This is a genomic window from Streptomyces sp. DSM 110735 (assembly GCF_016482685.1).
Lineage (GTDB): Bacteria > Actinomycetota > Actinomycetes > Streptomycetales > Streptomycetaceae > Streptomyces.
The window spans coordinates 56,405-113,184 of sequence record NZ_JACYHF010000017.1; the positions used below are offsets into that span (position 1 = coordinate 56,405).

The window sequence follows — 56,780 nt, forward strand, 5'->3', positions numbered from 1 at the left end:
ACGGCGTCGGCGGCGGCGCCCAGCGCGTGCAGGGGGGCGTCGCGGTACAGGACGAGCGCTTCCTCGGGCGTGATGCGTCCGCCCGCTGCCGCTCGGTCCAGCACGGCTGCGACATCCAAAGAAGCGAGTTCGGCCTTCTCGGTCACCGGGCGTCCCTTTCGTCAAGGGTTGTGGACGGACTCGGTCAGCCTACGCCAGCTATGGGTCCTGCCCGACTTCAAGCGCTGTACGCCCCCGCCAGCAACCCCAGGAACGTGCCGGTCAGGAGGAACGGACCGAACGGGATCGTCGACTTGCGGTCCGCCTTGCGGAAGGCGACCAGGGTGAGTCCGTAGAGGGCGCCGGAGGCGAAGGCGGCGAGGGTGCCGAGCATCAGGGTGGGCCAGCCGTACCAGCCGAGGGCGGCGCCCAGGGCGGGGGCCAGTTTCACGTCGCCGAAGCCCATGCCGGAGGGGTTGAGGAGGTGGAGGAGGAGGTAGCCGGTGCCGAGCGCCAGGGCGCCGTAGAGGGCGGTGAGCCAGTGGCCCGCGTGTTCCGGGAGCAGGGCTGCCAGGGCCAGGAGGGTGAGGGTGGCGGCGGCGAGGGGGAGGGTCAGGGGGTCGGGGAGGCGGCGTACCCGGAGGTCCACCGCCGCGAGGAGGACCGCCGCGGGAGCCAGGAGGAGCCATACGGCCACTTCGGGGCGGGTGCCCGTCGCCAGGGCCAGGAGCGCGCAGACCGCCGCCGTGAGGAGGGAGAGGCGGGTGGGTGTGGACGGGGACGGGGTGCAGTCCGTGCAGGGGCGTGGGCCCAGCCAGCCGTTGAGTGTGTGGCCGTTGGGGCAGTGGGTGCGCCAGGGGTCGCCCTCGGGGACGGTGAAGCGGTAGGCGGCACGCGGAAGCAGGGCGCCCGTGCCCGCGCCCCAGAGGGCGGCCACCGCCACCGGGAGCAGGTCCTGCGTCATCGGTCCGCCTTCGACAGATGGGCCACGGGGTTGCCCTCCGCCGAACTGTCCGAGGTGTACGTCAGTTTGTCGCCGGTCGGGGTCAACTCCACCGGGTGCGGGGTGGGGTTGCAGCCCGCGTGGTTGTCGTCGGCGCCTTTCGAGGTGGCGAGGAGCCTGGTCCCGGTCACCTGCTTCAGGGTGAGCACGTCGACGCACGTCCCGCCCAGCGCGTCGGTCTGCCGCATCCGCCCCAACTCCTCGCCCACGGACGCCTGGTGGACGGTGAGCCGGAAGGTTCCCATGGGCAGCGTGCCGCCCAGACCGGTGGCGTTGCCCTCCCAGGTGCCGAGGTAGCGCTCCGGTACGGCGGCGGTTCCGGTCGGGCTGGGTGTCGGGGACTTCGGGGGCTCAGCCGCGTTGCCGGAGGAGGTCGGTCCGCCGCCCGCCGTGTCGTGGCTCCCGCTCCAGGGACCGAGGAGGGCGCCCAGTCCCACGGAGACGCCGACCAGCGCCGCCGCCACGGCCACCGCGACCGTGCAGCTCACCCGGCGCCCCCGGCCGGACGCGCCGGGCGTGGAGTCCGCCGCGACGCTGAGGGTGAGCCGCCCGGGGGTGCCCGGGGCTGTCCCGGGCGCGGGCGGGGTGCCGTCGGGCGGCGCCTTGTCCGTGTCGGGACCGGACGTCACCGCATCGGGCACGGACATCACCGGTGCCGGACCGAACTCGCCCGCCACGGGCTCCTGTTCGGGTGGGTGCACGGCAGGGCTGGCGAACGGGACCGGTCCGGACGGGAGTTCGGGGATCGCCTCCAGGTTCAGCAGACTCACCGCGCTGCGGCTCACCTGTTCCAGGAGGGGGGTCGGCAGCCAGCCGGAGGTCATCAGCGCGGCAGCGCCCTCGGGGGCCAGGCGGTGGGCGACCTCGGCGGGGGTGGGGCGGGAGGCGGGGTCCTTGGCGAGGCAGGCGGCGGCGAGGTCGCGCAAGTCGCCGCTCAGACCGCCCAGTTCGGGCTCCTCGTGGACGACCTTGTAGAGCAGCACCGCCGAGGAGTCGCCGGAGAAGGGGGCGGTGCCCGTCGCCGCGTAGGCGAGGACCGCGCCGAGGGGGAAGACGTCGGCGGCGCCGGTGACCGGGCGGCCGAGGATCTGCTCGGGGGACATGTAGCCGGGCGAGCCGACGGAGACGCCGGTGGAGGTGAGGGAGGCGGTGCCGTCGGTGGCGCGGGCGATGCCGAAGTCGATGAGGAGGGGACCGTCGAGGGTCAGCAGGATGTTGGGCGGCTTGACGTCGCGGTGGACCAGACCGAGCGCGTGGACGGCGTCCAGCGCCTCGGCGAGACCCGCGCCCAGCGCCCGTACCGTCGGCTCCGGCAGCGGGCCGTGCTCGGCGACGGCGGCGGCCAGGGACGGGCCCGCCACGTACGCCGTCGCCACCCAGGGGACCGGGGCGTCGGGGTCGGCGTCCAGGACGGGAGCCGTCCAGGCGCCGCCGACCCGGCGCGCCGCCGCGACCTCGCGGCGGAAGCGGGCGCGGAACTCCTCGTCCAGCGCGAAGTGCGGGTGGACGATCTTGACGGCGACCGTGCGACCGCCCGGGCTGCGGCCGAGGTAGACGCGGCCCATGCCGCCGGAGCCGAGCCGGCCGAGCAGCCGGTAGGGCCCGACGGCGACCGGTTCGTCCGCTTCGAGCGGCTGCATGGCGTCCACCCCTCCCCCGAAGGCGCCCCCGGTTCCCGCGTGGGTCCGGTACGGCTACCGCCCGCAGCGTAGTGATTACGGCGTCAGCAGATCCACCTTCACGTCGGCCGCGAACCCGGTCGTGGGACCGACGCGGCTCGCGAACTCGGTGACCGCGGCGAGCTGCGGGGCGCCGAAGCTGAAGTCGAGGGTGGTGAAGTACTGCTCCAGGGTCGCCTCGTCGAACGCCTCCCAGCGGGCGGCCTGCTCGGCCACCTTGCCGACCTCCTCCAGGGAGAGGTTGCGGGAGGCGAGGAACGCCTCGTGCACCTTGCGCGTGATCTCCGGCTCGCGCTCGGCGTAGTCGCGCCGGGCCGCCCACACCGCGAAGACGAACGGCAGACCGGTCCACTCCTTCCACAGCGCGCCGAGGTCGTGCACCTGGAGGCCGTAGCGGGGACCGTCGAGCAGGTTGGCGCGCAGGGCCGCGTCGCCGATGAGGACGGCGGCGTCCGCCTCCTGCATCATCAGGCTCAGGTCGGGCGGGCACGTGTAGTAGTCCGGGGTCACGCCGTAGCGCTCGCTCAGCAGCAACTGCGCCAGGCGCACCGAGGTGCGCGAGGTCGAGCCGAGGGCGACACGGGCGCCGTCCAGCCGGTCGAGAGGGAGCTGCGAGACGATCACGCAGGACATCACGGGGCCGTCGCAGCCGACGGCGATGTCCGGGAAGGCGACCAGGTCGCCCGCGTTGCGCAGGAACTCGACCAGGGTGATCGGACCGATGTCGAGATCGCCGCGCACAAGCTGCTCGCTGAGCTTCTCCGGCGTGTCCTTGGTCAGCTCGAAGTCGAGGAGCGTGCCGGTTCTCGCGAGCCCCCAGTAGAGGGGCAGGCAGTTCAGGAACTGGATGTGGCCGACGCGCGGCCGGGTGCGAGAATTGTCCACATCGCGAGACTAGACCCCGCCCGGCGGGGGTCCGGGACCGGCCCGGCGTCAGCGCGTCCGTCCGAGGGTTCAAACATTCGGGTGACGTGATCTTGACCTCTATTGCATTCGGCGGCCTGCGTGCTAGGCTCGCCGCAAGTTGCAGTTTGGTTTCCCTTGCAGTACAGAGCCTGCGGAGCATGTGACCGCGGGCTCTCGTCGTTTTCAGACGAATGCAGTCGTGCAGCATCGTTTCGCACTTGCAGGTTCTGGAGCAGGGCAACCCTTTTGAGCCCAAGGAGGGCTTATGGCTACCGGAACCGTGAAGTGGTTCAACGCCGAAAAGGGCTTTGGCTTCATCGCCCAGGAGGGCGGCGGCCCCGACGTCTTCGTTCACTACTCCGCGATCAACGCCAACGGTTTCCGTTCGCTCGAGGAGAACCAGCAGGTGACCTTCGACGTGACGCAGGGCCCGAAGGGTCCGCAGGCGGAGAACGTCACCCCCGCGTGATCACTGCCTGATCGCAGAACCTGAGTGCAGTACCCAAGGAGCCCCGTGCCTTCCCGGCAACGGGGCTCCTGCCTTTCCCGGGGGCGCCCGGATGAATTCCCCGTGAATTCCCGCCCTCCGCATTCCCGGCACGCGCCCGGCGTACGGATTCCGCGCGCGGAATCCGCTCCGCGCTCCCCGGGGCGCCCTCACTCCGACGGACGCGTGCGGCCGGGGGAATCGTCCGGGATTCCGGGCGCGTCGCGGTCGTGGCCGAAACGCCTTCGCCGCCTCCGTCGCGCGGCGCGTTCACCCCGTAGGGTCCGTCCGCATGACCGACTCCGCCACCTCTCCCGGCTTCCTCGCCGCCACCCGTGCGTTCTACGACGCCGTCGCCGAGGACTACGCCGCGACCTTCCGGGACTCCTACGCCGGGCGCCCGCTCGACCGGGCGCTGCTGCGCGCGTACGCCGAGCTGGTGGGACCCGGGCGCCCGGTGGCGGACCTCGGCTGCGGACCCGGTGAGGTGACCGCCCTCCTCGCCTCCCTCGGGCTCGACGTGTACGGGCTCGACCTCTCCCCCGCCATGGTGGAGATCGCCCGCCGCGAGCACCCGGGGCTGCGCTTCGAGCAGGGCTCGATGCTGGAACTCCCGCTGCCGGACGGCGCGCTGGCGGGGGTCGTCTCCTGGTACTCCAGCATCCACACGCCTGTGGACCGGCTCCCCGCTCTCTTCCGCGAGTACCGCCGAGTCCTGACCCCGGGCGGACACCTCCTCCTCGCCTTCCAGGCGGGCGACCACCCACGCCGCCACGACCAGCCCTGGGGACACCCCGTCGCCCTCGACTTCCTCCGCCGCGACCCCGAGCACATGGCGGCGCTCCTCACGGACGCCGGATTCACCCTCACCTCCCGCACGGTCCGCGAACCCGACGAGAACCTCGGGGAACCGGTGCCCCAGGCGTTCCTGTTCGCTACGGCCCGGTGAGGGAGCCTGCGGCGCGGTGACGGAGTCCACGGCGCGGCGCCCCGGCCCTGGCCGCCGTCCTGACCTGCGCCTCAGCGCCCTGGCCTGCGCCCCGGCCGCCTGTTCCACTGCCGGGCGACGTCGCCCGTGGCCTGGCACCCCGGGCCGCAGCGCGGTGCCCCGGTCCCCCTGTTCGGCGACCCGGGCTGCGTTCCGTCGCCCACCCGGTGACTCGGGCTACGGGCCGTCGCCCCAGCTCATCGCCCAGTGCTCCGGCCCGCGCCTTACAAGCCGGGCCGCGACACCGTGACGTGGTCTACAGCCCGGGTGCCTTGGTCCATCCCGGCGACCCGCCCCCGCCCACCACCCGGCGTCCGAACCCACTGCCGCGGCCCACGACCCCGCCCTACGGCCCGGTAACCTGCCCCGCCCCCGCGTACAGCCCCTCCACCTCGTCCGCGTAGTCGCGCAGGATGCGGGCGCGGCGGAGTTTCATCGACGGGGTGAGGTGGCCCGCGTGTTCGGTGAAGTCGCCGGGGAGGACGGTGAAGCGGCGGATGGATTCGGGGCGGGAGACGAGCTGGTTGGCCTGGTCGATGGCGTCCTGGAGGATCGCCGCCAGCTCGGGGTCGGTCAGGAGGAGTTCGGCGGGGACCGGGTGCTTGCCGTTCATCTGGCGCCAGTGGTCGAGACCGTCGGGGTCCAGGGTGAGCAGGGCGCCGATGTAGGGGCGGCCGTCGCCGACGAGGAGGCAGTGGGAGATCAGCGGGTGCTGGCGCAGCCAGTTCTCCAGCGGGGCAGGGGCGACCGACTTGCCGCCCGCCGTGATGAGCAGCTCCTTCTTGCGCCCGGTGATGGTGAGGTAGCCGTCGTCGTCCAGCTCGCCCAGGTCGCCGGTCGGCAGCCAGCCGTCGCGGGTGGCGGGGACGACGCCGCCCGCGCTCATGTCCCAGTAGCCGCGCAGCACATGGTCCCCGGCGATCAGGATCTCGCCGTCGGCCGCGATCCTGATCCGGGTGCCGGGCAGCGGCCAGCCGACGGTGCCGATACGGGGCTTGAGCGGCGGGGTGACGGTGGTGGCGCCGGTGGTCTCGGTGAGGCCGTACCCCTCGAAGATCTCGATCCCGGCACCGGCGTAGAACGCGGCCAGGCGGCGGCCGAGCGGGGAGCCGCCGCAGATGGCGTAGCGGACCTTGCCGCCCATGGCGGCGCGCAGCTTGCGGTAGGCGAGCGGGTCGTAGAAGGAGCGGCTCGCCTTCAGGGAGGCGCCGGGACCGCTCCCGGTGCCGCTGCGGCGGGCTTCCAGCGCCTCGCCGTAGCGGACGGCGGTGGCGGCGGCGCGGTCGAAACCGGCTGCCTTGCCGGTCGTCTCGGCCTTGGCGCGGGCGGTGTTGTAGACCTTCTCCAGCATGTACGGGATCGTCAGCAGGCAGGTCGGGCGGAACGCGGCCAGGTCCGGGAGCAGATGCTCGGGCTTGAGGCTGGGCGCGTGACCGAGACGTACGCGGGCGCGGACGCAGGCGATGGCGACCATGCGCCCGAAGACGTGGGACATCGGCAGGAACAGCAGCACCGACGCCTCCTCCCCGGTCGTCGCCTTGAAGACCGGGTGGAGGAGTTCGATGGCGTTGTCGACCTCGGCGAAGAAGTTGCCGTGCGAGAGGGCGCAGCCCTTGGGGCGCCCGGTGGTGCCGGAGGTGTAGATCAGGGTCGCGAGGGTGTCGGGACCCAGCATGCCCCGGCGGACGGCGACTTCGCTGTCCGCCGCCCGGTCCCCGACCTCCGCCAGCAGGTCCACGTGTCCGTCGTCGATCACCCACACGTGCCGCAGCCCGGGCAGCCGGTCCAGCTCGGGTGCCATCGCGGCAGCCTGCTCGCGGGTCTCGGTGATCAGGGCGACGGCGCCGCAGTCCCCGAGCATCCAACTGGTCTGGTAGACCGAGGAGGTGGGGTAGACGGGCACGGTGACGAGCCCCGCCGCCCAGGCGGCGAAGTCCAGCAGGGTCCACTCGTAGCGGGTGCGGGCCATCACCGCGATGCGGTCGCCCGGCATCAGACCCTCGGAGATCAGCCCCTTGGCGACCGCGAGGACCTCGGCGGCGAACCGCTCGGCCGTCACGTCCTCCCACTCACCGTCGGCGCCCCGGCGGCTGAGCACGATCGCGCCCGGGTCCGCCTCGGCGTTCTCGAACGGCAGGTCCGCGAGCGAGCCGTGGGTCACCGGGGGCGCGAACGGGGGTACGGCGACCTCCCGTACCGCTCCGTCCAGCCGCCGGATCTCGGGCTCCACCAGGACGGGACGGCCGTCGTAGTCGAGGGCCGAGACCGGGGGGACGGAGACGACGGGGGCGTTCGGGTACGGGGCGGTCACGGGCGGCTCCTCGGGCGTGCAGCGGGAACTGCTTGCTGCATGAGATACGCGCCTCGCACACCGAGGCGTTCACCGGCGGGCGGTCCCGTGACGACAGGCCCCAGGGCTCGGCACCGCCGGTCCGGCTGGCGATCGTACGAGGCGGCTGTGGCGGGCCTGTGCGGATCGCGCGGTGGTACGGCGCCGGGGCTGTGCAGTCTCGGGGATTTCGTGAGGAGTGTTCTGCTTTCGCACCCGAGGCGCGGCGGGGCACCTCGGGGCGGGCGGGTGTTCCCCGGCTCAGAACTCGTCGGCGCCGTTGCGCAGTTCCTGCGTCCAGTAGCCCGTCGCCCACCGCGCCGGGTCGACGGCGATGCCCTCGGCGCCCGGAGCCCGCACGATCGCCATACCGGCACCGCTGGGCAGCGTGACGGAGAAGTCCTTGACCGTCTGGGTGCTCTCCTTGCGTCCGCCGTCGGAGATCCGCACGGCGGCGTACGCGGAGACGCCGGGCTCCAGGACGACCGGGGTGAGCGGCTTGCTCTTGGCGACGGAGGGGACCGTGCCCTGGGCGTTGTCCAGGAAGCGGATCTCGGGGAAGCCGGTCATGCGGCAGGTGCGCCCCGAGGTGTTCTTCGCGGTAAGGACGAGGTGGGTGTAGGGCGGACCGTCCTGCGTCGCCGCGCTGATCCGCAGCCCCTTGGTGGTGCAGGCGGGCGCGGTGGCCGAACCGGTGCCGCCGACGACCTGCTTGCCCTGGTCGGCGTCGCCGTTCTGGTCGGTCCCGCCCTGGCCCTTGTCACCGGACTGGTTCGCGCCGCCCTGGTCCTTGTCGCCGCTCTGCTCGACGGCGGACGCGGAGGCGGAGGCGGAGGCGGCGGGCGAGGACGCGCTCGCCGCGCCGGAGGTCTTGGCACCGGCACCCGCACCCGTGTCGTCGCCGCCGCACGCGGTGAGCGTCAGGGCGAGCGCGGCGGTGGTCACGGTGGTGAGGACGGCGAGACGGCTGCGGTGGGTGCGCATGGAGATTCCCCCAGGGAAAGAAGGGCGACCCGCCCGGTCGGGGCGCGGCGCCGGCGGAGCTGCTGACACCGAGGAGTCTGTGCGGTCGCACTGACGTTCCGTCGCCGTCCCGCTGACGTCCGGCTGACGCGCTCTGACCTGCGATGTCAGCCCCAGGGAGCTGACTCACGCCTCTCGCGCGAGGCGCCGTACCGCGCGCTCGTACCGGGCGCGGTACTCCGGTTTCTCCGCCACCCGCAGCAGGCACTCCAGCGCGCGGGCCGCGCCCTCGTCGTAGCCCTCGCGCTCCGCCTCGTCCGCCGCGCGCTCCAGGAGGTGGACGCCCTCCTCGTGGGCGCCGAGGGAGAGGTGCGCCTCGCCCGCGGTGGTGAGGAGGAGGGCGCGGCGGGCGGTCTCCTCGTGTTCGGGTCCGAGGGCGAGGGCGGTGCGGACGGTGTCCAGGGACCGGTCCGCGTGGCCCGCCGTGAGGAGGGTGCGGGCGAGGTGCTGGAGCGCGAGCATCTCGGTGTGCCGGTCGCCCGCCGCGCGGGCCAGTCCGGCGGCGCGCTCGCAGTCCTCCAGCGCGATGTCGAGGTCGCCGTGCTCGGCGCGGGCGACGGCGAGGTTGATGGTGGCGGTCACCTCGCCCGGTGCGTCGCCCGCCTTGCGTGCCAGCGCGGGCGCGGTCTCCAGCAGGGCGACTGCCTCGGCGGTGCGGCCCTCCTCCGTCAGCACCCAGCCGAGCAGGCTGAGCACCCGCGCCTCGGCGTACGCGTCCTGCTCCGCACGCGCCGCCTCCAGGGCGGACTCCAGCAGCGGCACCCAGCCGTCGCGTACCCGCAGCACCACCTGCGGCCAGTGGAGCAGGACCAGCCGCCAGGCGCGGTCGTGGAACCCGGCACAGCGCGCGGCGGCCACCGCCCGGGCCAGGTCGTCGCGTTCGGCGGCGAACCAGTTGAGCGCCTCGGACCGGTCCGCGAACTCCCGTACCGCGCGCGGCTGGTGGAAGTTCTCCGGCAGTCCGAAGCAGGCGCCGCCGCCCGGTTCGGCGGTGTCGGTCGCGGCGAGCGCGGTCGCCGTCAGGTGGTCCAGGGCGCGGACGAGCGCCTCGGGTCCCGCCTCCGGCTCCATGTCCCGGGCGTACAGCCGGACCAGGTCGTGCAGCGTCCAGCGCCCCGGCGCCGTCTCCGTGACGAGGTGGGCGGCGCCGAGCCGCTCCAGCGTCGCCTGCGCGGCGGCGAACCCGGTGTCCAGGAGCGCCCCGCACGCGTACGCGTCCACATGGCTGCCCGGGTGATGACCGAGCCGCGCCAGCAACCGTACGGCGTCGGGCGGGAGTTGCTGCACGGTCAGCCGCAGGGCGGCGGCGACCCCGGTGTCGTCCACGGCGAGGCGGACCAACCGCCCCTGCTCGTCGGCCAGTTCCGCCGCCAGCGCGGCCAGCGGTCGACCGGGGCGTCCGGCGAGGCGCGCGGCGACCACGCGCAGGGCGAGCGGGAGCCCTCCGCACAGTTCCGCGAGCCGCTGGGCCGCCACCGGTTCCGCGAGCACGCGCTCCTCGCCGAGCACTCCGGCGAGCAGAGCCATGCCGTCCTGCGGTTCGAGCACGTCCAGCGGCACGGGCCGGGCGGCGTCGGACGCGATGAGCCCTTCGAGGCGGTGGCGGCTGGTGACGAGCGTGACGCAGTCGGGTCCGCCGGGCAGCAGCGCCCGTACGGTCGCGGAGTCACGGGCGTTGTCCAGGACGACCAGCAGTCTGCGCCGCTCGGTCAGCGTGCGGAACAGCGCGGCGGCGGCCGACGCGGACTCGGGCACCCGGCGCGGCGGCACCCCGAGCGCGGGCAGGAACTCCCGCAGGACGTCGGTCAGTTCGGGCTCGCCCGTCTCGCTGAAGCCGCGCAGGTCCGCGTAGAGCCGCCCGTCCGGGAAGACGGACGCCTTGTGATGCGCCCACTGCAGGGCCAGCGCCGTCTTGCCCACCCCGGCGGGACCGGTGATCAGGCACACGGGCGCCTCGCCCGCCGCCGCCCGGCTGAGCGCGGCCAGCTCCTCGGTGCGCCCCTGGAAACCCCGGGGCGCGCGGGGCAGCAGCTCGGCGGGCGGTACGACGGGCACGGCGGGCGCGGGCAGCCGGACCAGGGGCTCGGCGGCGACGGCGACCGTGGCCACCGGGACCTCGGGGGCGGACGCGGGTGCGGATACGGGCACGGACGCGGGTACGACCGGATCGTCCGCGACCTCGCCGCCCCGCAGGATCAGCGCGTAGGCGTCGGCCAGTTCCCGCCCCGGGTCGATGCCCAGCTCGTCGGCGAGCAGCCGCCGCGTGCGGTGGAACCAGTCCAGCGCCTCCGCCTGGCGTCCCGCGCCGTACAGCGCCTTGATCAGCGCGGCGGCGAGCGACTCCCGCATCGGGTGCGCGACCGCCTCCGGGCGCAGGACGGCGGCGGCGCGGTGGTGCTCGCCGAGCAGGGCGTAGGTGCGCGCCAGTTCCTCGACGGTGGCGAGCCGCGACTCCTCCAGGGTGTGCGCGGCTGCCTGGAGCGGCGGTCCGGTGAAGGCGCCGCCGAGCGCGGGACCCTGCCACAGCGACAGCGCCTCGGTGAGCATCATGGCGGCGTCGGCGGGTTCCCGCTGCTGCCGGGCCATCATCAGCAGCTCCTCGAACCGCTGCGCGTCCAGCAGGGATTCGGGCACCCGCAGGAGGTAGGCGTCGGTGAGCGTGACCAGCTCGACCCCGTACGCCGCCGCGTCCGCCCCGGTGAGCAGGGCGCGCAGCCGGGAGACATGCCCCTGGATGACGCTCCGCGCCTGCGAGGGGGGCGTCTCGTCCCACAGCGACTCGGTCAGCCGGGCGACCGAGACGGGGGTGTTGGCGGACAGCAGCAGTGCGGCGAGCAGGCTGCGGCGCTTGGCGGGACCGAGCGGCAGGGGCCCGGTGAAGGTGTCGACGGAGACCGTGCCGAGCAGCCGGAACTCCACGGGCGACTTCCCTTCCAAGGCGGGTCGCGCCCGGGACGGGGGCGCGGATCGCGTATCAGGGTATCGGGGCCTGACGTGCGGCGATGCGCCGCCGGTCGCCTTCTGGCCGGGTGCGGGAAGGCGACGGTGGAGGTGCGGTCAGCCGGGCTGGCCCTGGGTGCGGACGCTCTCGTCCACCGCGTCCTCCTGGTTGCGGTTGGCGTCCAGGTTGGCCTTCATGCGGTCGACGCGGCCGACGATCTGGACGGAGGCGCGCTCGCGTTCCTTGCGCAGCACGATCCAACTGATCGGCGCGGACAGGACCAGCGCGAGGAGCACGACCCAGAAGAAGTTGGAGTCGCCGAAGCCGCGCGGGACGAGACCCGAGTAGACGGCTCCCCAGGCGACCACGAGGCAGCCGGCGAAGACGCCGAGACGCATCAGCGTGTAGCGGAGCATGTCCATCCACTTCCGTTCGTACGGTTCGAAGCCCCCAAAGGGGCATCGCCCAGTGAAGCACGCCAAGTGGTCGATCTTGGCGGCGGGGCTCAGCGCAGGGGCAGCAGCATGGTGATGTCGTCGCGGTGGTCGCCGGGGGCGACGCGGATGGCGCCGGGCACCCGCCCGACCTCCTGGTAGCCGCAAGAGGCGTAGAAGTGCTCCAAGCCATGACCGCCCCGGCAGCCGAGCCGGATCGCCTCTATCCCGTCGAAGCCGCGGGCGGCGTCGGCGGCGGACGCGAGCAGGTCACGTCCGTAGCCCCTGCCCTGGTGCTTGGGGTGGACCATCACCGTGTACAGCCACAGCCAGTGGGTCATCAGCCGGTGGGTGTTGAAGGTGAGGAACGCGGTCGCCGCGACCCGCCCGTCCTCGTCGTGCCCGACCAGCAGCCTGCTGTGCCCCTCGGCCAGCCGCGCCAGGGTGCGGACCAGCTCCGGGCGTATCTCCTCGCGGGTCACGGGCGCCACGAAGCCGACGGCGCCGCCCGCGTTGCTGACGTCCGCCCACAGGTCGAGCAGACCGTCGCGCAGCTCGGGGGTGACGGCGGGGTCGAGAGTGAAGGTAAGAGACACGGGGCCAAGGTAGTCATTACCTCAGCCCCGTGGCTACCGCGTTTCAGTGGGCGGTACGACAGTCCGCCGCCCGCTTCCGTCTCAGACGCGCATCGCCTGCGGCGTCTCCCGGCGCAGCGGGTCCGGACCCTCGTACTCGCGGATGATCTCGTAGCGCGTGTTGCGCTCGACCGGGCGGAAACCCGCGTCGCGGATCAGGTCGAGCAGGTCGTCGCGGGTCAGCTTGTTCGGCGTGCCGTAGTTGTCCGCGTCGTGCGTGATCTTGTACTCGACGACCGAGCCGTCCATGTCGTCCGCGCCGTGCTGGAGGGCGAGCTGGGCGGTCTGCACACCGTGCATCACCCAGAACACCTTCACGTGCGGCACGTTGTCGAACAGCAGCCGGGAGACGGCGAAGGTCTTCAGCGCCTCGGCGCCCGTCGCCATCTGGGTGCGCGCCTGGAGGCGGTTGCGGACCTTGCCGTCCTTCATGTCCACGAAGTCGTGCTGGTAGCGCAGCGGGATGAAGACCTGGAAGCCGTTCGTCTCGTCCTGCAGCTCCCGCAGCCGCAGCACGTGGTCCACGCGGTGGCGCGGCTCCTCGATGTGGCCGTACAGCATGGTCGCCGGGGTCTTCAGACCCTTCTCGTGCGCCAGGCGGTGGATGCGCGACCAGTCTTCCCAGTGCGTGCGGTGGTCCACGATGTGCTGGCGGACCTCCCAGTCGAAGATCTCGGCGCCGCCGCCGGTCAGCGACTCAAGCCCCGCGTCGATGAGTTCGTCGAGGATCTCGGAGGCGGACAGTCCGGAGATCGTCTCGAAGTGGTGGATCTCCGTCGCCGTGAACGCCTTCAGCGAGACCTGCGGCAGCGCGGCCTTCAGCTCGCGCAGGGAGCGCGGGTAGTAGCGCCACGGGAGGTTCGGGTGGAGACCGTTGACGATGTGCAGCTCCGTCAGGTTCTCCGACTCCATCGCCTTGGCCAGCTTCACGGCCTCCTCGATGCGCATCGTGTACGCGTCCTTCTCGCCCGGCTTGCGCTGGAACGAGCAGTAGGCGCAGGACGCCGTGCACACGTTGGTCATGTTGAGGTGCCGGTTGACGTTGAAGTGCACGACGTCGCCGTTCTTACGCGTCCGCACCTCGTGCGCGAGGCCGCCGAGCCAGGCCAGGTCGTCCGACTCGTAGAGTGCGATGCCGTCCTCACGGGTCAGCCGCTCACCGGAGCGGACCTTCTCCTCCAGCTCGCGCTTGAGCCCGACGTCCATACCAACACCTTTCGCCGACAACCTGACCAACCGTACTCCCCCGAACCCGCGTTCCCGCGCGCCTACACCTCTTCGGGCAGCTCACCCACGCGGTTCTCCCACTTGGTGGAGAGCACGATCGTGGTGCGGGTGCGGGAGACGCCCTTGGTGCCGCTGAGTCTGCGGATCGTCTTCTCCAGACCGTCCACGTCGGAGGAGCGGACCTTCAGCATGAAGGAGTCGTCACCGGCGATGAACCAGCAGTCCTCGATCTCGGTGAGGTCCTTGAGCCGGCGCGCCACGTCCTCGTGGTCGGCGGCGTCCGACAGCGAGATGCCGATCAGCGCCGTCACACCGAGCCCGAGGGAGGCGGCGTCCACCGTCGCGCGGTAACCGGTGATGACCCCGGCCGCCTCCAGCCGGTTGATCCGGTCCGTGACGCTCGGACCCGACAGACCGACCAGGCGGCCCAGCTCCGCGTACGAGGCCCGGCCGTTCTCCCTCAGGGCCTGGATGAGCTGCCTGTCCACCGCGTCCATGCGATCGAAGCCTTCCGGTGTGAAATTGCCAAGTGGAGTGAGAAGTACCGCTGATGGAGAAGTACCGCCGCAAGCTCTGCTACGTGCTCCGCGCGCCGCCGCCCAGTTCGCCCTTCCAGCGCCGGTAGAGCCCGTGTCCGACGCCCGCCGCGTCCAGCACCCGCCCGGCCACGAAGTCCACCAGGTCCTGGATGTGGGTGGCGCCCGCGTAGAAGGCGGGCGAGGCGGGGACCACGCTCGCGCCCGCGTCGTCCAGGGCGACGAGATGGCGCAGGGTCTGCCCGTTCAACGGGGTCTCCCGTACGGCCACGACCAGCGGGCGCCGCTCCTTGAGCGTGACGCTCGCCGCGCGCTGGAGCAGGTCCTTGGACAGCCCGAGGGCGACTCCGGCGACGCACGCGGTGGAGGCGGGGACGATCAGCATCCCCTTGACGGGGTACGACCCCGAGGACGGTCCCGCGGCCAGGTCCCCCGCGTTCCAGTACCGCACGCCGCTCACGTCCGCCTCGAAGGTGCCGGGCTTGCCGTCCGCGCCGCGCCCCAGCCACTCCCGCAGGTCCTCCTGCCAGTGCGCGTCGCGGAACGAGATGCCCGTCTCGTCCAGCAGCGTCAGCCGCGAGGCCCGGCTGACCACCAGGTCCACCGCCTCACCGGCGTCCAGCAGCGCCCGCAGCACGGCAGCCGCGTACGGCGTCCCGGAAGCTCCGGAAACCCCCACGATCCAAGGCACGCGCTGCGATTCTCCTGCGTTCACACCTTGAGAGTACCGGCGTGACGCGGCGTGTTCAGGCCGGGTGGGGTAGCACGGAGTCGTACCCCACCCGTCACACGCGGAGCTGCGCGTGTACCGGTACGCGGACCTGTATGCGCACCTGTGCTCAGACCGTCAGACCCCGCACCAGCAGGTCCAGCAGCGCGCACACGAAAAGAGCGATGCCGATGAAGCCGTTGACGCTGAAGAACGCCCTGTTCAGCCGCGACAGATCATGCGGTCGCACGATCCGGTGCTCGTACACGAACGCCGACCCCACGATCACCAGACCCAGCCAGAAGAACGCGCCCGCGTGGGTGGCGAGGGCGTACCAGATGAAGAGGGCCATCGTGAGGGCGTGGCAGACGCGCGCGCCCCAGATCGCCGCCGGGATGCCGAAGCGGGCCGGGACCGACTTCACGCCGATCTCGCGGTCGGTCTCGACGTCCTGGCAGGCGTAGATCAGGTCGAAGCCGCCGATCCAGATGCCGACCGCGAGCCCGAGGATCACCGCGTCCCAGGACCAGGTGCCGGAGATGGCGAGCCAGCCGCCGACCGGTCCCATCGCCTGGGCGAGACCCAGGATCGCCTGCGGGAAGTTGGTGAACCGCTTGCCGTACGGATAGACCACCATCGGGATCACCGCGACCGGCGCGAGCGCCAGGCACAGCGGGTTCAGCAGCGCGGCGGAGCCGAGGAAGACGATCAGGGCGATCAGCGCGCCGGTCCACGCGTGCCGTACCGACATCGCGCCGGTGACCAGCTCGCGGTGGGCGGTGCGCGGGTTACGGGCGTCGATCTCGCGGTCGATGATCCGGTTGACCGCCATCGCGAAGGTGCGCAGCCCGACCATGCAGATGGTGACGAGGAGCAGCCGCGCCCAGTGGACGTTCTTGTCCCACTGGTACATCGCGGTGAGCGCGGCGATGTAGGCGAAGGGCAGCGCGAAGACCGAGTGCTCGATCATCACCAGGCGCAGGAACGCCGGAACACCCCCGCGTCTGCGGGGACCATGCTTCGCGCTGCCCTCTCCAAGAATGACCTCACCGCTCACAGTCCGTACTCCTTCCAGCGCCGCGTCACCCGTTCGGCCGTATCCGGATCCGACAGGACCATGTCCGGCCAGCCCCCGTCCCTCGTGTAGCCCTCCTCGGGCAGCTTCTTCGTCGCGTCGATGCCCGCCTTGCCGCCCCAGAACTGCTGGTAGGAGGCGTGGTCGAGATGGTCGACGGGACCCTCGGCGACCACCAGGTCGCGCGCGTAGTCGGTGTTGCCGAGCGCCCGCCAGGCGACCTCGTGCAGGTCGTGCACGTCGCAGTCGGAGTCGACGACCACGATCAGCTTGGTCAGGGACATCATGTGCGCGCCCCAGATCGCGGACATCACCTTCTGGGCGTGCTTCGGGTACTTCTTGTCGATCGAGACGATCGCGCAGTTGTGGAAGCCGCCCGCCTCGGGGAGGTGGTAGTCCACGATGTCCGGGACGATGATCTTCAGCAGCGGCAGGAAGAAGCGCTCGGTGGCGCGGCCGAGGGGACCGTCCTCCGTCGGCGGGCGGCCGACCACGATGGACTGGAGCAGCGGTCGCTTCCGCATCGTCACGCAGTCGATCTTCAACGCGGGGAACGGTTCCTGCGGGGTGTAGAACCCGGTGTGGTCGCCGAAGGGACCCTCGGGCAGCATCTCGCCCGGCTCCAGCCAGCCCTCGAGGACGACCTCGGCGTTCGCCGGGACCTGGAGCGGGACGGTCTTGCAGTCGACCATCTCGATCCGCTTGCCCGCGATGAACCCGGCGAACATGTACTCGTCGATGTCGCCGGGCAGCGGGGCGGTGGAGGCGTAGGTGACGGCGGGCGGGCAGCCGAAGGCGATGGCGACGGGCAGCCGCTCACCGCGCCGGGCGGCGACCGCGTAGTGGTTCCGGCTGTCCTTGTGGATCTGCCAGTGCATGCCGATGGTGCGCCTGTCGTGCCGCTGGAGGCGGTACAGACCGAGGTTGCGGACACCGGACTCGGGGTCCTTGGTGTGGGTGAGCCCGAGGTTGAAGAAGGAGCCGCCGTCCTTGGGCCAGGTGAACAGGGCGGGCAGCGCGTCGAGGTCCACGTCGTCGCCGGTGAGGACGACCTCCTGGACCGGCGCGTGGTCGCCCTTGACCTTCTTCGGCGGTACGTGCGCCATCGCGCCGAGCTTGCCGAACGCCTCGCGGACGCCGACGAAGCCGTGCGGCAGCTCGGGGCGCAGCAGTCCGCCGATCTTGTCGGAGATCTCCGCGTACGACTTCAGCCCGAGCGCCTTGAGCAGGCGGCGGTCGGTGCCGAAGACGTTCATCGCCAGGGGCATCGCGGAGCCCTTGACGTTCTCGAAGAGCAGTGCCGGTCCGCCGGCCTTCTGCACCCGGTCGACGATCTCACCGACCTCCAGGTACGGGTCGACCTCGGCCTTGATGCGCTTGAGGTCACCCTCGCGCTCCAGCGCCCGCAGCAGGGAGCGAAGATCGTCATAAGCCATGTGTCCCAGTATCGGCCACCGGATACGCTGGCTCGGTCACCGGGGCCGTACACACCGTCGGGAGAACGCGCGCCCATGCTCAGGTATCTGCCGTTCCTGCTGGTCCTGGCCCTGTGGATCTATGCCTTCGTGGACTGTCTGAACACCCCCGAGGACGAGGTCCGCCATCTCCCCAAGCTCGCCTGGGTCGTCGTCATCCTCCTGTTCGGCGAGATCCTGGTCGGTCCCGTCGCCTGGCTCCTCGCGGGCAAGGTCCGTCACCGCCCCGCCCCCGCGCCCACCTGGGTCGCCCCGGACGACAACCCGGAGTTCCTGAAGTCCCTGGAGAAGGACGACCCCGACCGGGACTGAGAGCACGTGAGAGGGCTCATGGACACGGAGTTGGCGCGGGTCTGGCTCGCCGTCGCACTGGAAGAGGCTCGTACCGGGCGTGCCGAGGGCGGGGTGCCGGTCGGTGCCGCGCTGTACGGCGCCGGTGGCGAGCTGCTCGGGCGGGGGCGGAACCGGCGGGTGCAGGACGACGATCCGTCGGTGCACGGGGAGACGGACGCGTTCCGGGCGGCGGGGCGGCAGCGGTCGTACCGGGGGACGACCATGGTGACCACGCTCTCGCCGTGCTGGTACTGCTCGGGTCTGGTGCGGCAGTTCGGGATCTCGCGGGTGGTGATCGGGGAGGCGGAGACGTTCTCCGGCGGGCACGAGTGGCTCGCCGGGCACGGGGTGGAGATCGTGCTGCTTGACGATCCGGAGTGCGTGGCGCTGATGCGCGGGTTCATCGAGGAGCGACCGGAGCTGTGGTTCGAGGACATCGGGGTGTAGGCACGCCCTGGACAAGGACCCGCTCCGGACCCGCTCCGGTCCCGCTCCGGTCCCGCGCCCGCCCCGGTGACCGTCACGGTCGGTTAATCACTTCCGCGTTCGGCTCGCCATCCGTTCCGCTGAAATGACCGGCGCGGGCATGTCTCCACCGCTCGGGACGGCATTCCCTTGAGCGGGGGCCCGTCCAGTGGGCCCCCTCTGCGATCGGAGACGCGTGCGAATCACTGACATCCAGCGCTGCGAGGTCCGGCCGGGACGGCTCGTCGAGTGGACGCTGAGTCCGGCGACCGTCGCGGCGGCGGCGAGCCTGCCGGAGGACTCCCGGCCCCCGGCCTACATCCAGGAGTCGCACATCAGGACCGCGAGGTCCGTCCGCGAGGACGGCCTGTTCGTGCCGACCTGGCTGGGCGCCTCCTTCGACCTGCCGGGTCCGGTCGACCTCGACGTGCTCCAGGAGGCGCTGCGCTCCTGGACCGTACGGCACGAGACGCTGCGCAGCGGCTTCCGCTGGGCGGGCGAGAACGACGCGGAGCTGCGCCGGTTCACGCTGGAGGAGGACGACGTCACCCTGCACCGCGAGACGGTCGGCGACTTCCCCGACGCGGAAGCGCTGGCCGGGCACCTCCAGGACCGGTTCGACACGGTGGCGGACGCGCTGCGCTGGCCGAACCTGATCTACGCGGCGGTCGTCCGCGACGACTCGGCGACCGTCTTCCTCGCCTTCGACCACAGCAACGTGGACGCCTACTCGCTGCACGGCATCCCGGCCGAGATCGAGGAGCTGTACACGGCGGGGCTCCAGGGGCGCGGTCCGGTGGTGCGCACCCCGGCGGCGAGTTACGTGGACTTCTGCGAGATCGAGCGCGCGGACGCGGACCGGCTCGACGGCGACCACGCGATCGTCTCGCGCTGGCGGGAGTTCATCCAGCGCTGCGACGGCACGCTGCCCTCGTTCCCGGTGGACCTCGGGGTCACGCCGGGCGGTCCGCTGCCGCGGCAGAAGATGATCTGCGAGCCGCTGGTGGACGCGGAGACGGCTGCCGCGTTCGAGGCGTACTGCCGCCCCTACGGCGGGAGCCTGGTCGGGCTGCTCGCGGCCACCGCGCTGATCGTGCACGAGCTGGGCGAGCAGCCGGTGTACCGCACGGTCGTCCCCTTCCACACCCGGGTGAAGTCCCGCTGGACCGACTCGGTCGGCTGGTACGTCGGCGGCGCCCCCATCGAGGTCCCGGTGTCCCACACCCCCGACCTGACGGCCACCCTGCGCACGGTCCGCGCCGAGCTGCAGTCCAACCGCGCCCTGTCCCGGATGCCGCTGGCCCGCGTGCTGCGCCTGCTCGGCGCCGACTTCCGCCCCACCTCGCCGGACCTGTACTCGATCGTGTCCTACGTCGACACCCGGGGCATCGCGGGCGCCGACCGCTGGACCGACCAGAGGGCCCACGCCCTGCTCCGGGTCTCCTACGGCGACCAGGTCTGCGTCTGGGTCAGCCGCCTCCACGACGGACTCTGGCTGGCCAGCCGCCACCCCGACACGGACGTGGCGACGAAGAACATGCGCCTGTACGTGGAGCGCCTGCGCGACCTGATGTCGACCCTGCCGGGCTGAACGGGGTGCCTCCGGCCGAGCGAGCGGCGCACGACCTGCCGAGGTGAGCGGGCGACGCGGGCGGGCTTGACCCTGACGTGCGGGGCAGGGGTTAGCGTCCGCGGGTTCCTGCCGTCCGCCTTCCGGGAGACGTCCATGACCTCCGTCCTGCCCGCGACCGTCCGTGCGGTGCGGCTCGCCGCCGTGCCCGAGGGGCTGCCCGTGCCCGGGGACCTCAGCCTCGCCGAGGTCCCGGCGCCCGTCCCCGCGCCCGGTCACGTCCTCGTGCGCAACCGTGCCTTCCAGGTCTTCGCCGGTCTGCGCACCCTGATCGGCGGGGCGGCGCGGGACACCCCGGCGCCGGGACTGCGCCCCGGGGACACGCTGTTCGGTCCGGCCGTCGGTGAGGTGCTCGCCGCGGCGGACCCGTTCAAGGCGGGCGATCTGGTGCTCCACCCGCTCGGCTGGCGCGAGTACGCCCTCGTACCGGTCGCCGCGTGCACCCCCGTCGACCCGGCGCTGCCCGACCCGGTCGCCGCCCTCTCCTCCGGCTCCGCCGCGTACGGCGCGCTCACCCGGGTGGCCCGGGTGCGCGCGGGCGACGTCGTCCTGGTCACCGGCGCGGCGGGCGGGGTGGGCTCGCTGGCGGGGCAGATCGCCCATCTGCTGGGCGCGGACCGGGTGATCGGCACCACCCGCTCCCCGGCGAAGACCGCTCTCCTCGCCGAGCTGGGCTACGACGCGGTCGTCACCGCCGGTCCGGGCACGGACCCCGCCGACTTCGCCGGGCGGCTCGCGAAGGCAGCCCCCGACGGCGTCGACGTCCTGCTGGACACCGTCGGCGGACTCCAGCTCGCGGCGGCGGTGGACGCCGCCCGGACCGGCGCACGGTTCGCGCTGGTCGGCGCGCTCGACGGCCAGCTCGCGACCGAGGGCGCGGGCGCCACGGCGCCGGTACGGCTGGACGCCTTCCGGATCGTCGTACGGGGCGTGTCGCTCGGCGGCTACCGGGGTCCGGAGCACCCGGAGGTGGAGGCGGAGTGGACGGACCGCTTCGGGCGCTGGCTGCGCTCCGGCGAGATCCGCTTCCCCGTCACCCGGGTCACGGGACTGGACCGGGCTCCGCAGGCGTTGTCCGGGCTGATCGCCGGGCAGTATTCCGGCACGGTCGTGGTGGAGCTGCCGTAGGACCGGCGAGCGGGGTGGGGCATGAGAATCGGAGACGCGGCGGCAGCCGTGGGAACGACACCCCGCGCCCTGCGCTTCTACGAACAGCGCGGTCTGCTCCCCCCGCCCCGCCGCACCGGCGCGGGTCAGCGGGACTACGGTCCCGCCGAACTCGCCCTCCTCCAGGTGATCCGGCGCCTGCTGACCCTGGGGCTCACCGTCTCGGACCTCGCCGCCATCGCGGACCGGCTGCCCCTGCTGGCGGCGGACCCCCGCCCGTGCGGTACGACGGACCCCGGTGCCGCGCGCCAGGGCGCCGTCGGGGCGCCGGTCGTGGAGCGCCGTATCGCCCTGCTCGACGCGGAGATCGCCCGGCTGTCCCGGCTCAGGGACGCGCTGCGGGCGGGGCTGGACGGCGAAGAAGCGGAAGCGGCGGAAGCGGCGAGGGAGGACGGTTCGGCGGTCAGCCCAGTGCAGTGAGCAGCCGTTCGAAGCGCTCGCGCCAGTCCGCCTCCGTCGCGCCCTCGCCCTGGAACTCGTGGGTGAAGCGCAGCGCGCTGCCCATCTCGCCGTCGCGCTCCAGATGGAAGCGGATACGGCCGCCGCCCTCGACCGTGTACTCGGCGACGCGGTCCACGTCCCAGGCGGTGATGCGCCCCGCGCCGAGACCCCGCAGGGCGACGGTGCCGTCGAGGCGGGGTTCGAGGACGTCCACCGGGACGCACCAGCCGGTCAGACCCTCGGCGGTGGCCAGCGCGGGCCAGATGTCACCCATGGACCTCGGGACACGCACCAGGAGATGGAGTATGTGCGTGTTCCCGTGGGTCTGACTGGTGCCCTGTTCGATGGAACCGCTCATGGCACCAGTGTCCCGTACCGGTCGGTCACACGCCCGCGTAGGAGTGCTTGCCGGTCACGAAGATGTTGACGCCGTAGTAGTTGAACAGCCAGCAGGCGAAGGCGAGCATGGCCAGGTAGGCGGCCTTGCGGCCCTTCCACCCCGCGGTGGCGCGGGCGTGCAGGTAGCAGGCGTAGCCGATCCAGGTGATGAAGGACCAGGTCTCCTTGGGGTCCCAGTTCCAGTAGCGTCCCCAGGCGTCGCCCGCCCAGATCGCGCCCGCGATGATCGTGAACGTCCACAGCGGGAAGACCGCCGCGTTGACCCGGTAGGCGAACTTGTCCAGCGAGGCGGAGGCGGGCAGCCGCTCCAGGACCGAGGTGGCGAAGGCGCCGGGCTTGCCGCCGGTCTGGAGCTTGTTCTCGTAGGAGTCCTTGAACAGGTACAGGATCGTGGCGACCGCGCCGACGTAGAACACCGCGCCGCAGAAGATCGCGGTGGAGACGTGGATGTACAGCCAGTACGAGTGCAGGGCGGGGACGAGCTGGTCGCTGGCGGTGTAGAGCACGGTGACGGCGAGACCGAGGTCGAGCAGGACCGTGGTGATCAGGAACAGACCGAGCCAGCGCACGTTCTTCTTCAGCGCGAGCAGCCCGAGGTACACGGCGACGGCGACCGTGGAGAAGGTGATGTTGAACTCGTACATGTTGCCCCAGGGGGCACGCTGCACGGACGCCGCGCGGGCGACCACACCGGCCAGCTCCACGAGGAACGCCAGCACGGTCAGGGAGATGGCGATCCGGCCGTACAGGTCGCCCTGGACGTCGCCGCCGTGGGCGCCGGGACCGTCCGGCACGTCCCGGGCGCCGGCCGCCTGGCGGACGACGACCTGGGGTCGCTCCAGGACGGCGGTGCCGCCCGCCTGCTTGACGGTGACGGCGGGTCCCTCCGCCTTCGCCGCCTTCCCCTCGGCGGTGAGCGCGGCGGCGGTACGGCCGACCTTGCTGCGGCTGCCGAAGAGCCATTCGGCGATGTACGCGAAGAAGGCCAGGGTGTAGACGGCCATCGACGAGTAGATCAGCGTGTTGCTGACACTCGCGAGGTGTTCGTTGGTGGCGGCGGCGAGAATCACTGCTGCTCAGCCCCTTCGGCAGAGACGACGCGGGATGCGTCGGTGTCGTCGTTGGTGTCGTCGTCGGCGGGGGCGGTGCTTTCGGGGGCGCCCGGCGCGGTGTCGTAGAGCGTTCCGGCGAGGTCGGAGAGTTCCTCGGGGACCTTCGCGGACTCGCTGCGGCCGAGGCCCGCCATCTCCACGACGGTCACGCCGTCGGGACCCGTGACCGCCCGGACCCACACGCGGCGGCGCTGGATGAACAGGGACGCGGCGAGACCGAGGATCGCGGCGAGCGCGCCCGCGAGAGCCCAGCCGCCGCCGGGCTCCTGGACGATCTCGAAGCCCGCCCATTCCTTGACGTTCTTCTCGAAGGTCACGGACCCCGCGCCGTTCGGCAGCTTCATGGTCTGGCCGGGCTTGAGGTTGTCCCTGAGCTGGGCGCCCTTGGCGTCCTTGTAGCCCTTCAGGTGCCGCTGGTCGAGCTGGTAGACGCTCTGCGAGAGCCCCGCGTCCACGCCGAGGTCGCCGTGGTACGGCTCCAGGTTGAGCACCGGGTTGAGCAGCGCCGGGAACTGGGAGAGGACGTTGGCGCCGCCGCCGTAGGTCGGCAGGAAGAAGGCGCGGATGCCGAGCTGCTCCTTGGTGCCGTTGGCGTCGCGGTAGCCGTCCATGACCTTGATGACGCCCTGCGAGGTGACGTTGCCGTCGAGCGGGAGCAGGGGGACGGCGTCGTGGTAGACGACCTTGCCCTTGCCGTCGCGGACGGTGATCACGGGGGCGTAGCCGTGGCTGACGAGGTAGACCTTGGAGTCGCCGATCCTCAGCGGCTCGTTGACCTTGACGGTGGTGGTGCGCTGCTTGCCGTACGCGCCCTCGCTGTAGGCGATCTTCGCCTGGTAGGTGCGCGGGGTGCCCCGGTTGGGTCCGCTCATCTCGTAGGTGCCGGTGAAGTCCTTCAGGTCGAAGCTGAAGGGCACCAGGTCGTCGCCCTGGAACAGGCTGCCCGACTTGAAGTCGTCGTACATCGGCAGCGCGTTGGAGAAGCCGTCGCCCTCGACCATCAGCTTGGTGCCGTCGGACTTGAACATCTGGCCCGAGGCGAAGGCGACGAGCAGCACGATGAGGGCGACGTGGAAGACCAGGTTGCCCAGCTCGCGCACGTACCCCTTCTCGGCGGCGACCGCGTCGCCCACCCGGTGGGCACGGAAGCGGCGCTTCTTGAGCAGCGCGAGCGCGGTCTCGCGGACCTGCTCGGGGTCGGCGGTGGTGCGCCAGGTGGTGTACGCCGGGAGCCGGTCCAGGCGCCTGGGCGCGCCCGGCGGGCGACCGCGGAGCTGGCCGACGAACTGCCAGGTGCGCGGGACGATGCAGCCGATGAGGGAGACGAACAGCAGGATGTAGATCGCGGAGAACCACACCGAGCTGTAGACGTGGAAGAGCCCGAGCTTGTCGTAGACGGGCGCGAGCGTGGTGTGCGCCTTGCGGAAGTCGTCGACCTTGTTGGCGTCGGCGCCGGTCTGCGGGATCAGCGAGCCGGGGATCGCGCCGAGCGAGAGCAGCAGGAGCAGCAGCAGCGCGACCCGCATGGAGGTGAGCTGCCGCCAGAACCAGCGGGCCCAGCCGATCACGCCCAGCGAGGGCGGGGTCGACAGGTCCTCCTGGGGCGCGGTGGACATCTGGGAGCCGGCCGCGCCCAGGCCCTCCGGGGAGGTGTCGGTAGTGGTCTTGCTCATCAGATCCCCACAGAGAAGCCGTCGGACCAGGTCTGCATCTCCCGCACCAGGTGGTCCCACGCCCCGGTCAGCAGCAGCACACCGGTCACGATCATCATCGTGCCGCCGATGCGCATCACCCAGACATAGTGGCGTTTGACCCAGCCGAACGCGCCGAGCGCCTTGCGGAAGGCGACGGCGGTGAGCACGAAGGGCACGCCGAGCCCCAGGCAGTACGCGACGGTCAGTATCGCGCCCCGGCCCGCGCTCGCCTGCTGGGAGGAGAGGGCGACGACGGAGGCGAGGGTCGGACCGATGCAGGGCGTCCAGCCGATCCCGAAGAGGGCGCCGAGCAGGGGCGCGCCGAGGAGTCCGGTGGCCGGGCGCCGGTGGAAGCGGAACTCGCGCTGGGTCAGCCAGGGCATCAGACCCATGAAGAAGACGCCGAGCACGATCATGAGCACGCCGAGGACCCGGGTCAGGACGTCCTTGTAGCTCTGGAGGGTCTGGCCGAAGAACCCGAAGAGGGCGCCGCCGGAGACGAACACGACGGTGAAGCCGAGTACGAAGAGGGCGGCGCCGGTCGCCATCCGCCCGCGCCGGGCGTCGGCCAGGTCGGTGCCGGTGACGCCGGTCACGTAGGAGAGGTAGCCCGGCACCAGCGGCAGCACGCAGGGCGAGAAGAAGGAGACGAGCCCGCCGAGCACCGCGACGGGCAGGGCGAGCAGCAGGGCGCCGTTGAGCACGGTCTGGTTCTGCCCGCCGGCGGCGAGCGTGAGGAGCGGACTCACGTCACTTCTCCGCCGCGACCGGCTTGAGCATCTCCCGCAGCGCGAGGTCGTCGAGCTGCTCCAGGGCGCGCGCGGCGATCTTCCCGTGCCTGTCGATGATCAGGGTGGAGGGAATGAGCTGCGGGTTGAGCGTGCCCTTCTTGAAGCGGAGCAGGAGCTTGCCCGTGGGGTCGTACAGGCTGGGGTACGTGATCCCGTTGGCCTTCTCGAAGTTGCGGGGCTGGGTGGTGTTGGAGTCGCGGGTGTTGATCCCGACGAACTGCACGCCCTTGTCCGCGTACTCCTTGGAGACCTTGGAGAAGTACTTCGCCTCCGCGCGGCAGGGACCGCACCAGGAGCCCCAGACGTTGATGACGACGACCTTGCCCTGGTAGTCGGCGACGTCGAGGCTCTTGCCGTCGATGGTCTTCCCGGACAGGTCCGGCGCCTTGACGCGGTGGGCGGGGGCGACGGTGTCGACGCCGTTGTCGCCGGTGACGAAGTTGGTGTCGCCGCCCCCGCCGGAGATTCCGCCGTTGCCGCACGCGGACAGGACCAGGGCCGCGAGGGCGGTCACGGCACCGAGCAGAGCGGCGCGGCTACGGGTACTCATGTGAAAAGTTTCGCATGGCTGTTCCGGGGCTTTCGCGCGCCCCCCTGCTGGCGGAAAACCCCATTTCAACCGGTATTTACACCGGGCAAAACGGACACGCCGTCACGCCGCGCCATTGCCGGTGCCGCTGCCGCCCTTGGCGCTTCCGCCCTTGCCGCTGCCGCCATCGGCGAGGAATCCCTTCCAGCCCCCGGCGGGCTTCTGCCCCACGTCCAGCGTGCGCAGCCCGGCGAGGACCTCGGGCTTCTGCACGTCCAGCCAGTCGGTGAACTGGCGGAAGGAGACCAGGCGCACGTCGGCACCCTTCTCCTTCTCGCGCGCGATGTGCTTGAACGCCTCCTCGACGGCGTCCATGTAGAGACCGCCGTTCCACTGCTCGAAGTGGTTGCCGATGAAGAAGGGCGCGCGGTTGGTCTCGTAGGCGCGCTGGAAGCCGGATATGTACGCCTGCGCGGACTGCTTGCGCCAGCCCGGGTAGTTGTAGGCGGGGGCGTTGGTCGAGTTCACGGACTGGTTGGCGAGCATGTTGTAGTCCATGGACAGGACCTCGAAGGAGTGTCCGGGGAAAGGTATCTGCTGAAGGGGCAGGTCCCAGATCCCGAGCCGCTTGGACGGCCAGACCTGGCGTCCGCCGGGCGAGGAGGCGTCGTAGCGCCAGCCCAGCTCGCGGGCGGTGGGCAGCAGGTGGTCCTGGCCGAGCAGACAGGGCGTACGACCGCCGGTCAGCTCCTTGTCGTAGTCGAAGGGCAGCGAGGGCAGGTCGGTCCAGCCCGTGTTGGTGCGCCACTCCTTGACGAACTTCTTGGCCTGGTCGATCTCGCTGCGCCACTGGGCGGGCGTCCAGTTGCCGACGGTGCCGTAGCCGCCGCAGAAATGCCCGTTGAAGTGGGTGCCGATCTCGTGGCCCTCCAGCCAGGCGCGGCGGACGTTGGCCAGCGTCGCCTTGACGTGCGCGTCGGTGAGGTAGCCGATGTCGGAGGCGCCGCGCGGGTTGTTCGGCGGGTTGTAGAGCCGCTTCTTCGACTCCGGGAGCAGATAGAGCCCCGAGAGGAAGAAGGTCATGCTCGCGCCGTGCTCCTTGGCCAGGTCCAAAAAGCGCGGGAAGAGACCGTTGCCGACCTCTCCGGCGCCGTCCCAGGAGAAGACCACGAACTGGGGCGGGGTCTGACCCGGCTCCAGCGGCTCGGGGCGGGCGGGCTGGTGGGGCTGCGCGCCGGTGAAGGAGGTGGAGCCGTCGCCGATGGGACGCGCCTTGGGGCGCGCGGGGTGGTTCTTGCCGTCTCCCGCGTGCTTCCCGGAACCGGCGCCGTGGCCACCGGCGTCCGGGGAGTGGGCGGACTTCACGGTCCCGCAGCCCGCGAGTCCCGCGGCAGCCGCCGCGCCCGCGCCGAGCCCGAGTATTCCCCTCCGGGAGATGGTGTGCATGGGTTCCCCGATCCGTCACGCCCGCTGGTGTCACTCGGTCAGAGGGCGTGACGAAGGGGGAGGTTCCGCGATCCACTGCCTATTTCGCAGCGGACACGACAAGATTGCTCGAACCGCGCCGTATGGGTGGATTCACCCCATGGTCTCCCGGCGGGTTCAGGCCCCGAACGCCTTGCCCTGTCCGGCGCCCTTGGCGGGCTTGGCACCCGCGTGGAGGTGGGCCGGGACCAGGTCGATGGCGGGCTCGCTGTAGCCGACGGAGACGATCTTGTCACCCCGGAAGGTGAAGCTCGTCAGCGAGGCGAGGGTGCACTGCCGCTTGCGCGGGTCGTGCCAGAGGCGGCGCCGCTCGACGTAGGAGCGCACGATCCAGATCGGGAGCTGGTGGCTGACCAGCACCGCCTCGTGCCCCCGGGCGCGGTCCTTGGCCGCGTTCAGCGCGCCCATCATGCGGACGACCTGGTCGACGTACGGCTCGCCCCAGGACGGCTTGAACGGGTTGACCAGGTGCTTCCAGTTCTCCGGCTTGCGCAGCGCGCCGTCGCCGACACCGAAGGTCTTGCCCTGGAAGACGTTCTCCGCCTCGATCAGCCGCTCGTCGGTGGCGAGGTCGAGACCGTGCGCCTTGGCGATCGGGGTGGCGGTCTCCTGCGCGCGCTCCAGCGGGGAGGCGACGACGTAGGTGATGTCGCGCGGGGCGAGGTGCTCGGCGACCCGCTCCGCCATCCGGCGCCCCAGCTCGGAGAGGTGGTAGTCGGGCAGGCGGCCGTAGAGGACACCGGCGGGGTTGTCGACCTCGCCGTGCCGCATGACGTGGACGACGGTGAGGTCCTGGTCGCTGGTGCTGGTGCTCACGCGGTCGCCTCCGCGGCGGCTCGGGCCGCCGCCGGGAGGGCGTCGGCGATCTTCTGGATGGCCCGCTCGTCGTGGGCCGTGGACACGAACCAGGACTCGAAGGACGACGGCGGGAGGTACACGCCGTCCGCCAGCAGCGAGTGGAAGAACGCGTTGAAGCGGAACGATTCCTGCCGCTTGGCGTCCTCGTAGGTGCGCACCTGCCGGTCGGTGAAGAACACCGAGAACATGTTGGACGCGGTCTGCAGCCGGTGCGCCACGCCCTCCTTGCTCAGCGCCTCGGTGACCAGCGCCTGGATCTGCGCGGAGACCGCGTCCACCTTGTCGTACGCCGCGTCGTCGAGCAGCCGGAGCTGGGCGAGACCGGCGGCGGTGGCGACCGGGTTCCCGGAGAGGGTGCCCGCCTGGTAGACCGGTCCCGCCGGGGCGAGGTGGGCCATCACGTCGGCGCGCCCGCCGAACGCGGCGGCGGGGAAGCCGCCGCCCATCACCTTGCCGAAGGTCATCAGGTCCGGGACGACGCCGTCGACGCCGAACCAGCCCGCGCGGGAGGTGCGGAAGCCGGTCATCACCTCGTCGGAGATGAACAGCGCGCCGTTCTTGGCGCAGGCGTCCTTCAGCCCCTGGTTGAAACCGGGGTCCGGCGGGACGACGCCCATGTTGCCCGGCGACGCCTCGGTGATCACACAGGCGATCTCGCCCGGGTGCCGGTGGAACGCCTCCTGCACGGCTTCCAGGTCGTTGTACGGCAGCACGATCGTGTCCCCTGCCTGCGCGCCCGTGACACCGGGGGTGTCGGGCAGCGCGAAGGTGGCGACACCGGAACCGGCGGAGGCGAGCAGGGAGTCGACGTGACCGTGGTAGCAGCCGGCGAACTTGATCACCTTGGCGCGGCGGGTGAAGCCGCGGGCCAGCCGGATCGCGCTCATGGTCGCCTCGGTGCCGCTGCTGACCAGGCGCACCTGGTCCACGGGCTCGATCCGGGCGACGATCTCCTCGGCGAGCGCGACCTCGCCCTCGCCGGGCGTGCCGAAGGACGTACCGCGGGCGACCGCCTCCTGCACGGCGGCGATGACCTCGGGGTGCGAGTGCCCGAGGATCATCGGACCCCAGGAGCACACCAGGTCCACGTACTCGCGCCCGTCGGCGTCCGTGAGGTACGGACCGCTGCCGGAGACCATGAACCGGGGCGTACCGCCGACGGCACGGAAGGCGCGCACCGGGGAGTTCACGCCACCCGGGGTGACGGCGGAGGCACGGTCGAAGAGCGCCTGGGATGCGGGCGCGTCGTAGGGATAGGGCGTTTCGCTCTGGGCGCTCATGGCGTGCGACTACTCCGGCTTCTCGGACTCCGGTTGCGGGGTGACTCCCTCAGGGTAGGCGGTGGGGCGGGAGGGAGAGGGGGAGCGGGGGCGCGCTGCGGGTTCGGGGCAGGGGTGAGCGTGCGGGTGCGACGGCGCGGGCTCGGGGTCGGACGGGGAGTCGGACGGGGGCGGGCAGGTGGTCGGACGGGGAGTTCGAATCTTTCGACCGGGGTCCGCCGGACGTTCCTTCCGGAACCCCTGGCCGATCTTTCACGATCTGCGAGACTGACACCTGATACACACACCTCATGCGGCACGTAGTGATCGGGGACCGGGGATTTTCCTGCGGACTGAAGATTCACCGCACGTTTCGGCGGGCGGCCGTGGGGGAGGTCACTGACACGATGATCGGGTTGCGCGGCGGGGGCCACGCGTCCTAGAAAAGCACTCGGGTGGAGATATGCATCGCGGTGGCGGACTGGGCGAGGGGACTGATGACCTGGGTCCTCGGCGAGCCCGGCGGGGAAGGCACCGGCGCGAAGCGGAGGAAGCGACCGAAGCACGTCAGGCTGACGCACGTCAGACACAGGGTGTACCGAGTGAGCCCGAGCGGCACGACCGGCAGAACGACCGCCGGCCCGACGACCGGGCCGAGAGCCTCCGGTTGGGGAGCAGGAATGGTGGTCGGGTGGGGGTGACGTACAAGTACTTCGGTGCGCCGGACGGTGCGACCGCTGCCCGCGTCCCCATCTCGATGCGTCCCGAGGAACTCGGCGGCGACGAGCTGGGCATGAACGGCATGTTCACCAAGATCAAGCCGGAGACGATGGCGGCGATGGTGCTGACGGGCATCGAGGGCGTCCCCCTGCACAAGGTGCCGCCACTCGAACTCGTCGTCCTGCACCCGGACTACGCGGTGGTCAAACTCCCCATGACCGTGGTGGACCCCCTCCGCGACATAGGCGAGGAAGCGGTGGGCGCGGCGGCGTTCATCTGGTCGACGGTCCCGGACCGGGGCGGACCCCGGGACGCGTTCAATGTGTACCAACTGCTGCATGAGTGGCAGGACTTCAGCCATCGGTTGCATGAGGCGGGGCATCAGCCTTATTGCCTGGTGTGGCCCTGACGGTCGATCCGTAGGGCGCCGTCACTCCGGCGGGCGCCGTCAGTCCGTCAGCCCCGCGTCATGCGCCAGCAGCCCCGCCTGCGTCCGGTTCGCGCAGCCCAGTTTTTCCAGGGTGCGGGAGACGTAGCCCTTGACCGTGGCTTCGGAGAGGTGGAGCCGGGTGGCGATGCGGGCGTTGGAGAGGCCCTCGCCGAGGCCGGTGAGGACCTGGAGTTCGCGTTCCGTCAGAGCGGCGAGCAGGTCGCGGGCGCGGTCGTGGGCGGAGAGGCGGTCGGTGGAGGCGGCGACCAGGCGGCGGGCTGCCGAGGGGGACAGGACGGTGTGACCCTGGGCGGCGGTGCGTACGAGACCGATCAGTTCCTCGGGTGGGGTGGACTTCACCAGGAAGCCGACGGCACCGGCGCGCAGCGCCCGCAGCACGTACTGGTCGGCGTCGAAGGTGGTCAGGACCACGACGAGCGGCGGGTCGGGCAGCCGTCCCAGGTGGCCGATCGCGGTCAGACCGTCCATGCCCGGCATCCGCAGGTCCATGAGGACGACGTCCGGGCGCCCGCGCCGGACCGCCTCCAGCCCCGCCGCACCGTCGTGGGCTTCGGCGACGACCTCGATGTCCGGAGCCGAGCCGAGGATGGTGCGCAGGAATCCGCAGACCATGGGCTCGTCGTCCACCACCACGACCCGGATCATGCTCATGCCTCCACTTCGGCGGTCGGGACGAACGCGGGCAGCGTCGCCTCGACGCTGAACCCGCCGTCGGTACAGGGTCCGGCACGCAGGGTGCCGTGCACCAGCTCGATGCGCTGCCGCAGCCGCGCGATCCCGAGCCCGGAACCCGTGCCGGCGAGGGCTGCCGCCGGGGCGCCGGTGGGCGCGGTGTTGTGGACGGTGAGCCGTACCCCCGCGCTGTCGTACGCCACGTTCACCCGCACCCTGGCTCCGGGCGCGTGCTTGCGTACGTTGGTCAGCGCTTCGCGCAGCACCCGGTAGGCGGTGCGTCCGACGACCGGGGAAGCCAGCGCCGGGTCGCCCTCCTCGACGAGTTCGGTCGGTATGCCGACCGCCACCGACTCGGCGACGAGGTCGGCGAACCCCGTCACCGAGGGGGTCCGGTCGCCCTCCGGGGCGGTGCGCAGGATGCCGACCAGGTCGCGCAGTTCCTCCAGCGCCTGGCAGCCCGCGGCGCGCAGCTCCTCCGCCGCCCGCCGGGTCTCCTCGTCCGGCGCGGTCACCTTCAGGGCGCCCGCCTGGAGCACCATCAAACTGACCCGGTGGGTGACCACGTCGTGCATCTCCCCGGCGAGCCGGGCGCGTTCCTCGGCGCGGGCGCGCTCGGCGAGCAAGTGCCGTTCCCGTTCGGCGCGTTCGGCGCGCTCGACGAGGGCGCGCAGCAAGCGGCGGCGGGTGTCGAAGTACAGCGCGAGGAGCGGTCCGACCGCCGTGCGCAGCAGCCCGACCGTCATGGTGGTGAGGGACGGCTCCCAGGGGCGCATGACGACGAGGGTGAGGGCGGCGAGCACGGCGTACGCGGTACGGCGGTTGCGGCTGCCGCACCGGTCGCGCCGGTAGAAGAGCGGACCGTACGCCGCCGGGAGCGTGGCGAAGGGCGCCCAGATGCCGCCGGGGTGGCGCGGTGTCAGCAGCCCCGCCGGGTAGACCAGCAGCGACACGGCGAGGGTGAACGCGCCGAGTACGGCGACGACGGTCAGCGGGGCGGTGCGGCGTACGGCGAGCGAGGCGCACGCGAGCGCCTGGGCGGCGAGCAGGGTCCAGGCGAGCGGACCGGGGCGGTCGGGCCACCAGGTGGCGCCGGTCAGGGTCAGGGCGGTGTCGAGCAGGACGAAGGCGGTCGCGATCGCCACGTCCACGGCGAGCCGGTGGCGGCAGTGCCATGGTCCCTCGGTCATGCGGGCCACCGTAGGACACCGGGGGCGCGGGGCGGTCCCGGTCGGCGGGATCGAGGACTTGCGGCGGGGGCGGACCCTACGAAAGTCGGCTGCGGACAGCACCAACGCGGGCTCCGCGCACGACCGTTCACTCTTCCCCGCAGCCCGCCCGCGGCGTGCAATGGGGGCATGGACGCGACAGGCGGCACCACTCCGACGACTCCCCGGACCCCCCGCCCGGGCCGCTACACGATCGACCCGGACGGCTCGGCGCTCTCCTTCAGGACCACGCACGTCTTCGGACTGCTGCCGGTGCGCGGCACGTTCGCGCTGCGTGGCGGCACCGTCGACGTGGCGGACCCGCTCTCCGGCTCGCGGATCAGCGCGGAGGTCGACGCGGCGAGCTTCCGCTCGGGCAACGCGCAGCGGGACGCCGCCGTACGGTCGGCGCGGTTCCTGGACACCAGCACGCACCCGCTGATCACGTTCGTCTCCGGGGAGATGGAGGCGGACGCGGTCTCCGGCACGCTGACCGCGCACGGCGTCTCCCGGCCGGTACGGCTGTCGGTGGTCCGACTCGCGCTGTTCGAGGGCGGATTCACCGTGCGGGCCACTCTCCGAGTCGACCGCACCGAGTTCGGGGTGACCGCCTCGCCGGGGATGGCGGGGCGGCGCCTGGACCTGACGGTGGAGGCGCGGTGCGTGCGGGGATGAGCGACGCGGTCGTGGTGGCGGGGCTGCACAAGCGGTACGGGGACGTGCACGCCGTGCGCGGGGTGGACTTCACCGTGGCGCACGGGGAGATCTTCGCGCTGCTCGGGCGCAACGGGGCGGGCAAGACGACCACCATGGAGATCCTGGAGGGGTTCCGGGACCGGGACTCCGGGCGGGTCGAGGTGCTCGGTCTGGACCCGGGTGAGAGGGCCACCGGGCGGGCGCTGCGCGAGCGGATCGGGCTGGTGCTCCAGGACGTGGCGGTCGAGCCGTACCTCACCGTGCGCGAGACGGTCGCCCGCAACGCGGGCTACTACCCCGCGCCGCGCGACACCGACGAGGTGATCGCCCTGGTCGGTCTCGCCGGGCTGGAGAAGCAGAAGGTACGGGCGCTCTCCGGAGGTCAACGGCGGCGCCTGGACCTGGCGTTGGGTGTCATCGGGGACCCCGCCCTGCTCTTCCTCGACGAACCGACGACCGGGTTCGACCCCAACGCCCGCCGCAACGCCTGGCAGTTGATCCGGGAGCTGCGCGAGACGGGCACCACCGTCCTCCTCACCACCCACTACATGGAGGAGGCACAGCGGTTGGCCGACCGGGTCGCGGTGATCGCCGACGGTCTGATCGTCGCGGAGGGCACGCCCGCGACCCTCGGCGGTCGCGACACCGCCACCACCCGCATCCGCTTCGCGCTCCCACCCGGAACCACCGTCGCGGACCTGCCCGTTGACGCCGCGGCGGACGAAGACGGTCTGCTCACCGTCGAGTCCACCGAACCGACCGCGACGCTGCACCTCCTGACCGGCTGGGCCCTGCGCCACGACACCGTCCTCAACGCCCTGACCGTGGACCGCCCGAGCCTGGAAGAGGTCTATCTCCGCCTCACGGCACCCCGGGAGACCGCCCCGGAAGGGAGCGTCCGATGAGCACGACGACGACCACCGGTCGCGGGACCCGCCTGCTCTGGCACCAGATCCGTTACGAGCAACTCTCGTTCTGGCGCAACCCGCAGAGCGCGTTCTTCACCTTCGTCTTCCCCGTAGTGGTGATGGCGGTCTTCGGCGGTCTGTTCGGCGGCATCGGCTCGACCGACTTCTACTACGGCCGCTCCGCGCTCCAGTACTACGTCGCCACCATCGCCGCGCTGTCCGTACTGGGCTCCTGCTACAGCCAGTTGGCGATCGTCCTCGCCACCCGCCGCCAGAGCGGAGTACTGAAGCGGGTCCGCGCCACTCCCCTGCCCGCCTCGGTGTACTTCGTCGGACTGCTCGCCCACTGCGTCCTGGTGAGCCTGGTCGACGTCCTGCTCATCACCGCCGTCGGCACCCTCTACGGCGTCCCCCTGCCCGCCCTCTCCCACTGGCCCGCCCTCACCGCCGCCCTCCTGCTCGGCGCCGCCGCCTTCTGCGCCCTCGGCGTCGCGGTCGCCGCCCTGATCCGCAACGCGGAAGCGGCTCCCGCGGTGGTCCAACTGGTCCTGTTCCCCTTGGTGTTCATCTCCGGCACCTACATGCCGATCCACTCCCCCGCCCTGAACTCCCTCGCCTCCGCCCTCCCGGTGAAACCCTTCAACGACGCCCTCCTCCACGCCTTCACCCCGGGTCCCGCGACCCTCCCCTGGTCCGACTTCGGGGTGCTGGCGCTGTGGGGGGTCGCGGGGGCGGTGGTGGCGGTGCGGCGGTTCCGGTGGGATCAGGGGCGGGGCGAGTGATCCGGTCGCCGTACGGCGCGTGCGCCCCCGGCACGCCGTCCCCTTCCCACCGCGCGCTCGTGCGTGTACCGATGATTCGCCGGTGCCGCATCCGGTAAAGCTCCGGGATACGCACAGCCCGTGTGCGGAGCGCGTGCGCTTCGTACGCTGGTTCATTCGTGGGCCGTCCGTCGACGGTGCCATGCGGGGGAAGGGGCGGGTCAGTGGCGAAGGGGGATGCCGCGGGGGCGGTGGCCTCGGGAAGAGTGCGCGTCCTGTCGCCGCGCGGGGGCGTCCGGGGCGCGGGCATTCTGGTGCGGGCGGACACGGTGCTGACCTGCGCGCATGTCGTGACCTCGGTCCTCGGCCAGGGACCGGGGGACGGGACCGCGCCCGAGGGGAGCGTGCTGGTCGACGTGCCGGGGCTTCCGGGCGGTACGCCCGTCGGGGCGAGCGTCCTGCCCAACGCCTGGTTCCCCGGACCGCTCGCCGGTGGCTCCGGGGGCGACCTCGCCGTCCTGCGCCTGTCCGGGGCGCCGCCCGGCGGAACGGCGGCGGCACGGCTCGGAGCGTGCGGCGAACCGGAGCGGCGCGAGGTGCGGTTGTACGGCCATCCCGCGGGCGCGCCCGACGGGCTGTGGGCGCGGGCGCGCCTGGTCGGCCGGGGCGGTCCGCACCACGACTGGATACAGCTCGAAGGCACCGGCGTCGGCGGACCCCGGATCGGTCACGGCTTCAGCGGTGCCGGGGTGTGGGACGCGGCGGGGCGCCGGGTCGTCGGGATGGTCACCGCGGCGTACACCGACCAGCAGGCGAGGGCGGCGTGGATGCTTCCGCTGGAGGCGGCGGCGCGGGCGTGGCCGGAACTGGGCGGGGCGCTCGCGGAGGCGGAGCCGGAAACGTCGCCCGTGCCGCAACCCCCTTCCGACCGTGACCAGTTCGCGCTGGCCGACGCGCTCCTGGACGTGCCCCCGATCGAGGACGACGGCGGCGCCGCGCTGCGCGGTCTGCTGCCGCCCCGTATCCGCCGTGCCGTACGGACGCACGCCCGGCCCCGGCTCCAGCTCTTCTTCGTCGTCCAGGCGTGCGCCGAGCACCCCGACGGGCGGCGCGCCCTGGTGGACGCCGTACGGCTCCTGGACGACGAGTCCCGGGCCGCGCGGTCCGCCCTGGACCTCCTGGAGAGGCTGTGGCCGGCGCCGGCACCCGCCGGTGGTCCGCGTCCGCCCGCCCCGGGAGGCGCATCCTCGTGACGCTCGTGCCGGATTCCTGGGGACCGCCCAAGGTGCTGCTCGACGCGCTGGACGCCGTCCCGTGCTTCGAGGAACCGGTGCTGCTGCACGAGTGCGCGCGCCAGGTGGGGCGGGCGCTGCGGATCAGGATCGTGCTGCCCGACACCAGCCGACGCCGGATCGCGCTCATGTTCCTCCTCCGCGAGGTGATGGCCCACCCGGACGGGCTGCGGGTGCTGGGCGGCGTGGTCTCGATGCTGGAGGGCGAGACCCGCGACATGGCCCGGCTGCGCACCGCCATCGCCCTCGCCGAGGTCCCCCTCTTCCCCGCCCCCACCTGGGAACGCCTGATGACCCTCCTCGGCGGTCTCGAAGTCCTCGACATCGCCGGGGTCTTCCACGAGGCACTCGGCGACCGCCCCGACCCCCTCCCGGCGCACTGCGCGGAACCGTGGTCGGCGGTGCTGTACGCGGCGACGCTGAACGCCCGGCCGGGGCGGGCGCTGCCCTGTGTGCTGCTGGTGGAGGAGCTGGCGCGGTACGCGAGGGGCGGTCAGCGGCAGGAACTGCTCGACTGGGCGGCGGAGCACCGGCAGTTGCCGGAGGCGTACCCCGGCGGCAGCGCGCCCGGCCACGGCGGCGCCCCCAACCTGCCCGCCGTCGCCGCGGGGGAGGGCGCCCGTCCCGCCGTCCGGTCCGAGCGTGACTTCGCCCGCCCGGTGAGTGCCGTACCGCCGATGTCGTTACCCGGGGTCGACAAGGAGACCGTGTGGTCCCCCGCCACCTGGCTGATGGTCCGGCTCCGTCCTCTGCTCTATTCCGACCGCGCGCATACGCAGCAGCTCACCTACTGGTACCGCAACGGCAGCAGTCCGGCTCCGTATCCCGTGAAGGGCGGGGATCTGGAGATCGACGTGGTGGATCTGCCCGAACGCGTGAAGTCGCTGGTGCAGGAGGCCGAGACCGGCTGGGCCTATCTGTGCCGGGACGACCTCGCCCTGGAGTTCGTGCTGCCCAAAAGCCTCATGCACCTGCCGGTGGAGAGCTGGGCGAAAGAGGGATTCGGCGGTGCGGAGGCGACGCTGGGCAAGGACCATCCGGTCGTCCTGCGCAGCCTGGAACGGGTGGAGGGGCGGGCGACCCACGGCCGCTGGGCCAAGCGGTGGGACACGCTGAAGCCGGGCTGCCGGGGCCCGGTGCACTGGTTTCCCGGTGAGCATCCCGACCGTCTGCTCGCGGACCCGCACCCGGTCATGGTTGTCCTGAGCGGACCGCCGGGCAGCCGGGGAACCATGGACTCCGGCATCGACGAACTGGACGTCTCCCTCCGGGCGGGGGTGCCCATAGTCGTATGGGACCGCCGTGGCGGAATCGACCCCGCCTTCCGGCATGAATTGCTGGAAATTGCCGCACGCACGGGCGTTCACCGATTGCCTGAGGTAGTCAGGGCGTTGCGCATTGGGGCCGGAGACGGGGATCCTGCTGAGGGTGGCTCCTCTGCGCTCGGTCACCACGCAGCATTGCTCTGGGACGACCCGTACCGCCTGCCGGGCGGACCGGGAGAAGCGGCGGAGTCTTCCGCGCAGGGGGGAGGGTAGGGCGACATGGTTCCAGGAGACGGTGAGGCGGAAAGGACGCGTCCGTCCGGCGAGGTGAACGGCTCGGGCGGCGCCGCACCCCAGGACGCGGCGGTCCCGGCCGGGCCCGCGGGCAAGGGTCCGGGGCAGAACGGTGCGGACAGCCGGTGGTGGATCTATCGCGGCACGGGCAAGCCCCTGTACGACTCCGATCTCGGGACGCTGCTGCCGCCCCCGCCGCCCTGGCGCCGTTTCACCGGCGGTCCCGTCGTCCCGCCACCGCCGTCGGACGACGAGGAGGCGGAGCGCCGGCTGGGCCAGGTCGGCGCGTCGTCCCCCGGCTCCGACCAGCTCAGGCGCGAGGCCGACATGGTGAACGCGGCGCTGCTGCTGCGCCGCCCGCTGCTGGTCACCGGTCGCCCCGGAACCGGCAAGTCGTCGCTCGCGTACCGCATCAGCCGGGAGTTACGGCTGGGCCGCGTCCTGCGCTGGCACATCACCAGCCGCACCACCCTGCGCAACGGGCTGTACGAGTACGACGCGATCGGCCGGGTCCAGGACGCGGCGGCGCTGCGCGGTACGCACCACGCCGTCGCCGGTGCGGCGGAGCCGTCGGACGACGAGCGCCTGCCCGGGATCGGCGACTACCTCCAACTGGGCCCGCTGGGTACGGCGTTGCTGCCCTACGAGCTGCCCCGGGTGCTCCTCGTCGACGAGCTGGACAAGAGCGACCAGGATCTGGCCAACGACCTGCTGAGCGTGTTCGAGGAGGGCCAGTTCCCGGTCGCCGAGCTGGTGCGCGCCCGGCGGCTGCACCCCCGGGTGACCGTGATGACCGACGATCCGAGCCGCAGCGCCGACATCGTCGATGGCGTGGTCAAGTGCCGGGCCTTTCCCATCGTGGTGATCACCTCCAACGGTGAGCGGGAGTTCCCCCCGGCGTTTCTGCGCCGCTGTCTGCGGCTGCGGATGCCCGATCCGGACCGCCCGCAGCTCGTCAACATGGTCATGGCCCATCTGCGCCAGGCCGCCTCCGGTTCCTCGGGTTCCGCCCGCGCGCAGAGCCTGATAGACCAGTTCCTGCACAACAGCAGGGAGCGGGGCGGTCTCGCGATGGATCAACTGCTCAACGCTGTGTTCCTGGCGACTTCGGGGCGTTTCTCCGGCGACGAGGAGTCGCTGGAGGAACTCGTGGACGCGTTGTGGCACCGGCTCGACGGAGCGGGGGCGGAATCGAGGGCCGGATGACATCGGCATCCCCCGAGCCCCCAGCCGTGCCACCGGCAGGGGAGCCCGGGCACGACCCGGGCACGGCGTTGCCCGCCTGGACGGACCTGGCGGACGCGCTCTATCTGGCGGCGTACCGGGACAGCTCCGTACCGCTGTTCGACGTGCCCGGACGCGCCGCCCTGGAGCGCGGCGAGCGCCCCCGCGAGCGGTCACGGCAGTCCGGTCCCCGTGCCGCCGACCGGGCGTCACCACGGGAAGCGGACGACGCCGCCCCCGAGGAACAGGAACAGGAACAGGACGGCCGCCCTCCCCTCGCTCCCTCGCCGGAGGAGGAAGAGCCCCCGGTCGGTCCCGCTCCCGTGCTCGACGCGCTCCCGGCAGAAGAGCGTCCTCCCCTGCGCCCGCTGAGCAGCCCCGGCGTCCCCGCGGACACGGGGACCGAGGCGGGGCACGCCGCCTGGCCCGCCTCGCCGCGGTTGGCCGGGACCCTCGCGCTCGGCAGGTCGCTGCGTCCGCTGCGGCTGACGTACCGCTCGCCGCACGAGGCGGAGCTGGACGAGGAGGCGACCGCCGAACGGGTGGCGGCCACCGGGGTGTGGGTGCCGGTGTGCCGTCCGGTACGGGAACGCAGGCTGGACCTCGTGCTGCTCCTGGACGCCAGTGCGTCGATGGCGCTGTGGTCGCACACGGCACGGCAGATCGCCGAACTGATGGAGCAGACGGCCGCCTTCCGCACGGTACGGCTGGTCCGCTGGGACGTCGGCGCGGGCACCGCCGCCGGGGTGCGCCCCGACAGCAGGCAGCTTCTGCTGGCGGTCACCGACGGGGGGCACAGCGCCTGGCGCACCGGTCGCGCCGCCTCGGTGCTGCACCGGTTGGGACGGTCCTCGCCCGTCGCCGTACTGAGCCTGCTTCCGCAGCAGTTGTGGGACCTGACCCTGCCCACGGTCGCGCGCGCCCGGTTACGGGCTCCCTCGGCCGCCGCGCCCAACCTCGCCTACGCGAGCGATGTGAAGCACGCGGGTCCGGATCCGCTGGACCCGTGGCCGCTCACCGGTCGGGACACCGCCGGAGAGACCGCCGTTCCGGTGCCGGTCGTCGAGCTGGGACCCGTGGCGCTGGGGCGCTGGGCACGCCTGGTGGCCGGGGCGGGGGACGGCGAGGGGCAGGAACTGGCGACGCTGTGGACCGGTCCCGAGGGGGATCTGCGGTCCGCCGCGGTCGGACCCGTGCCGACCCGGCTGGCCGACCTCGTGACCGAGCCCCGGAGCGGCGACACGGGCGACGACCGTGCGGCGGGATCGTCCGCCGAGCTGCGGGCGAAGCGGGCCGCCGCCATGGTGCGGCGCTTTCGCGCCACCGCCTCTCCCGTCGCCTACGCGCTCGCCCAGCGGCTCGCGGCGGCTCCCCTCAACCTTCCCGTCATGCGGCTGCTGCAGCAGTCGCTGCCGGACGCACAGCCCTGGCACCTCTCCGAGATCCTGCTCCTGGGTCTGGTACGGCAGACGGGCGACACGGCGGAGACCGAGAACGTCCACCATGTGTCCTTCGACTTCGAGGGGGGCGTACGGGAGGAACTGCTGGCGCTCGGCTCCCGGACCGAGACCGTACGGGCGTTGCGGGAGATCGAGCGTCACCTCGGTCCGCGTCTGGAGGCGCTGTGGGGCGAGGGCGCGGGCGCGCTGGTGGCGCCGGAGGGCGATCTCGCGGATCCGCCGATGACCGAGCAGACGCGTCCCTTCGTCACGCATCTGTACACCGCGCTGTGCTCGGTGTCGGGTCCTTTCCTGGCGCGCGCCAACAGCCTCGGACGACTGCTGCAACGCACCGGTCCCAGGCCGGTCCATCACCTCACTGCCGCCACCGACGGCGCAGCCAAACAGATAGATGTACACCCAATGGGGTACTCCTCACCCCAGGAAATGCGGTCAAATTTGGACATCACACCTAAAGACACGTTACATTACGAATCCGCATCACCTCAGATCTCCGACATACCGAACGCCCCACCTCTCACGGGGAATTCAGCGGCAGCGCGGCCACCGTCCGCCCCCGCTTCCCCCGCTTCTCCGTCGCTGCGACAAGGAGGCCACACCGTGTCTGCCGCTTCCTCCGTCGCCCCCGGTCAGTCGACGCTGCCCGAATCGCCCCGCATCTGGGGGAACGTACCGCAGCGGAACCGAAATTTCACAGGACGAGAGACCCTGCTCGAAAGGCTGCGGGAGCGGCTGCGCGGCGGTATCGCGGCAGTCCTGCCCGAAGCCCTGCACGGCATGGGCGGCGTGGGCAAATCCCAGATCGCCATCGAGTACGTCTACCGGTACAGCCGCGATTACCGCCTCATCTGGTGGATTCCGTCCGAGCAGGAAAGCCAGATCGTCCAGTCGCTGATCGAACTGGGCGAACGCATCGGCCTGCAGGTCGGCTCCGAAATGAGCGCTGTGCCCGCGGTTCTGGACGCCCTGCGCCGCAATGAGCCGTACGGCGACTGGCTGCTGGTGTTCGACAATGCCGAAGATCCGAGGACTGTGCGCAATTATTTCCCCAGCGCCGGATCGGGCAGCATCATCGTGACATCTCGCAACTCCCATTGGTCCACCAACGTCAGCTCCCTCGAGGTGGACGTCTTCACCCGTGAGGAGAGCGTGGCTCTGCTGCGGCGCCGCAGTCAGAACCTCCCCGACGAGGCGGTCGACCACCTCGCCTCGGCTCTGGGCGACCTCCCGCTGGCGGTGGAACAGGCAGCGGTGTGGCTGGCGGAAACAGGCATGCCGGTGCAGCAGTACCTGGAGGTGTACGAGCGCAACTTCACGGAGCTGATGCAGTCCGATCCGCCGCACGACTACAACCGGTCGGTCGCCGCCGCCTGGAACGTGTCGCTGGGCCGGTTGCGCGAGACCCACCCCGCCGCTCTGCAACTCCTCCAGGTCTGCGCCTTCTTCGCTCCCGAACCCATCGAGTGGGACCTCTTCTCCGCCGTGCGGGGCATCTCCGTACCGCCGGAACTGCAGTCCGCGCTGGACGAGCCGGTCAAACTCGGCCGGGCCGTAAGGGAGATCGGGCGTTACGCACTGGCCAGGATCGACCATCGGCAGAACACGGTGCTGATGCACCGACTGGTCCAGCGCGTGCTGATCGAGCAGATGAACGCCCAGGAACAGGAGCAGATGCGGCACGCCGCGCACCAGTTGCTGGCCCACGCCGATCCGCGCAATCCCCAGCGCTCCGTCTTCTGGCCGCAGTACTCGTCGCTGCTCAGTCATCTGCGGGCGTCCGACGCCGTGCAGTGCAAGGACGGCTGGACCCGTCGGCTCGTACTGAACGAGGTGCGGTTCCTGCGCGCCCGGGGCGATCACGCGACGGCTCTGGGTCTGGGCGAGGAGGCGGCGGCGATCTGGCGCGAGGACCTGGGCGAGGATCACGAGGAGGTCCTCGCCGTCGACCAGCAGATCGCGGAGACACTGCGCGAGCGGGGGAAGCGCGCCGACCTCCAGCGTGCCTACGAGATGCAGGCCGGACTGGTGGAGCGGTACCGCAGGGTGCTGGGCGAAGGACACGAGGACACGCTGCGGGCGCAGAGCTATCTGGCCATCCACCACCGCAACCGAGGGCATTTCGACGAGGCCCGGGAGATGGACCAGCAGGTCTTCGACACCAGTACACGCGAGTTCGGCAGGGACGACCCGGCGACCCTGCTCGCCGCGCACAACTACGCGGTGAGCCTCCGGCTGGCCGGCAGTTCGGACCAGGCTGTCGAGCTGGACCTGGACACCTGGGAGCGCAGGATCGAGGTCCTGGGCGAGGACCACATCCAGACACTGGGCACCCGCGAGGCGTATCTGCTCGACCTCCAGGAGGTCGGCCGGTACGAGGAATCCGACGACGGCTACGCGGCGCTCGCCGACGAGGTCACCAGCAGGTTCGGGGAACAGCATCCGTTCGTGGCCCTGGTGAACCGCAACCGCTGTGTGACCCTGCGCAAGATGGGCGACCACGAAGCCGCCTACGCGCTGTCCAGCAAGTATCTGGAGCTGATCGCGGCCAACCTCGGCACCGACAGCCGCCACTATCTGCTGATCGCGGCCAGTCACGCCAACGACCTGCGCCAGGTCGGCAAGCTCCAGGAGTCCCGCGCCCTGAGCGAACGCGTGCTGGAGACCCACCGCGAGCGGTACGGCCAGGATCATCCGCACAGCTACGCCATCGCCATGAACCTGGCGGTGACCCTGCGGCTGCTGGGGCAGACCGAGGCAGCCCTCGAACTCGACCAGGCATCGGTCGAGGGTCTGACCCGGGTCCTGGGCGCGGACCACCCCCGCACCTTGCTCGCCCGTATGAACCTGGGCAGCGACCACTTCGCCCTGGGCCGTATCGAGGACGCCCACGCCATCGACGCGGCGCTGAAGGACGAGTCGGCACGGCTGCGGTCCGACCATCCGGCGAACCTCGCCGTCGAACTCAACCTGAGCCACGACCTCAAGGCACTGCGCAGGACAGCGGAGAGCGAAGAGCTGTACGAGAGCGCGCTGGACCGGTACCGGCTGCTCCTGGGCCCCTCCCACCCCGCCACCCTCGACGCCGAACGGGGACTGCGCGCCAACGGCGACATCGACCTGCTGTCGCTCTAGTGCCGCGACAGGCAGCGTTTGCCCGTCAAGGAGCGGCGTCCGGTGCGTGCTCTCGGCGTGCCGGCCGGAAGCCCTCGTACTGGGCGTACTCGGGCTTTCGGCCGGTGCGGCGAGAGTGCGTGCCGGGCGTCGCGACGGGGCGAACGTTGCCTGTTGCGGGGCTAGGAGGCGTCTCCCCGATCTTCGCGGGCTGATCCACGAAGATCGGGGAGACACCCCCTAGCCCCGCTCGCCCGCTCCTGCCAGCCACGCGGCGAGGTCGGCAGGGGCGGGAGGCGTGGCTCCGGCTGTTCGCAGAGCCTGGTGGAGGGTGGTCACCGCTTCGGGGCGGGACAGCAGCAGGGCGTCGCCCGGTCCACGGGACTCCGCCGGGACGGCCAGGGCGGCGCCGATCCACGCCTCGACGTCCTCCGGGTCGCGCGCGGTCCACTCCGCGTACCGGCGCGCGGCCAGGTCCGTGTCGCCCGCGACGGCGGCGCACTCGGCGCGCGGGGACGGCTCCCCGCTCTCGTCCGCCTCCTCGCGTCGGTCCGCGAAGTCGGCGGGCGCGGACAGCCGGATTCGGGCCAGTGGTCCGAACGTGTCGGGACGGATGAGCCCGGGACGTGCGTGGAGAACGGAGGGCGGCAGGGCGGGAGCTGCGGCTCCGGACTCCCATGCCTTGGCGAGCCGCTCCGCCTCGGCGAAAGGTATCTCCAGATGCCGTGCGCGCCACACCGCCCGCCGCAGCGCGCAGTAGTGTCCGGCCAGCGCGGCGGGTCCGGCGGCGACCTCGTCGTCCTGCCAGCCCGCGACCTGGGCGGCGATCCCGTCGGCGAAGAGCCGGCCCGCCTCGGTGAGCCGGTCGTCGCTCCGGAGGGCGGCCACCGCCTCCGTCAACTGGTCGCGGAGGACGGCGAATTCGAAGTCCACCCGGTCGGCTTCGGGTCCGCTCGCGTGATGGCGGTGGGTGCGCCAGAACCGGCCCACTCCGGCGAAGGCGAACACCCCGTGCAGCAGCCCCTTGACCGGTCGGGGGTCGCTGCGCCAGGGCGCGTAGTAGTGCCGCTCCTCCGCCGTCCCCTCGGTCCCGTCCTCGGGGACGCGGACCAGGTGGACCATGCTGAGCAGGGCGTTGAGCTGCTGGTGGCGTGCTTCGTGGACGAGGACCGCGGCGGTCTGTGTCACGTCGTGGGGCAGGGAGAGCATGACCGCGCCGAAGGCGTCCAGCGAGGAGGCGCTGGCCACCATGCCTCCCTCGGCACGGCGGAGCGAGCCGGGTACGAGCGTGCGCACCAGCGCGCCAAGCGCGGCGGCGTCCGCCGGGGACTCCCGCTCCAGCAGGGCGTACGCACCGGCGAGCCGGTCCTCCCACTCGGGTAATCGGCGGTCGCCCGAGCGGCCGGGGGATCTGGGGTAGCGCGTGAAGTCCCGGTACGGACTGACCGTGTCCAGCCAGGGTCCCGCCGCTCGCCGCCCGGGTTTCCCGCCGGGCGTGAGTCCGGGCACGGTCCGCACGGTCCGCAGCGGGCGCCAGCCGGGCGCCGGGTCGGGCAGGCGGCGCTCCAGCGTGATCCGCCCGTCCTCCCCCTGGACGACGGCGCCCCGCTCGTCCACCCGGATCTCCGCCTCGCTCCAGCGGCGCCGTGCGACCGGTCCCGCCATCCCGGCACCCGGCAGCCACACCAGACCGCGGTGGGCGGGCACGCGCAGGACGCAGGGGACTCCGGCGCGCAGGGTCGCCGCTGCCGCCAGCGCGTGGAACTGGCCGAGGTCCGCCCACAGCGGGGCGGTGGACGGCGCGCCGGTGACCGCTCCGTTCAGGCGCCGGAGCAGGCGCAGGGCCCACGCCATGACGGTGGGGTCGGCCAGGACGGCTTCCACCGCCTCGGGTGCCCGTTCCTCGACGACGCACAGCAGCCGCCAGGCGTCACGGCCCGAGGGGATGCCGCCGGGGTGCCGGGTGCGCCGTACCCCTTCGTCGCCGCGGTCCAGGAGGGCACGGAGAATCAGCAGGAGCTGGCTGCGCTGCGCGGAACACAGCAGCTCGAGATCCGTCTCGCTCGCGTCGCCTGCCGCCATGGCGCGCAGCGAGTCGAGGGACACCCGGTGGACGTCCAGCGGCCGAGGGGTCACCGGCCGCACTCGTCCGGATGCCGCCCTCGGACGAACCTCATCTCCTCGCTCTGGCTCTCGCCGGCCAGCGTCCCGAACGCCAGGGTCGCCTTGGCGCTCACCTGGCTCAACGCGCGTCGCAGCGCGGGATCGTCACTGGAGTGCAGCTCCGCCAAAGAGATCCCCGACAGATCGAGAAGGTCGGAACAGAAGTCCTTCGCAGGGTCTGCCATACCGTGGTTCCCCCTGACATGGTGGTTCGGCGGCTCCGGGTGCGCTTCCATGGTGGCCGCAATGCCTCGCCAGTGGAAGACGGCCGCAGGTCATACAGCGTGGGGTCGACCGGCTTGCCTGGTCGGCCACGTGAGGGGGATCGCATGACACACCTACTGCGCTTTCCGGCGCCCGACGACGACGGCCACCTCATCGTCGAGGTGGCCGACGACGACCCCGCCGTCGTGGAGGTCTCCCGCCTGGGAAACGCCGTGGCCGACGCCACCGCCTCCTTCGAGGACGGCATGGACCGCATCCGGAACGCGGCCGTCTCCGCCCTGCGGCGGCTGCGCGACATGCCGAGCCGTCCGGACGAGGTGGGACTGGAGTTCGGCATACGGTTCAACGCCGAATTCGGCGCCGTCATCGCCAAGTCGGAGGGCGAGGCGCAGCTCAAGGTGACGATGACGTGGCGGCGGGACGGGTCGGCGGAGTGAGCGCGGCCGGGGCGCACCGCCCCGGCCGCGGCATCACCCGTCAGAGCGTGATCGTCGCGTGGATCATGCGGTGGTCCGAGAGGGACGGGTCGACGACCTCGCAGGCGTAGGTGGCGCCGGTGGGGCCGAAGAGATAGTCGATCTTGTTGTTGCCGTCGGTGGGGGCACCGTCGTGGGGCGAGCCGGGGGTGGGCTGGCCGCACTCCTGGTGGGAGGCGTACAGGCTCGACAGCACGTCGACGGACGCGTGGGTGGTGTTGAGGTCGCCGCCGAGGAAGGGGGTGTAGCCGCGCTCCTGGAGCTTGTCGACGATGCCCTTGAGGGCGTCGGACTGCTTGCGGCGGGATATGCCGTCGGGGTCGTCACCTGCCTGATTGCCGTCTACGAAGTACGAGCCGCTGCTGAAGTGCGCGTTGCAGTAGACAGTCCCGGTCTCGGGGACGGTGGCGCACAGGGCGGGACGCTGTTCCTTCTTGTCGGGCGAGGGCAGGGTGTAGCCGCGGTACCAGGTGTTGGTGTCCTTGACCGCGAGCGCGATGCCGAAGGAGCCCCGGTCCTTGTGGCTGGTGCTGTCGGCGCAGGTCTTCTGGGCCAGGAGACCGGTGTCACTGGTGCCGTCGGTGGCGACGACCTTGTAGTACGTGGGCGCGAACCGTACGTCCCAGCCGCCGCCGAGCCGGCTCTCCAACTCGAGTTCCAGCGGCTTGACCGCCTTCTCGCAGATCTCCTGGAAGAAGATCGCCTCGGGGCGGTGGTTCAGGTAACCGTTCACGCCGGAGGCGACGTTGGCGCCGACCGTGTCGCCGTCGACGTACTGCAGCTTGCACGCCGCGCTCGGGTTGTTGTTCGCGCACACGTTCCACGAGGCGATGTCGTGCCGCCCGGAGGCGGTCACGGACGACTGCGGGGGCATGCCCGTGTCACCGGCGCCGTCGACCGGCACAAAGGTGAAGCGCTCCCAACTGCCCACCGAGGAGGAACGGGCGCGCAGCAGACCCTGGTCGCCGCCGGTGTAGTTGAACTCGGCGGTGACATAGAGCCCGTTGGCGGCGGACTTCAGCGCGAACTGACCCCCGCCCTGCGGGACGACGTAAAAGCGCTCCCAGGAACCGCTGTTGGTGCCCCGGGCACGCAGCATCCCGCTCTGGGCGCCGCTGGTGTCGACCTCCGAGGTGACGTAGAGACCGTTCTCCTCGTTCCGGAGCGAGACGGTCGTGCCGTAGCCGACGCCCGAGATGTTGTCGGTGTGCAGGGAGAAGGTCTCCCAGGAGCCGACGGTCGTCGAGCGGGCCCGCAGCTTGCCGTTCTGGTCGCCGGAGTCGTTGACCTCGGCGGAGACGTACACCCCGTTGACCTTCAGAGCCCAGCGCTGACCGGTGGACGACGGCGGCGCCGAGGCGGCGAGCGCGGACGTGGCGGGCAGCGCCACCACGCCGGTGAGGGCGGCCAGCACGGTCGCCAGAAGAAGACACAGTCTTCGCATGATTCCCTTGTCTTGGTGAGTCGTTGACCTAAACGATCTTGACGTTAGGGGCAGTACGACTCCTGGACAAGGGTGTTGTGCGCCCGCTCCGCTCAGGGTGTGACGATCGCGAAGTCCGGGTCGGGCTCGGTGAGATGGGACAGCAGCCTGGTCAGCGCCGACGCCTCGCCCGTCAGGGTCACCCCCGGACGGGACGCCAGTTCCGCCGGGGTGAGCGTGCCGAGGAGCAGGGCGCGCAGTTCGGCTTCCGGGAGGGCGATCTCCGCGTCCGGGGGCGAGGAGGGAAGCGAACGGCCGTGTGTCAGGACGCCGTTGCGCAGACGCATGGTCACCGGGTCCCCGTCGGTGATGTTCCAGCGCACGGTGATGTCCGCGTCCCACGCGCGCGGTCCGTCGACGCGGATGGCGAGGGTGTCGAAGAGCTGGTCGAGGGTGAGGACGGCGAGCAGGTCGGGGGCGACCGTGGAGGTGGGGGTGCCGACGGAGCCGTGGCGCAGCTCCAGGGCGCCCATCAGGTAGAAGTTGCGCCAGGTGCCGTTCTCCGCGCCGTAGCCGAGCTGTTCGAGGGCGTCGGCCTGGAGGGCGCGCGCCTCGGCGTTGGCGGGGTCGGCGAAGACGACGTGGTTGACGACCTCGGCGACCCAGCGGAAGTCACCGGCGTCGTACGACTCCCGTGCGCGGCGCAGGACTTCACCGGCGCCGCCCATGAACTCGACGTAGCGGCGGGCGGCTTCGACGGGCGGGTGCTGCCAGAGGTGGGCGGGGTTGCCGTCGAACCAGCCGAGGTAACGCTGGTACACCGCCTTGGAGTTGTGGCTGGCGGAGCCGTAGTAGCCGTGGGTGTGCCAGGCGCGTTCCAGGGCGGGGGGCAGCTCCATGCGCTCGGCGATCTCGGGACCGGTGAGTCCCTGGTTGAGCATCCGCAGGGTCTGGTCGTGGAGGTAGGCGTACAGGTCGCGCTGCTCGGAGAGGTACTCCGTGACCCGCTCGGTGCCCCACACCGGCCAGTGGTGGGAGGCGAAGGCGACCTCGGAGGCGGGACCGAAGAGGTCGGCCGCCTCGGTGAGGTAGCGGGCCCACACGCGCGGGTCGCGGACCTCGGCGCCGCGCAGGGTCAGGAGGTTGTGCAGGTTGTGGGTGGCGTTCTCCGCCATGCACAGGGCGGCGCGGTCGGGGAAGTGGATGTTCAGCTCCGCCGGTGCCTCGGTGCCCGGGGTGAGCTGGAAGACCATGCGGATGCCGTCGACGACCTCGCTCTGCCCGGTGCGGGTGATGTCGACGGTCGGCGGGATCAGACCGACGGCGCCGGTCGCGGTGGTCTGCCCGAGACCCGCGCCGATCTGCCCGCGCTCGCCCTTGGGCAGGGCGGCGCCGTACATGTAGGCGGCGCGCCGGTTCATGGCCGTCCCGGCGTAGACGTTCTCGCTGACGGCGTGCGCGAGGAAGCCCTGCGGGGCGAGCACCGGGACGCCGGACGCGACGTCCTCCTCGGTCAGCACCCCGCGCACGCCGCCGAAGTGGTCGGCGTGGCTGTGGGTGTAGAGGACGCCGGTGACGGGACGGTCGCCGCGGTGCGCGCGGTAGAGGGCGAGCGCGGCAGCCGCCGTCTCGGCGCACAGCAGCGGGTCGATGACGAGGACCCCGCGCTCGCCCTCGACGATCGTCATGTTGGACAGGTCGAAGCCGCGCACCTGGTAGATGCCCTCGGTCACCTCGAACAGCCCGTGCTCGGAGCAGAGCCTGCTCTGCCGCCACAGGCTGGGGTTGGCGGTGGGCGGGCACTCCTGGTCCAGGAAGCCGTAGGCGTCCAGGTCCCACACCGTGCGCCCGTCGGCGTCCTTGATCAGGTTCTCGGACGCCGTGCCCAGGAAGCCGCGCCGGGCGTCCGCGAGGTCCCGGGTGTCCTCGAACGGCAGTCGGCGCACGACCTCCGCGTTCGCCTCGGCGATGGCGGGCTCGGCGGGTCCGCTGCCGTCGCTGCTGAGCGCCATCTCGTACTCCCTCGGGCTGCGGACCGTACGGCGGTCCGCTCGCGGACACGGCCCTGCCAGCCTCGCCCGGCGCGTGCGCGTCCACGAGCGGGCGTACGCCGTACGGGGCATCGCCGGGTACGGACCGCCGCGCGCCCGATCGGACGCGTACCGCTCGCCGCCCGCGCCGAGCGCGCCGTTGACTGGGTGTCCGAGGGCCGTGCGGGTCGGGAGGCGGTATGGCGTGGAAGGCGCGGCTGGACCGGCTGCGCGCGGAAGCCGAACGGCGCTTCCCCGTCATCACCGCGCTGACCGGCCGGCTGCTCTCCGCCAACCTGCTGGACGCGGCCACCCGGCTCGCCGCGCAGGCGTTCCTGGCCGCCGTGCCGCTGCTGTTCGCGTTCGCCGCGTTCGCGCCGGAGGCGGTGCGGGAGCAGTTGCGGGACTCGCTGCGGGCGGTGTTCGGGCTGTCCGGCGGCTCCAGCAGACAGCTCGACCAGGTGCTGAACGAGTCCACCGACCCCGAGCTGCGGGAGACCAGCGGGATCATCGGGCTGGTGGTGGCGCTGATCTCCGCGACCAGCTTCAGCCGGGCGATGGCGCGGGTGTGCGAGCGGGCGTGGCGGCTGCCGAAGGCAGGGACGCGGATCGCCGCCTGGCGGTGGGTGGTGTGGCTGCTGGTCCTGGTGCTGGTGATCCTCTTCCAGGCGCCGGTGCGCGACGGCTTCGGCGCCGGGCTGTGGCTCGGCACCCCGCTGCTCTTCCTGGTCGGCACGTTCGTCTGGCTGTGGACCCAGCGGCTGCTGCTCGCGGGGCGGGTGCCGTGGCTGGCGCTGCTGCCGGGCGCGCTGCTGGCGTCGGCGGCGTCGAGCGCGCTCGGTCTGACCGCGCGGATCTACATGCCGCAGGCGCTCAACCGCTCCCTGCGCGAGTACGGCTCCCTCGGGCTTGTGCTGGCCCTGCTGTCCTGGCTGATCGTGCTCAGCGCGGCGATCACCTTCGCGGTGACGATCGGGGCGGTGCTGGCGCAGGAACCGCCGCTGAACCGCTGGCTGGGGACGGACCGGCTCAAGGAGGACGCGGCGGAACCGCTCAAGGACGACCGGACGGACTGACCGCCGCTCCCGCGCCGCCTCCCCCGTCGTCCGGCGCCTCCGCCAGGAAGTCCACCACCGCCAGCGCGAACAGCAGCGCGAGCGCCAGCCCGACCACCACCCACCCGGTCGGGCGGTCCCAGAAGACGTACGCCGCGACCGCGCCCGCCACCAGCAGCCACTCGATCCACACCCGGAACCGGTGCGTGAACGGTCCGACCGGACCGGTCCGCATCCCGAACCGGTCCGCCTGACCGCGTACGGCGTGGATGCCGGTGTGCCACAACTGCCGTGCGCCGCGCGCGTACCGCCCGGGACCGGACAGCCAGGCGGCGAGGGCGACGACCACGCCGAGCGTGATCACCGCCCGTACGGCGGTGCGCAGAAAGCGGGTGAGGGTGTCGTAGACCGCCTCGGCGGCGGGCTGGGACACGTCGGCGGGGAGCGCGTCCAGGTAGATCACCCGGAAGACGGTGAGACCGAGACCGAGCAGCAGGGCGGTGAAGGCGAAGCCGAGCGCGGCGGCGACGAGCGCCCGGCGGCGCCGTACGGCGGTCAGCACGCCCGCGATCAGCAGGACGGCGGCGAGGACGGGCACCCACAGACCGGCCAGTTCCAGCAGCCGGAAGTACGTCTTGAGCCTGCCCACCTCCTCCGCCTGGAGCACGGTGAAGCTGGTGTGCACCTCGGGGATCTTGCCCGCGAGACCGAGCCCCGCGCCGACCAGCCGGTCCTTGACCTGCTCGATGACGGGGGCGAGGTCGATCTGCACCTTGTCGCCCTGGAGCTGGACCGCGCCGCCCCCGCTGCCGGTGAGCGCCTTGTCCACACTGGTGTGGATCTGACGGTTGGCGTTGGTCCAGAACGTGGCGAACCGGTCGGAGGCGACGACCTCCCGCGTCTTGTCGTTGACGAAACTGCGCACCGCCCCCTGGAGCGAGCCCCCGATGCCGCCGAGCGCCTTCTCGACGAGCGGCCGGTCCTTCGGCGCCACCTTCTCCAGCAGCTTCGGGATGTCGAGCTGGTCCATCAGCGCGTCGGTGACCCGGTTCGCCACCGCGTCCTGCACGGCGGGGTCGTGGGCCAGCGGGGCGACGGTGGCGACGTACCGGTCGGTGTCGTCCGCGAGATCGGCGGTCCAGGCGGCGACGACCCCGAGCGGGGCGAGCAGACAGCCCAGCACCACGAGCACGAACGCGACGACGGCCCGCCCGGGATGCCGCCGCGGGCGCCGCCGCCCCTCCAGCGCGTCGACCCGCGCCCGCAGCTCCTCCCACTCCTCCCGCCCCGACGGCTGCTCCTGCCCCATGCCCGCACTCCTCCGTTCCGGCGCCGCGCCGACTCCGCTCCGACTCCCTCGCGGCCCGGCCGGACGGGCACCTGTGAGCAGCAGATCCCGGGCGGGAGGCGCGCGCCAGCGACGGTGGGCTGTTCGGCGGTAGCGCGGGACCGGGGCGGGGACGGGACAGCGGGCGGCGGCGCCGATCAGGTACGCGGCACCGCGGGGGCGGAGCTCGCTGACCCGTTCGGGTGGAGCGGGCGCACGGGTGTCCCACACGGCGTGCGGGATGGGGAGTGCGCCCCTTGACTGGGAGCGGTGATCGTCGGCGAGGTACGGAGGCGGGACATGGCGGGGTACTGGATAAGAGGCACGGCCGGAGCAGTGCTCGCGGTGGCGCTGGGGCTGGCGTCCGCCGGGTGCTCGGACGGGTCGAGCAGTCCGTCGGACAGCGCGAGCAGGGCGGCTTCGGCGGCGTCCTCCCTCGCCTCCCGGGCGTCCGACTCGCTGGCGTCGGCCACGGCGGAAGCCAAGCGGAAGCTGGACCAGGTCAAGGGCGGGGTGAACGCCAAGAGCGACGTGAGCCTGGGCGGGATCACCACCGACTCCGACGGCAGGGCCAACGTCGCGGTGACCGCGAACAACACCACCGACTCCCGCAAGTCCTTCGTCGCGCAGGTCAACTTCGACGACAAGAACGGCAACCTGCTGGACACCGTCGTCGTGACCATCGACAACGTCAGCGCGGGCTCCCACCGTCAGGCCACCGCCCGCAGCCACCGCAAGCTGACCGGCGACATCCACGCGACCGTGGCGACGGCGCTGCGCCACTGAGGCCGGGCACGACGGAGCGCCCGCGGCTCAGCCGCCCGCCCCCTCCGCCCCGCGCTCGCGCAGCCACTCCAGCACCCGCCCCGCGTGCTCGCCGGGCGGGAAGACCGGGTAGAAGACGTGCTCGACCACCCCGGCGCGGACGATCAGCGTGAGCCGCTTGTACAGCCGCGCCCCCGACGTCTCGAAGGTCGGCAGGTCCAGCGCCCCGGCGAGCGCGAACCCGGGGTCGGAGAGCATCGGGAACGGCAGCCGGAGCCGCTCCACGACCTCGCGCTGATAGCCGGTGTCCTGGCTGGACAGCCCGTACACCCGCGCCGCGCCCGCCGCCCGCAGGTCCTCGAAGTGGTCCCGGAAACCGCACGACTCCACCGTGCAGCCCCGGGCGCCCGGGATGGCGTTCCAGCCCTCGGGGAGATCCGTGCCGGGGCGGCCGGTGAGGGGGTAGACGTAGATCACCGCACGGCCGGGTCCGAGACCGTCGAGCCGGACCGTGCCGCCCGCCGTGTCCGCCAGGGTGAGCGACGGCATCCGGGTGCCGGGGAGGTGATCGGCGGCGCCGTCGTCCGGGGGGACGGGCAGACCGGCGGGCAGGGTGAGGTGGTCGTCGTGCATCGCCTGGGTCTCCTTCGGCGGGGTGTGTACGGGCGTCGGCAGGGGGCTAGCCGCCGCTTCGAGACGTGCCAGCAGCACCGCCCTCCTCGCCGTCAACTCCTCGATGCGCACAGCCAGTTCGTCTGCCGCGTCGCGGTAGCCCGCCAGTGACGCCGGGCAGTCCGCGTGGCTCCGGCCCGCCGTCAGGCAGTCGAGGAAGGGGCGGGTGCGCTCGGCGGGGATGCCGAGGCGTCTCAGCGCCCGGATCTCCTGGACCAGGCGCAGGTCTGCCGCGTCGTAGCTGCGGTAGCCGTTCGGGCGGCGGGACGGGGTGATCAGTCCGAGGGACTCGTAGTAGCGGACCGCCTTGACCGTGGTCCCGGCTCGCCGGGCCAGCTCCCCGATCCGCATCCCGGCCACCTCGTCCTCGTTCCCCGCACCGCTCATGTCACGGCACGCTAAACCCTGCCCCCGGGGGCAGGGTCAAGGGCGCCCAGGGGGCGTAAGGCGGGACGCCCGTACGGGGCGGTCCGCGCGCCCCGTACGGAGGTGTCCGCGATCTCGGTCATCATGGAAAGGCCGCGTCACCGGCTCCGGCCGGCCGACGCGGGCGTCACCCGACCAGTGACGCACCTCGGCCGGTGTGCGTGGCACCGGACCCGCCCCGGGTCCGTCCTCCATACCGTGGGTTTCCATCCGCCCTCGGCCACCGGCCGGTCCATCCAGTTCACCAGGGGAGACATGCAGGAGACGCGACCGGACACGGGACCGGCGACGCCGGGTACGGCGGCGGGCATCGACCTGCGCGACCTCACCCCCACGCTGAGCCTGCTCATCATCAGCCTCGTCGTCGCCGCCGTCGGGGTGTACGAGCTGTGCGGCTTCGGGCTGCACAGCCTCGACCGCCGCCCGCATCTGTTCAGCGACGGGCTCGCGACCGGCGGCGTGATCGTCGCGGCGGTCGCGGCGGGAGCGGCGGCGGGCAACCTCGCCTGGACGCTCGCGACGTCCCGCAGGGACACTCCCGGCGGCGACTGACCGGGACCGGGGCACGGGCCGACCCAGCGGGTCAGCCCGGGGTCACCCGACCCCGCCGCCCCGCGGCTCCCCCCGCGTCCCCTCCCCCGCCGGACCGCCCCCCACCGTGAACCCGATGACCGCCCCGCCGCCCTCGCGCCGGTAGGCGAACGGCGCGCCCCCGTGCGCCATCGCCACCTCGCGGACGATGGAGAGACCGAGACCGGAGCCCGGCAGGGAGCGGGCGTCGGCGGCGCGGTAGAAGCGGTCGAAGATGCGGATGAGGTCGCTCTCGGCGATGCCGGGACCCCGGTCGAGGACCTCCACGCGGACCGTGCCCGCACGGGCGGGACCGGTGACGCGGACCTCGATCGGCGCGCTGCCGTCCCGGTCGAACTTCGCCGCGTTCTCGACCAGGTTCGAGATCGCCCGCTGGAGCATCCCGGGGCGCCCCTCGGTCCGGGTGTCGCCGCTGACCCGCAGCACGATCTCCCGCCCGGTACGGCGCCCCGCGAGCCCCGCCACGTCCTCCGCGAGGTCCGCCAGGTCCACCCGCTGCGGCGGCTCGGAGTCGGACTGCCCGGCGGCGAGGTCGACCAGCTCGTTGACCAGGTCGGTCAGCTCGCGAGCCTCCTGACCGAGATCCGCGACCAGCTCCTCGCGCGTGCCGGGCGGCAGCTCGTCCAGGCGCCGGAGCAGCGAGATGTTCGTCCGCAGCGAGGTCAGCGGGGTGCGCAGCTCGTGCCCCGCGTCCTGGACCAGACGCCGCTGGTCCTCCTCGGACTGGGCGAGCCGCCCGAGCATCCGGTCGAAGGCGCGCCCGAGCCGCCCGACCTCGTCGAGTCCGGCGACGGGCACCTCGATGCCGAGCCGCCGGGTGCGGGCCACGTCCTCGGCTGCCGCCGTGAGCACCACCAGGCGCCGGGTGATCCGGCGCGCCAGCCACCAGCCGAACAGCCCCGCGCCCACCACGACCGCCGCCATCAGGATCAGCGTCCGCTGCTGGAGCGTGCGCAGCAGGTCCTCGGTGTCGCTGAACTCCTGCGCCACCTGCACCGCGCCCTTGCCGTCCCCGAGCGAGACGGTGGCGATCCGGAACAGGTCCTCACCGACCCGTACGTCCTTGTGCTCGGCCAGCCTCCCCGCCGCCCGCGCCCCGGCGACCGTCCGGTCGGCGCCGGTCACCGGCAGCACCGGGCTGCCGTGGTCGACGATGTCCCCGCGCGCGCCGAGCACCTGCACGTCGGTCCGCGCGGGCCGTACGAGGTCGTGCCCGGGGCGGGAGGAGGAGAAGTCGTCCGGGGTCATGTCGTGCTGCCGGACCTCGTCCCGTACGTCCTGCACGACCTGCGTGAACACCGACTGCTGGTCCACCCGGACGAGCCGCGCCGCCGAGCCGTACGACAGGATGCCGACCAGGATCGTGACGGCGGCGGTGACGGCGGCGAAGGACACCGCGAAGGTGGTGCGCAGCGAGACCAGCTTGGTCCGGCCCGCCCGGGACCGGACCGGCGCCCGCCAGGGACGGGCCACTACTCCTCCCGCAGCACGTACCCCACACCGCGCACGGTGTGGATGAGCTGCGGGGCATCCGGCTCGTCCAGCTTGCGGCGCAGATAGCCGACGTAGACGGCGAGGTTCTTGGAGCCGGGTCCGAAGTCGTAGCCCCAGATGCGGTCGTAGATCGTGGAGTGGTCCAGCACGATGCCCGCGTTGCGCACCAGCAGTTCCAGCAGCTCGAACTCGGTGCGGGTCAGCTCCAGCTCGCGCGCGCCGCGCCAGCAGCGGCGCGCCTGGAGGTCCATGCGCAGCCCGGCGGCGCCCACCTGGTGGCGCTCGGAGACCACCGGCCGGTCCTCCGGGCTGACGGCGGGCGCCGGGATCACCGCGGCGGGGGTCGTACGGCGCAGCAGGGCGCGCAGCCGGGCGAAGACCTCCTCCACGTCGAACGGCTTGACCACGTAGTCGTCGGCGCCCGCGTCCAGACCCGCGATGCGGTCGGCGGTCTCCACCAGCGCGGTGAGCATCAGGATCGG

51 protein-coding genes (2 of these 51 running past the window's edge) are annotated in these 56,780 nt (G+C 72.2%); 19 read left to right on the forward strand and 32 right to left on the reverse strand.

The window, feature by feature from the left end; all coding sequences use genetic code 11:
• The 4 genes from mqnC to IF655_RS23375 form a co-directional block, all read right to left on the reverse strand.
• Positions 1–146, reverse strand: the start of a protein-coding gene (mqnC, locus tag IF655_RS23360; protein ID WP_199587059.1) for a cyclic dehypoxanthinyl futalosine synthase. 1,069 nt of this gene lie to the left of the window's left edge; only the first 146 of its 1,215 coding nucleotides appear in the window; the start codon lies at positions 144–146; the stop codon falls past the left edge of the window.
• 71 nt (positions 147–217) lie between these two features.
• Positions 218–943 (reverse strand): A24 family peptidase, encoded by a 726-nt coding sequence (locus IF655_RS23365; RefSeq protein WP_199587060.1) that lies wholly within the window; start codon positions 941–943, stop codon positions 218–220.
• Positions 940–2,622: a serine/threonine-protein kinase gene (locus IF655_RS23370; protein WP_199587061.1), complete on the reverse strand. Its 1,683-nt coding sequence runs from the start codon at positions 2,620–2,622 to the stop codon at positions 940–942. The genes IF655_RS23365 and IF655_RS23370 overlap by 4 nt, the downstream gene beginning before the upstream one ends.
• A gap of 75 nt (positions 2,623–2,697) precedes the next feature.
• Complete coding sequence (locus IF655_RS23375; protein ID WP_199587062.1) at positions 2,698–3,546, reverse strand: menaquinone biosynthetic enzyme MqnA/MqnD family protein; 849 nt, start codon at positions 3,544–3,546, stop codon at positions 2,698–2,700.
• A gap of 286 nt (positions 3,547–3,832) precedes the next feature.
• Between IF655_RS23375 and IF655_RS23380 the strand changes: the two genes are divergently transcribed.
• Complete coding sequence (locus IF655_RS23380) at positions 3,833–4,036, forward strand: cold-shock protein (RefSeq protein WP_023547521.1); 204 nt, start codon at positions 3,833–3,835, stop codon at positions 4,034–4,036.
• A gap of 310 nt (positions 4,037–4,346) precedes the next feature.
• A complete protein-coding gene (locus tag IF655_RS23385) occupies positions 4,347–5,003 on the forward strand; it encodes a class I SAM-dependent methyltransferase (RefSeq protein WP_199587063.1) in 657 nt (218 codons plus the stop codon).
• A gap of 385 nt (positions 5,004–5,388) precedes the next feature.
• On the opposite strand, the gene IF655_RS23390 is transcribed toward IF655_RS23385, so the two are convergent.
• The 10 genes from IF655_RS23390 to IF655_RS23435 form a co-directional block, all read right to left on the reverse strand.
• Positions 5,389–7,353, reverse strand: a complete 1,965-nt coding sequence (locus IF655_RS23390) for a long-chain fatty acid--CoA ligase (RefSeq protein WP_199587064.1) — start codon at positions 7,351–7,353, stop codon at positions 5,389–5,391.
• Positions 7,354–7,632: 279 nt separating this feature from the next.
• Complete coding sequence (locus IF655_RS23395; protein ID WP_199587065.1) at positions 7,633–8,355, reverse strand: DUF4232 domain-containing protein; 723 nt, start codon at positions 8,353–8,355, stop codon at positions 7,633–7,635.
• 165 nt (positions 8,356–8,520) lie between these two features.
• Complete coding sequence (locus IF655_RS23400; protein ID WP_199587066.1) at positions 8,521–11,313, reverse strand: BTAD domain-containing putative transcriptional regulator; 2,793 nt, start codon at positions 11,311–11,313, stop codon at positions 8,521–8,523.
• A 138-nt stretch (positions 11,314–11,451) separates the two neighbouring features.
• Positions 11,452–11,751: a DUF4229 domain-containing protein gene (locus tag IF655_RS23405; protein WP_199587067.1), complete on the reverse strand. Its 300-nt coding sequence runs from the start codon at positions 11,749–11,751 to the stop codon at positions 11,452–11,454.
• Positions 11,752–11,840: 89 nt separating this feature from the next.
• Entirely contained in the window at positions 11,841–12,365 is a 525-nt protein-coding gene (locus IF655_RS23410; protein WP_199587068.1) for a GNAT family N-acetyltransferase, read from the reverse strand.
• Between the two features lie 81 nt (positions 12,366–12,446).
• A complete protein-coding gene (gene mqnE, locus IF655_RS23415; protein WP_199587069.1) occupies positions 12,447–13,610 on the reverse strand; it encodes an aminofutalosine synthase MqnE in 1,164 nt (387 codons plus the stop codon).
• 62 nt (positions 13,611–13,672) lie between these two features.
• Entirely contained in the window at positions 13,673–14,128 is a 456-nt protein-coding gene (locus IF655_RS23420) for an Lrp/AsnC family transcriptional regulator (protein ID WP_018543802.1), read from the reverse strand.
• Between the two features lie 79 nt (positions 14,129–14,207).
• Positions 14,208–14,858 carry a UbiX family flavin prenyltransferase gene (locus tag IF655_RS23425; RefSeq protein ID WP_199587134.1) on the reverse strand — a complete coding sequence of 217 codons (651 nt, stop codon included), beginning with the start codon at positions 14,856–14,858 and terminating at the stop codon, positions 14,208–14,210.
• Between the two features lie 148 nt (positions 14,859–15,006).
• Positions 15,007–15,918 (reverse strand): menaquinone biosynthesis prenyltransferase MqnP, encoded by a 912-nt coding sequence (gene mqnP, locus IF655_RS23430; RefSeq protein WP_199587135.1) that lies wholly within the window; start codon positions 15,916–15,918, stop codon positions 15,007–15,009.
• A gap of 11 nt (positions 15,919–15,929) precedes the next feature.
• Positions 15,930–17,387: a menaquinone biosynthesis decarboxylase gene (locus tag IF655_RS23435; RefSeq protein WP_199587070.1), complete on the reverse strand. Its 1,458-nt coding sequence runs from the start codon at positions 17,385–17,387 to the stop codon at positions 15,930–15,932.
• 75 nt (positions 17,388–17,462) lie between these two features.
• On the opposite strand from IF655_RS23435, the gene IF655_RS23440 reads away from it, so the two are divergent.
• From IF655_RS23440 to IF655_RS23460, 5 genes are all read left to right on the forward strand, one after another.
• Positions 17,463–17,738: a PLD nuclease N-terminal domain-containing protein gene (locus IF655_RS23440; protein ID WP_199587071.1), complete on the forward strand. Its 276-nt coding sequence runs from the start codon at positions 17,463–17,465 to the stop codon at positions 17,736–17,738.
• 18 nt (positions 17,739–17,756) lie between these two features.
• Positions 17,757–18,206, forward strand: a complete 450-nt coding sequence (locus IF655_RS23445; protein WP_199587072.1) for a nucleoside deaminase — start codon at positions 17,757–17,759, stop codon at positions 18,204–18,206.
• Between the two features lie 214 nt (positions 18,207–18,420).
• Positions 18,421–19,815, forward strand: a complete 1,395-nt coding sequence (locus IF655_RS23450) for a condensation domain-containing protein (protein ID WP_199587073.1) — start codon at positions 18,421–18,423, stop codon at positions 19,813–19,815.
• A gap of 135 nt (positions 19,816–19,950) precedes the next feature.
• Positions 19,951–20,982, forward strand: a complete 1,032-nt coding sequence (locus tag IF655_RS23455; RefSeq protein ID WP_199587074.1) for an NADP-dependent oxidoreductase — start codon at positions 19,951–19,953, stop codon at positions 20,980–20,982.
• A 21-nt stretch (positions 20,983–21,003) separates the two neighbouring features.
• A complete protein-coding gene (locus IF655_RS23460; RefSeq protein WP_199587075.1) occupies positions 21,004–21,441 on the forward strand; it encodes a MerR family transcriptional regulator in 438 nt (145 codons plus the stop codon).
• Here the strand turns inward: IF655_RS23460 and IF655_RS23465 are convergent.
• The 8 genes from IF655_RS23465 to hemL all read right to left on the reverse strand — a co-directional run bounded on the left by IF655_RS23465 (position 21,425) and on the right by hemL (position 29,610).
• The gene (locus IF655_RS23465) at positions 21,425–21,820 is read right to left on the reverse strand and encodes a hypothetical protein (RefSeq protein ID WP_199587076.1); all 396 of its coding nucleotides are present in this window, start codon (positions 21,818–21,820) and stop codon (positions 21,425–21,427) included. The genes IF655_RS23460 and IF655_RS23465 overlap by 17 nt on opposite strands.
• A 25-nt stretch (positions 21,821–21,845) precedes the next feature.
• Positions 21,846–22,931 (reverse strand): c-type cytochrome biogenesis protein CcsB, encoded by a 1,086-nt coding sequence (gene ccsB, locus IF655_RS23470; protein ID WP_199587077.1) that lies wholly within the window; start codon positions 22,929–22,931, stop codon positions 21,846–21,848.
• Positions 22,928–24,646, reverse strand: coding sequence for a cytochrome c biogenesis protein ResB (locus IF655_RS23475; protein WP_199587078.1), 1,719 nt, complete (start codon positions 24,644–24,646; stop codon positions 22,928–22,930). Before IF655_RS23475 ends, ccsB begins: the two co-directional genes overlap by 4 nt.
• Complete coding sequence (locus IF655_RS23480; RefSeq protein ID WP_199587079.1) at positions 24,646–25,416, reverse strand: cytochrome c biogenesis protein CcdA; 771 nt, start codon at positions 25,414–25,416, stop codon at positions 24,646–24,648. Before IF655_RS23480 ends, IF655_RS23475 begins: the two co-directional genes overlap by 1 nt.
• 1 nt (position 25,417) lies before the next feature.
• On the reverse strand, positions 25,418–26,008 hold the full coding sequence (locus IF655_RS23485) for a TlpA disulfide reductase family protein (RefSeq protein ID WP_206776313.1): 591 nt from the start codon (positions 26,006–26,008) through the stop codon (positions 25,418–25,420).
• Positions 26,009–26,110: 102 nt separating this feature from the next.
• Positions 26,111–27,433, reverse strand: coding sequence for a hypothetical protein (locus IF655_RS23490; protein WP_199587080.1), 1,323 nt, complete (start codon positions 27,431–27,433; stop codon positions 26,111–26,113).
• A 156-nt stretch (positions 27,434–27,589) separates the two neighbouring features.
• Positions 27,590–28,243, reverse strand: a complete 654-nt coding sequence (locus IF655_RS23495; protein WP_199587137.1) for a histidine phosphatase family protein — start codon at positions 28,241–28,243, stop codon at positions 27,590–27,592.
• A gap of 41 nt (positions 28,244–28,284) precedes the next feature.
• A complete protein-coding gene (gene hemL / locus IF655_RS23500) occupies positions 28,285–29,610 on the reverse strand; it encodes a glutamate-1-semialdehyde 2,1-aminomutase (RefSeq protein ID WP_199587081.1) in 1,326 nt (441 codons plus the stop codon).
• 442 nt (positions 29,611–30,052) lie between these two features.
• Between hemL and IF655_RS23505 the strand changes: the two genes are divergently transcribed.
• Positions 30,053–30,718, forward strand: coding sequence for a hypothetical protein (locus tag IF655_RS23505; RefSeq protein ID WP_199587082.1), 666 nt, complete (start codon positions 30,053–30,055; stop codon positions 30,716–30,718).
• Positions 30,719–30,757: 39 nt separating this feature from the next.
• Here IF655_RS23505 and IF655_RS23510 read toward each other — a convergent pair whose 3' ends face one another.
• The gene (locus tag IF655_RS23510; protein WP_199587138.1) at positions 30,758–31,405 is read right to left on the reverse strand and encodes a response regulator transcription factor; all 648 of its coding nucleotides are present in this window, start codon (positions 31,403–31,405) and stop codon (positions 30,758–30,760) included.
• A 2-nt stretch (positions 31,406–31,407) separates the two neighbouring features.
• Entirely contained in the window at positions 31,408–32,622 is a 1,215-nt protein-coding gene (locus IF655_RS23515; protein ID WP_199587083.1) for a sensor histidine kinase, read from the reverse strand.
• 168 nt (positions 32,623–32,790) lie between these two features.
• Between IF655_RS23515 and IF655_RS23520 the strand changes: the two genes are divergently transcribed.
• The 7 genes from IF655_RS23520 (at position 32,791) to fxsT (ending at position 43,672) form a co-directional block, all read left to right on the forward strand.
• Entirely contained in the window at positions 32,791–33,315 is a 525-nt protein-coding gene (locus tag IF655_RS23520) for a YceI family protein (RefSeq protein ID WP_199587084.1), read from the forward strand.
• On the forward strand, positions 33,312–34,241 hold the full coding sequence (locus tag IF655_RS23525; protein WP_199587085.1) for an ABC transporter ATP-binding protein: 930 nt from the start codon (positions 33,312–33,314) through the stop codon (positions 34,239–34,241). Before IF655_RS23520 ends, IF655_RS23525 begins: the two co-directional genes overlap by 4 nt.
• Positions 34,238–35,026 (forward strand): ABC transporter permease, encoded by a 789-nt coding sequence (locus IF655_RS23530; protein ID WP_199587086.1) that lies wholly within the window; start codon positions 34,238–34,240, stop codon positions 35,024–35,026. The genes IF655_RS23525 and IF655_RS23530 overlap by 4 nt, the downstream gene beginning before the upstream one ends.
• A gap of 230 nt (positions 35,027–35,256) precedes the next feature.
• Complete coding sequence (locus tag IF655_RS23535) at positions 35,257–36,258, forward strand: trypsin-like peptidase domain-containing protein (RefSeq protein ID WP_199587087.1); 1,002 nt, start codon at positions 35,257–35,259, stop codon at positions 36,256–36,258.
• On the forward strand, positions 36,255–37,835 hold the full coding sequence (locus tag IF655_RS23540; protein ID WP_199587088.1) for a hypothetical protein: 1,581 nt from the start codon (positions 36,255–36,257) through the stop codon (positions 37,833–37,835). Before IF655_RS23535 ends, IF655_RS23540 begins: the two co-directional genes overlap by 4 nt.
• A gap of 6 nt (positions 37,836–37,841) precedes the next feature.
• Positions 37,842–39,062, forward strand: a complete 1,221-nt coding sequence (locus IF655_RS23545; protein WP_242488896.1) for a MoxR family ATPase — start codon at positions 37,842–37,844, stop codon at positions 39,060–39,062.
• On the forward strand, positions 39,059–43,672 hold the full coding sequence (gene fxsT, locus IF655_RS23550) for an FxSxx-COOH system tetratricopeptide repeat protein (RefSeq protein ID WP_199587089.1): 4,614 nt from the start codon (positions 39,059–39,061) through the stop codon (positions 43,670–43,672). The genes IF655_RS23545 and fxsT overlap by 4 nt, the downstream gene beginning before the upstream one ends.
• Positions 43,673–43,891: 219 nt before the next feature.
• Here the strand turns inward: fxsT and IF655_RS23555 are convergent, their stop codons facing one another.
• Together IF655_RS23555 and IF655_RS23560 are read right to left on the reverse strand one after the other, a co-directional pair.
• The gene (locus IF655_RS23555; protein WP_199587090.1) at positions 43,892–45,787 is read right to left on the reverse strand and encodes an HEXXH motif-containing putative peptide modification protein; all 1,896 of its coding nucleotides are present in this window, start codon (positions 45,785–45,787) and stop codon (positions 43,892–43,894) included.
• Complete coding sequence (locus tag IF655_RS23560; protein WP_199587091.1) at positions 45,784–45,999, reverse strand: hypothetical protein; 216 nt, start codon at positions 45,997–45,999, stop codon at positions 45,784–45,786. The genes IF655_RS23555 and IF655_RS23560 overlap by 4 nt, the downstream gene beginning before the upstream one ends.
• A gap of 144 nt (positions 46,000–46,143) precedes the next feature.
• Between IF655_RS23560 and IF655_RS23565 the strand changes: the two genes are divergently transcribed.
• Complete coding sequence (locus IF655_RS23565) at positions 46,144–46,476, forward strand: CU044_2847 family protein (protein ID WP_199587092.1); 333 nt, start codon at positions 46,144–46,146, stop codon at positions 46,474–46,476.
• 40 nt (positions 46,477–46,516) lie between these two features.
• Here IF655_RS23565 and IF655_RS23570 read toward each other — a convergent pair whose 3' ends face one another.
• Both IF655_RS23570 and IF655_RS23575 read right to left on the reverse strand, forming a co-directional pair.
• Positions 46,517–47,959, reverse strand: a complete 1,443-nt coding sequence (locus IF655_RS23570) for an endonuclease/exonuclease/phosphatase family protein (RefSeq protein ID WP_199587093.1) — start codon at positions 47,957–47,959, stop codon at positions 46,517–46,519.
• A 92-nt stretch (positions 47,960–48,051) separates the two neighbouring features.
• On the reverse strand, positions 48,052–49,950 hold the full coding sequence (locus tag IF655_RS23575; protein ID WP_199587094.1) for an alkyl/aryl-sulfatase: 1,899 nt from the start codon (positions 49,948–49,950) through the stop codon (positions 48,052–48,054).
• Between the two features lie 218 nt (positions 49,951–50,168).
• Here IF655_RS23575 and IF655_RS23580 point away from each other — a divergent pair, with 218 nt between their 5' ends.
• The gene (locus IF655_RS23580) at positions 50,169–51,044 is read left to right on the forward strand and encodes a YhjD/YihY/BrkB family envelope integrity protein (RefSeq protein WP_199587095.1); all 876 of its coding nucleotides are present in this window, start codon (positions 50,169–50,171) and stop codon (positions 51,042–51,044) included.
• Here the strand turns inward: IF655_RS23580 and IF655_RS23585 are convergent.
• A complete protein-coding gene (locus IF655_RS23585) occupies positions 51,022–52,332 on the reverse strand; it encodes a hypothetical protein (RefSeq protein WP_199587096.1) in 1,311 nt (436 codons plus the stop codon). The two genes, IF655_RS23580 and IF655_RS23585, sit on opposite strands and share 23 nt — an antisense overlap.
• A gap of 318 nt (positions 52,333–52,650) precedes the next feature.
• On the opposite strand from IF655_RS23585, the gene IF655_RS23590 reads away from it, so the two are divergent.
• The gene (locus IF655_RS23590; RefSeq protein WP_199587097.1) at positions 52,651–53,136 is read left to right on the forward strand and encodes a hypothetical protein; all 486 of its coding nucleotides are present in this window, start codon (positions 52,651–52,653) and stop codon (positions 53,134–53,136) included.
• 27 nt (positions 53,137–53,163) lie between these two features.
• Here the strand turns inward: IF655_RS23590 and IF655_RS23595 are convergent, their stop codons facing one another.
• Positions 53,164–54,174, reverse strand: coding sequence for a MerR family transcriptional regulator (locus tag IF655_RS23595; RefSeq protein WP_242488897.1), 1,011 nt, complete (start codon positions 54,172–54,174; stop codon positions 53,164–53,166).
• A gap of 294 nt (positions 54,175–54,468) precedes the next feature.
• Between IF655_RS23595 and IF655_RS23600 the strand changes: the two genes are divergently transcribed.
• On the forward strand, positions 54,469–54,765 hold the full coding sequence (locus IF655_RS23600) for a hypothetical protein (RefSeq protein WP_199587098.1): 297 nt from the start codon (positions 54,469–54,471) through the stop codon (positions 54,763–54,765).
• Positions 54,766–54,807: 42 nt separating this feature from the next.
• On the opposite strand, the gene IF655_RS23605 is transcribed toward IF655_RS23600, so the two are convergent.
• On the reverse strand, positions 54,808–56,277 hold the full coding sequence (locus tag IF655_RS23605) for a HAMP domain-containing sensor histidine kinase (RefSeq protein ID WP_199587099.1): 1,470 nt from the start codon (positions 56,275–56,277) through the stop codon (positions 54,808–54,810).
• Positions 56,277–56,780, reverse strand: partial view of a response regulator transcription factor gene (locus tag IF655_RS23610; RefSeq protein ID WP_199587100.1) — the 3' portion only. The gene runs 225 nt beyond the window's last position; 504 of the gene's 729 nt are visible here — the last part of the coding sequence; its start codon lies off the right edge, out of view; the stop codon is at positions 56,277–56,279. The genes IF655_RS23605 and IF655_RS23610 overlap by 1 nt, the downstream gene beginning before the upstream one ends.

Excerpts from the sequence above, each read along its gene's own strand:
- IF655_RS23365 (WP_199587060.1), bottom strand. The coding sequence starts at position 943 with ATGACGCAGGACCTGCTCCCGGTGGCGGTGGCCGCCCTCTGGGGCGCG.
- IF655_RS23440 (WP_199587071.1), top strand. The coding sequence starts at position 17,463 with ATGCTCAGGTATCTGCCGTTCCTGCTGGTCCTGGCCCTGTGGATCTAT.
- IF655_RS23510 (WP_199587138.1), bottom strand. The coding sequence starts at position 31,405 with ATGATCCGGGTCGTGGTGGTGGACGACGAGCCCATGGTCTGCGGATTC.
- IF655_RS23530 (WP_199587086.1), top strand. The coding sequence starts at position 34,238 with ATGAGCACGACGACGACCACCGGTCGCGGGACCCGCCTGCTCTGGCAC.
- IF655_RS23405 (WP_199587067.1), bottom strand. The coding sequence starts at position 11,751 with ATGCTCCGCTACACGCTGATGCGTCTCGGCGTCTTCGCCGGCTGCCTC.
- IF655_RS23385 (WP_199587063.1), top strand. The coding sequence starts at position 4,347 with ATGACCGACTCCGCCACCTCTCCCGGCTTCCTCGCCGCCACCCGTGCG.
- IF655_RS23495 (WP_199587137.1), bottom strand. The coding sequence starts at position 28,243 with ATGCGGCACGGCGAGGTCGACAACCCCGCCGGTGTCCTCTACGGCCGC.
- IF655_RS23585 (WP_199587096.1), bottom strand. The coding sequence starts at position 52,332 with ATGGGGCAGGAGCAGCCGTCGGGGCGGGAGGAGTGGGAGGAGCTGCGG.
- IF655_RS23460 (WP_199587075.1), top strand. The coding sequence starts at position 21,004 with ATGAGAATCGGAGACGCGGCGGCAGCCGTGGGAACGACACCCCGCGCC.
- IF655_RS23395 (WP_199587065.1), bottom strand. The coding sequence starts at position 8,355 with ATGCGCACCCACCGCAGCCGTCTCGCCGTCCTCACCACCGTGACCACC.
- IF655_RS23370 (WP_199587061.1), bottom strand. The coding sequence starts at position 2,622 with ATGCAGCCGCTCGAAGCGGACGAACCGGTCGCCGTCGGGCCCTACCGG.
- IF655_RS23560 (WP_199587091.1), bottom strand. The coding sequence starts at position 45,999 with ATGGCAGACCCTGCGAAGGACTTCTGTTCCGACCTTCTCGATCTGTCG.
- IF655_RS23580 (WP_199587095.1), top strand. The coding sequence starts at position 50,169 with ATGGCGTGGAAGGCGCGGCTGGACCGGCTGCGCGCGGAAGCCGAACGG.
- IF655_RS23570 (WP_199587093.1), bottom strand. The coding sequence starts at position 47,959 with ATGCGAAGACTGTGTCTTCTTCTGGCGACCGTGCTGGCCGCCCTCACC.
- IF655_RS23525 (WP_199587085.1), top strand. The coding sequence starts at position 33,312 with ATGAGCGACGCGGTCGTGGTGGCGGGGCTGCACAAGCGGTACGGGGAC.
- IF655_RS23590 (WP_199587097.1), top strand. The coding sequence starts at position 52,651 with ATGGCGGGGTACTGGATAAGAGGCACGGCCGGAGCAGTGCTCGCGGTG.
- IF655_RS23380 (WP_023547521.1), top strand. The coding sequence starts at position 3,833 with ATGGCTACCGGAACCGTGAAGTGGTTCAACGCCGAAAAGGGCTTTGGC.
- IF655_RS23490 (WP_199587080.1), bottom strand. The coding sequence starts at position 27,433 with ATGCACACCATCTCCCGGAGGGGAATACTCGGGCTCGGCGCGGGCGCG.
- IF655_RS23455 (WP_199587074.1), top strand. The coding sequence starts at position 19,951 with ATGACCTCCGTCCTGCCCGCGACCGTCCGTGCGGTGCGGCTCGCCGCC.
- IF655_RS23575 (WP_199587094.1), bottom strand. The coding sequence starts at position 49,950 with ATGGCGCTCAGCAGCGACGGCAGCGGACCCGCCGAGCCCGCCATCGCC.
- IF655_RS23465 (WP_199587076.1), bottom strand. The coding sequence starts at position 21,820 with ATGAGCGGTTCCATCGAACAGGGCACCAGTCAGACCCACGGGAACACG.
- fxsT (WP_199587089.1), top strand. The coding sequence starts at position 39,059 with ATGACATCGGCATCCCCCGAGCCCCCAGCCGTGCCACCGGCAGGGGAG.
- IF655_RS23435 (WP_199587070.1), bottom strand. The coding sequence starts at position 17,387 with ATGGCTTATGACGATCTTCGCTCCCTGCTGCGGGCGCTGGAGCGCGAG.
- IF655_RS23545 (WP_242488896.1), top strand. The coding sequence starts at position 37,842 with ATGGTTCCAGGAGACGGTGAGGCGGAAAGGACGCGTCCGTCCGGCGAG.
- IF655_RS23520 (WP_199587084.1), top strand. The coding sequence starts at position 32,791 with ATGGACGCGACAGGCGGCACCACTCCGACGACTCCCCGGACCCCCCGC.
- IF655_RS23505 (WP_199587082.1), top strand. The coding sequence starts at position 30,053 with ATGCATCGCGGTGGCGGACTGGGCGAGGGGACTGATGACCTGGGTCCT.
- IF655_RS23445 (WP_199587072.1), top strand. The coding sequence starts at position 17,757 with ATGGACACGGAGTTGGCGCGGGTCTGGCTCGCCGTCGCACTGGAAGAG.
- IF655_RS23595 (WP_242488897.1), bottom strand. The coding sequence starts at position 54,174 with ATGAGCGGTGCGGGGAACGAGGACGAGGTGGCCGGGATGCGGATCGGG.
- IF655_RS23565 (WP_199587092.1), top strand. The coding sequence starts at position 46,144 with ATGACACACCTACTGCGCTTTCCGGCGCCCGACGACGACGGCCACCTC.
- IF655_RS23485 (WP_206776313.1), bottom strand. The coding sequence starts at position 26,008 with ATGAGTACCCGTAGCCGCGCCGCTCTGCTCGGTGCCGTGACCGCCCTC.
- IF655_RS23475 (WP_199587078.1), bottom strand. The coding sequence starts at position 24,646 with ATGAGCAAGACCACTACCGACACCTCCCCGGAGGGCCTGGGCGCGGCC.
- hemL (WP_199587081.1), bottom strand. The coding sequence starts at position 29,610 with ATGAGCGCCCAGAGCGAAACGCCCTATCCCTACGACGCGCCCGCATCC.
- IF655_RS23420 (WP_018543802.1), bottom strand. The coding sequence starts at position 14,128 with ATGGACGCGGTGGACAGGCAGCTCATCCAGGCCCTGAGGGAGAACGGC.
- mqnE (WP_199587069.1), bottom strand. The coding sequence starts at position 13,610 with ATGGACGTCGGGCTCAAGCGCGAGCTGGAGGAGAAGGTCCGCTCCGGT.
- IF655_RS23600 (WP_199587098.1), top strand. The coding sequence starts at position 54,469 with ATGCAGGAGACGCGACCGGACACGGGACCGGCGACGCCGGGTACGGCG.
- IF655_RS23515 (WP_199587083.1), bottom strand. The coding sequence starts at position 32,622 with ATGACCGAGGGACCATGGCACTGCCGCCACCGGCTCGCCGTGGACGTG.